Annotated in this window: 42 protein-coding genes and 1 riboswitch; of the genes, 22 read left to right on the top strand and 20 right to left on the bottom strand. The window is 41.6% G+C overall.

The window, feature by feature from the left end:
• Positions 1-301 precede the first annotated feature (301 nt).
• Positions 302-466 (top strand): hypothetical protein, encoded by a 165-nt coding sequence (locus RMY31_RS32185; protein WP_322660026.1) that lies wholly within the window; start codon positions 302-304, stop codon positions 464-466.
• 279 nt (positions 467-745) lie between these two features.
• On the opposite strand, the gene RMY31_RS32180 is transcribed toward RMY31_RS32185, so the two are convergent.
• Positions 746-1,051 carry a hypothetical protein gene (locus RMY31_RS32180; protein ID WP_409879019.1) on the bottom strand — a complete coding sequence of 102 codons (306 nt, stop codon included), beginning with the start codon at positions 1,049-1,051 and terminating at the stop codon, positions 746-748.
• Here RMY31_RS32180 and RMY31_RS32175 point away from each other — a divergent pair.
• Positions 1,050-1,175, top strand: a complete 126-nt coding sequence (locus RMY31_RS32175) for a hypothetical protein (protein WP_322660024.1) — start codon at positions 1,050-1,052, stop codon at positions 1,173-1,175. The two genes, RMY31_RS32180 and RMY31_RS32175, sit on opposite strands and share 2 nt — an antisense overlap.
• Positions 1,176-1,179: 4 nt before the next feature.
• Here the strand turns inward: RMY31_RS32175 and RMY31_RS32170 are convergent, their stop codons facing one another.
• From RMY31_RS32170 to RMY31_RS32140, 7 genes are all read right to left on the bottom strand, one after another.
• On the bottom strand, positions 1,180-1,473 hold the full coding sequence (locus tag RMY31_RS32170) for a helix-turn-helix transcriptional regulator (protein ID WP_322660022.1): 294 nt from the start codon (positions 1,471-1,473) through the stop codon (positions 1,180-1,182).
• Positions 1,474-1,575: 102 nt separating this feature from the next.
• Positions 1,576-2,658, bottom strand: a complete 1,083-nt coding sequence (locus RMY31_RS32165) for a hypothetical protein (RefSeq protein WP_322660020.1) — start codon at positions 2,656-2,658, stop codon at positions 1,576-1,578.
• A 1-nt stretch (position 2,659) separates the two neighbouring features.
• Positions 2,660-4,288, bottom strand: coding sequence for a restriction system-associated AAA family ATPase (locus RMY31_RS32160; protein WP_322660018.1), 1,629 nt, complete (start codon positions 4,286-4,288; stop codon positions 2,660-2,662).
• Positions 4,285-5,853 (bottom strand): restriction endonuclease subunit S, encoded by a 1,569-nt coding sequence (locus RMY31_RS32155; protein ID WP_322660016.1) that lies wholly within the window; start codon positions 5,851-5,853, stop codon positions 4,285-4,287. Before RMY31_RS32155 ends, RMY31_RS32160 begins: the two co-directional genes overlap by 4 nt.
• Entirely contained in the window at positions 5,850-7,307 is a 1,458-nt protein-coding gene (locus RMY31_RS32150) for an N-6 DNA methylase (RefSeq protein ID WP_322660014.1), read from the bottom strand. The genes RMY31_RS32155 and RMY31_RS32150 overlap by 4 nt, the downstream gene beginning before the upstream one ends.
• Positions 7,308-7,916: 609 nt before the next feature.
• On the bottom strand, positions 7,917-8,906 hold the full coding sequence (locus RMY31_RS32145; protein ID WP_322660012.1) for a TniQ family protein: 990 nt from the start codon (positions 8,904-8,906) through the stop codon (positions 7,917-7,919).
• Between the two features lie 50 nt (positions 8,907-8,956).
• A complete protein-coding gene (locus RMY31_RS32140; RefSeq protein ID WP_322660010.1) occupies positions 8,957-9,217 on the bottom strand; it encodes a helix-turn-helix transcriptional regulator in 261 nt (86 codons plus the stop codon).
• Between the two features lie 173 nt (positions 9,218-9,390).
• Here RMY31_RS32140 and RMY31_RS32135 point away from each other — a divergent pair, with 173 nt between their 5' ends.
• The 7 genes from RMY31_RS32135 (at position 9,391) to RMY31_RS32105 (ending at position 17,920) form a co-directional block, all read left to right on the top strand.
• The gene (locus tag RMY31_RS32135) at positions 9,391-12,087 is read left to right on the top strand and encodes a TnsA endonuclease N-terminal domain-containing protein (protein ID WP_322660008.1); all 2,697 of its coding nucleotides are present in this window, start codon (positions 9,391-9,393) and stop codon (positions 12,085-12,087) included.
• 2 nt (positions 12,088-12,089) lie between these two features.
• Complete coding sequence (locus RMY31_RS32130; protein ID WP_322660006.1) at positions 12,090-13,241, top strand: ATP-binding protein; 1,152 nt, start codon at positions 12,090-12,092, stop codon at positions 13,239-13,241.
• Entirely contained in the window at positions 13,231-14,613 is a 1,383-nt protein-coding gene (locus RMY31_RS32125; RefSeq protein ID WP_322660004.1) for a TniQ family protein, read from the top strand. The genes RMY31_RS32130 and RMY31_RS32125 overlap by 11 nt, the downstream gene beginning before the upstream one ends.
• A gap of 841 nt (positions 14,614-15,454) precedes the next feature.
• A complete protein-coding gene (ndhL, locus tag RMY31_RS32120; RefSeq protein ID WP_322660038.1) occupies positions 15,455-15,685 on the top strand; it encodes an NAD(P)H-quinone oxidoreductase subunit L in 231 nt (76 codons plus the stop codon).
• Positions 15,686-15,709: 24 nt separating this feature from the next.
• A complete protein-coding gene (locus tag RMY31_RS32115; protein ID WP_322660002.1) occupies positions 15,710-16,021 on the top strand; it encodes a DUF3007 family protein in 312 nt (103 codons plus the stop codon).
• Positions 16,022-16,204: 183 nt separating this feature from the next.
• The gene (gene trpA / locus RMY31_RS32110) at positions 16,205-17,050 is read left to right on the top strand and encodes a tryptophan synthase subunit alpha (RefSeq protein ID WP_322660000.1); all 846 of its coding nucleotides are present in this window, start codon (positions 16,205-16,207) and stop codon (positions 17,048-17,050) included.
• A 219-nt stretch (positions 17,051-17,269) separates the two neighbouring features.
• Positions 17,270-17,920 (top strand): heterocyst differentiation related protein, encoded by a 651-nt coding sequence (locus RMY31_RS32105; RefSeq protein WP_322659998.1) that lies wholly within the window; start codon positions 17,270-17,272, stop codon positions 17,918-17,920.
• Between the two features lie 128 nt (positions 17,921-18,048).
• On the opposite strand, the gene RMY31_RS32100 is transcribed toward RMY31_RS32105, so the two are convergent.
• The gene (locus RMY31_RS32100; RefSeq protein ID WP_322659996.1) at positions 18,049-19,464 is read right to left on the bottom strand and encodes a 1-acyl-sn-glycerol-3-phosphate acyltransferase; all 1,416 of its coding nucleotides are present in this window, start codon (positions 19,462-19,464) and stop codon (positions 18,049-18,051) included.
• Positions 19,465-19,916: 452 nt separating this feature from the next.
• On the opposite strand from RMY31_RS32100, the gene RMY31_RS32095 reads away from it, so the two are divergent.
• The gene (locus tag RMY31_RS32095; protein WP_322660036.1) at positions 19,917-20,369 is read left to right on the top strand and encodes a DUF2141 domain-containing protein; all 453 of its coding nucleotides are present in this window, start codon (positions 19,917-19,919) and stop codon (positions 20,367-20,369) included.
• Positions 20,370-20,467: 98 nt separating this feature from the next.
• Here RMY31_RS32095 and RMY31_RS32090 read toward each other — a convergent pair whose 3' ends face one another.
• Together RMY31_RS32090 and RMY31_RS32085 are read right to left on the bottom strand one after the other, a co-directional pair.
• Positions 20,468-21,631, bottom strand: a complete 1,164-nt coding sequence (locus tag RMY31_RS32090) for a peptidoglycan-binding protein (RefSeq protein WP_322659994.1) — start codon at positions 21,629-21,631, stop codon at positions 20,468-20,470.
• A 421-nt stretch (positions 21,632-22,052) separates the two neighbouring features.
• Positions 22,053-22,433, bottom strand: coding sequence for a hypothetical protein (locus RMY31_RS32085; RefSeq protein ID WP_322659992.1), 381 nt, complete (start codon positions 22,431-22,433; stop codon positions 22,053-22,055).
• 129 nt (positions 22,434-22,562) lie between these two features.
• Between RMY31_RS32085 and RMY31_RS32080 the strand changes: the two genes are divergently transcribed.
• Positions 22,563-22,751, top strand: a complete 189-nt coding sequence (locus RMY31_RS32080; protein WP_322659990.1) for a hypothetical protein — start codon at positions 22,563-22,565, stop codon at positions 22,749-22,751.
• Between the two features lie 119 nt (positions 22,752-22,870).
• Here the strand turns inward: RMY31_RS32080 and RMY31_RS32075 are convergent, their stop codons facing one another.
• The 3 genes from RMY31_RS32075 to RMY31_RS32065 all read right to left on the bottom strand — a co-directional run bounded on the left by RMY31_RS32075 (position 22,871) and on the right by RMY31_RS32065 (position 24,642).
• Positions 22,871-23,107: a response regulator gene (locus RMY31_RS32075; RefSeq protein ID WP_322660034.1), complete on the bottom strand. Its 237-nt coding sequence runs from the start codon at positions 23,105-23,107 to the stop codon at positions 22,871-22,873.
• Positions 23,108-23,125: 18 nt separating this feature from the next.
• Entirely contained in the window at positions 23,126-24,193 is a 1,068-nt protein-coding gene (locus tag RMY31_RS32070; protein ID WP_322659988.1) for a DMT family transporter, read from the bottom strand.
• A gap of 206 nt (positions 24,194-24,399) precedes the next feature.
• Positions 24,400-24,642, bottom strand: a complete 243-nt coding sequence (locus tag RMY31_RS32065) for a GUN4 domain-containing protein (protein ID WP_409879024.1) — start codon at positions 24,640-24,642, stop codon at positions 24,400-24,402.
• Between the two features lie 111 nt (positions 24,643-24,753).
• A riboswitch (cobalamin riboswitch) is annotated at positions 24,754-24,933 on the top strand.
• A gap of 21 nt (positions 24,934-24,954) precedes the next feature.
• Between RMY31_RS32065 and RMY31_RS32060 the strand changes: the two genes are divergently transcribed.
• The 4 genes from RMY31_RS32060 (at position 24,955) to RMY31_RS32045 (ending at position 29,419) form a co-directional block, all read left to right on the top strand.
• Complete coding sequence (locus RMY31_RS32060; RefSeq protein ID WP_322659987.1) at positions 24,955-25,389, top strand: DUF1636 domain-containing protein; 435 nt, start codon at positions 24,955-24,957, stop codon at positions 25,387-25,389.
• 72 nt (positions 25,390-25,461) lie between these two features.
• Positions 25,462-26,199, top strand: coding sequence for a cobalt-precorrin-6A reductase (locus tag RMY31_RS32055; protein ID WP_322660030.1), 738 nt, complete (start codon positions 25,462-25,464; stop codon positions 26,197-26,199).
• Between the two features lie 174 nt (positions 26,200-26,373).
• The gene (locus RMY31_RS32050; RefSeq protein WP_322659985.1) at positions 26,374-27,810 is read left to right on the top strand and encodes a folate/biopterin family MFS transporter; all 1,437 of its coding nucleotides are present in this window, start codon (positions 26,374-26,376) and stop codon (positions 27,808-27,810) included.
• Positions 27,811-27,922: 112 nt separating this feature from the next.
• Positions 27,923-29,419 carry a carotenoid oxygenase family protein gene (locus tag RMY31_RS32045; protein ID WP_322659983.1) on the top strand — a complete coding sequence of 499 codons (1,497 nt, stop codon included), beginning with the start codon at positions 27,923-27,925 and terminating at the stop codon, positions 29,417-29,419.
• Between the two features lie 82 nt (positions 29,420-29,501).
• On the opposite strand, the gene RMY31_RS32040 is transcribed toward RMY31_RS32045, so the two are convergent.
• Entirely contained in the window at positions 29,502-29,963 is a 462-nt protein-coding gene (locus RMY31_RS32040) for a hypothetical protein (protein ID WP_322659981.1), read from the bottom strand.
• 596 nt (positions 29,964-30,559) lie between these two features.
• On the opposite strand from RMY31_RS32040, the gene RMY31_RS32035 reads away from it, so the two are divergent.
• The 4 genes from RMY31_RS32035 (at position 30,560) to RMY31_RS32020 (ending at position 38,044) form a co-directional block, all read left to right on the top strand.
• Positions 30,560-31,999 (top strand): hypothetical protein, encoded by a 1,440-nt coding sequence (locus RMY31_RS32035; protein ID WP_322659979.1) that lies wholly within the window; start codon positions 30,560-30,562, stop codon positions 31,997-31,999.
• Positions 32,000-32,077: 78 nt separating this feature from the next.
• Positions 32,078-34,462 carry a metallophosphoesterase gene (locus RMY31_RS32030; RefSeq protein ID WP_322659977.1) on the top strand — a complete coding sequence of 795 codons (2,385 nt, stop codon included), beginning with the start codon at positions 32,078-32,080 and terminating at the stop codon, positions 34,460-34,462.
• A gap of 116 nt (positions 34,463-34,578) precedes the next feature.
• The gene (locus RMY31_RS32025) at positions 34,579-36,537 is read left to right on the top strand and encodes an NACHT domain-containing protein (RefSeq protein ID WP_322659975.1); all 1,959 of its coding nucleotides are present in this window, start codon (positions 34,579-34,581) and stop codon (positions 36,535-36,537) included.
• Positions 36,538-36,754: 217 nt separating this feature from the next.
• Positions 36,755-38,044: a Glu/Leu/Phe/Val dehydrogenase gene (locus RMY31_RS32020; RefSeq protein ID WP_322659973.1), complete on the top strand. Its 1,290-nt coding sequence runs from the start codon at positions 36,755-36,757 to the stop codon at positions 38,042-38,044.
• Positions 38,045-38,096: 52 nt separating this feature from the next.
• On the opposite strand, the gene RMY31_RS32015 is transcribed toward RMY31_RS32020, so the two are convergent.
• The 4 genes from RMY31_RS32015 to hppD all read right to left on the bottom strand — a co-directional run bounded on the left by RMY31_RS32015 (position 38,097) and on the right by hppD (position 43,438).
• On the bottom strand, positions 38,097-40,118 hold the full coding sequence (locus RMY31_RS32015) for an AMP-binding protein (RefSeq protein WP_322659972.1): 2,022 nt from the start codon (positions 40,116-40,118) through the stop codon (positions 38,097-38,099).
• A gap of 6 nt (positions 40,119-40,124) precedes the next feature.
• Positions 40,125-41,048 carry a hypothetical protein gene (locus RMY31_RS32010; RefSeq protein WP_322659970.1) on the bottom strand — a complete coding sequence of 308 codons (924 nt, stop codon included), beginning with the start codon at positions 41,046-41,048 and terminating at the stop codon, positions 40,125-40,127.
• A 78-nt stretch (positions 41,049-41,126) separates the two neighbouring features.
• Entirely contained in the window at positions 41,127-42,308 is a 1,182-nt protein-coding gene (locus tag RMY31_RS32005; protein WP_322659968.1) for a homogentisate 1,2-dioxygenase, read from the bottom strand.
• Between the two features lie 38 nt (positions 42,309-42,346).
• Entirely contained in the window at positions 42,347-43,438 is a 1,092-nt protein-coding gene (gene hppD, locus RMY31_RS32000) for a 4-hydroxyphenylpyruvate dioxygenase (protein ID WP_322659966.1), read from the bottom strand.
• A gap of 338 nt (positions 43,439-43,776) precedes the next feature.
• Here hppD and RMY31_RS31995 point away from each other — a divergent pair, with 338 nt between their 5' ends.
• The 3 genes from RMY31_RS31995 (at position 43,777) to fahA (ending at position 46,577) form a co-directional block, all read left to right on the top strand.
• Positions 43,777-44,301: an Lrp/AsnC family transcriptional regulator gene (locus tag RMY31_RS31995; RefSeq protein WP_322659963.1), complete on the top strand. Its 525-nt coding sequence runs from the start codon at positions 43,777-43,779 to the stop codon at positions 44,299-44,301.
• Between the two features lie 72 nt (positions 44,302-44,373).
• Positions 44,374-45,264: a hypothetical protein gene (locus RMY31_RS31990; protein ID WP_322659961.1), complete on the top strand. Its 891-nt coding sequence runs from the start codon at positions 44,374-44,376 to the stop codon at positions 45,262-45,264.
• Positions 45,261-46,577 carry a fumarylacetoacetase gene (fahA, locus tag RMY31_RS31985; protein ID WP_322659959.1) on the top strand — a complete coding sequence of 439 codons (1,317 nt, stop codon included), beginning with the start codon at positions 45,261-45,263 and terminating at the stop codon, positions 46,575-46,577. The genes RMY31_RS31990 and fahA overlap by 4 nt, the downstream gene beginning before the upstream one ends.
• A 62-nt stretch (positions 46,578-46,639) precedes the next feature.
• Here the strand turns inward: fahA and RMY31_RS31980 are convergent, their stop codons facing one another.
• Positions 46,640-47,200 carry a DUF421 domain-containing protein gene (locus tag RMY31_RS31980; protein WP_322660028.1) on the bottom strand — a complete coding sequence of 187 codons (561 nt, stop codon included), beginning with the start codon at positions 47,198-47,200 and terminating at the stop codon, positions 46,640-46,642.
• Positions 47,201-47,219: the final 19 nt, after the last annotated feature.

Genomic DNA, 47,219 nt, shown 5'->3' with positions numbered 1-47,219 from the left:
AGAACAAGTTCTTAAGAATCTCAGGAATAAAGCTCATGCTCTCGGCCTTGAACTTGTGCCAATTTCGCAAGATACGCAAAATACTCCATTCTTTTCAACCCTTGCTACATAAGCCTTACGCAAAGTGTTTCTTCAGAGAGTTAGGGGGATTGAGTTTTAGAGGTTGAAGAAATACAAGAAATTGATAAGTTTTGTCTTTTTGGGATCTCCGGCTGAGGGGTACTTGTAAAATTGTGAGTGAGCCTTCATCACTCAAGGGTTTTAGCCTTTGCTGCGAATCGTGGCTTTATGCCGTTAGGCGTTGCTCAAACTTCAGAATTCGTGGCTTGATAAAGTTGGGTTATTCCTTCAGCAACTTCCGCCAACCTTTGATTGTACGGTTAAAGATGCAGCACCAGGGCGTAGTGTAATTCCTACTAGGGGAACGAAAATTAACTTTGGTAAAGCAGAAGGTGAAATTCGATAATAAGCATAGAAGAGTTAGAGTCAGCTTGATTACCAAATATCAAAAATGCAATCGCATAAATTTTTGCTGTAGTAGAACTTTTTAACTTAATCTTGAACTTATTTAAGTATCCCAAACCTTTATGAGGAAAGGGTTACAAAATTGTTCGACCGTTTTATTCGATGTTTTTGCTGACAAGCAAGTTGACTACAGAGAGTACGTTAAACCAAATTATTCCACTACATAAGAAAGAGACGTGAACTGAATCACATCTCCAAGTGATGGAATAAATGCTTTGTGTTATGCTGCGTCGGCTACCAATAAACCATTAACAGCGATGATGATTATTTGTGCTGCTAAAGGACTATCACAACATGGCCTATCATGGCTATTACAGGGTTGTGCTATCCATTTTTCCTCTAGATTTTGGTAGAAAGTGCCAAGTAGTTGAGAACCATTCCAGACTCGATACAGTTCACCAAAATCATCTAGTACTGAGTCAATTTCAATTTCTGGTGCTACTGGGTCGGCAAGCTGGTCAATATATTCCTCAAACTCTGATTCAGCTAAGGCTGAGTTGCTAAAGTCATCTTGTACAATCATCATGAGTGACCTCATTAACGGGGTTGAACAAAAGGCGATCGCATTTCTCTTGGCGGAGGGCGATCGCCTTTTTGAGTACATCAATATATTAGTTACTATAGTAGCTAAAAAGAACAAATGTGTTTAAAACTTTAATTTGTCACTTTGACTGTGCTTAAAAAATTGCTTATTGATATTTCTAATGCAGTACAAATAGCCTCTAATACTTTCAAAGAAACGCTTTCAGACTCACCATACTCCAATTTTTTTAAATTTTGATGCGAACACTCACCGCCTCTGGTAGCAATTTCATCAGCTAGCTTCTGACGTGATTTTTTTCCACGTAATCGCTTTAAAACTGTTCCTCTATCTTTATTCCAGGCAACAGATACAACGTCCTCAATATAAATATAAATTCTTGTTTCTTTTTCATCCTTGTTGGTCATACAATAGCTATAGCAGTAAACAAAATACAAATTTCTGAGCTACTACAGTTTACAAACTATGAGGATTTAGGATGAAAGCGATCGCGTCAAAATTAATTTAGTTTATGGGGCTTGCCGCAAATTGGTTTGTCCTGGGTTCACAATATTCATGATCAATGAAATAAGTCGTTGATCACCCTGCTGGCAATGTGTGTGCAACATTCGGAATACAGCGGCTTTTAAGAACGCGCGATCGCTAATCCCCATCTTTTCATATAAAGTTGCATAACGATTGATCCCATCCAGCAATTCTTGGTCAGAACTTGGAGCTATATTGGCAGATTTACACCAATGCTTAAAATCATCCAGCCAACTCTTGAATTTCGGGTTTAGTACGTCTCTTTCATATCGTTCCCGAATGTAGAACACCTCATCCCAAGTGATTACCTCTTCAGTGTTCGGCTCAAACTCAATTTGCCATCTTGGTATTTGACCAATTGGCGTAAGTTTACCAGCAAAAGGTTGACTATTTTTGAGAGAGAGGCTGATTCCTGTACAATTATATGGGTCAAACGACTTGCGACGAGTACCATCTTTTTTAATGAGAATATCCTCGGCACGCTTGTAGCTTGAGTTGCATTTATTTCCCATTGGCACGAGGTTACGCAAATTTGAAGCTGCAAACGGGTATTTACTTTCTGCAAGGTAGTGATCCAATGCTTCACGGGGTGCTTCTGGTGCATCAAAGTTCTCACATCCGCAGAAAGGACATGTATGAGAGGGAGCAGCATGATAAATCGTGTTGTAGTGCTTATCGCGGATTTCTAGTTTTGTTAGTAGTTCAAACCCAAATTCAAAAAGTTTTTTTACTGGCTCATGAATGGCTTCTGGCAAATCACCGATAGCTTCACAGTTTAATTGGCAAGACAAGAGAAGATCAATCTGATTTTGGTCATGGAATGCTTGAAGAATTCGGTTCTGTTCTGCGGTGGTAAGCTTTTCTAGAGCTGTCTTGTAATTATTCAACCTATCTTCCAGCCCTCGGCGTTTTTCCAGCCTTTTTCGGTATCGCGCTGGAATAATTTGAGGCCATGCTGGCAGAGTTGCTGCTGCTTTTAGGCTTGTATGAATTGAACACAGAATCTCGCGTAAGCATTCGTGAAGCCAATTTTCTGCTGTTGCCGAAACAGGATACCCAAACAGCATCCTACACCTCATCCCTATTTCTTAGCTGCAACATTCGATCAACAAGAAATGCTTTCTCGACAGAATCACCCAGATGCTGCATCCCTGCCTTAATCTCTTCGGGATTTTCACTTTCCATAAGCCTTTTAATCTCATCATGAGGAACTTGTGACATAGGCGGGCGAACGTTAAAGCATTCCTCAATGATTGTGTCGAATGTAGTGCCAAATGTCTCAATATTGGGATTTTGGACTTGAATCTTCCCTTCTTCGTCTTTGCTAAAAATAAAAACTTTGTCTCTATGCATATCTGAGGGGACGAAAGGCGAGTGTGTTGTTAGTAAGCACTCTTGTTCAGTAGCTTTAGCAGATTCTCTGCGATCGCCATGTGTAGTAGGAAGATCCAATATGCGTGAAATGAACTTCACCCGCCATAGCGGATTAAAATGCGACTCAGGCTCATCAAGCAGGAAGAGTACATTAGGAAACGACAACATACAAAATGTTCCAAGAATCTGCCCAAGCTGATGTTCCCCATCGGAAAGTGATACATAATCTACTTCTTTACCAGTTCTTTGGGCAGTAAACATAACCCGTTCAAATCGGAAAACCTTATCTTCATCTTGAGGCTCAGGAAGACGTGAAGCAAACCTTCTGGATTTGGTGTCTTTCCGAAACCGCTCGCGGGTCTTCTTAGGAAGTACCAAGTCGTTTAACATTGCGAACTTGTGGAATGACGAGTACAAATCAAGCGTGTTGTTCCAAAACGAGCGAAACGCTTCTCTTGTCTGGTCATTTATCCAATAGTCAAAGGTATAAGTCTCTGTTTTATCGTCATAGGTGTAGCAGGTAGCGCAACGTTTGAGCTGATCGAGATAATCTTCCAGTTCCTTAGTAAGTTGTATTCCTTTTCGCGTACTTTGTGAGCCTCTCCTACTTGGAATCTTCGGGGCTGCACTGTGTGCAAGTTGGACTATGCAACGAAATGAGTGCAGGTTTTGCAGTTTTGCATCCTGTAGCAGAAAATCCCACTGGGAAGCATCACCCAACAGGAGATTTGCTACAAAAACTTCAAGGTGCGTTCCATAGTCAATCAGCATTAGCCGAGTATCGGGAACGCGTTTTGGCTCGTGTAATGCACTTTCGGTTACATCCTTCGCGTAACCGCTGCGACTTAAGAGGAACGGCAAACTGAGCGTTTCATTATCGCCTGACGTGTAGCCAACAATCTTTTGAGGCAAAAGTGTACGGGTTTCAGGAGCGTTGAGGTCACATTCTATCCAGTCGTATTCATCTTCATCTCTTCGCTCGATTACAAGGCTTGGACGATTTTTACCACTGGCTCTCCGTGAAATGCGAACACGGACAGGTAGCTGCTCATCTTCTGGGTGAATGAGGTACTCAAGCTCGAATAGCAAGTCGGGATTTCCTTCGACACGTTCTTCATCGGGAATGCATCTGTGAAACACAGACTGAAAAATTTCTGTTAGCACTTGTAAGAATTGAGATTTTCCTGCGCCATTCGGCCCAATAAGACATAAAGGATCAAACCCAGAATAGCCACTAAATGGACTTCGTAACTGTAAGTTCAGTCCATCAAGTAGCCTCCCGCAAGTTTTAGCAGAAATGATGCGAACCCTTAAAAGCTTCATTTACGTGCCCGAAAAAAACGCATTGCTCGCTCCTGTTGATCGAAGACCTGGGTAAGAATCGGCTCGGCTTCACTGAGGAGTGTAAACAGGATATCCTTTAGTAAGTCATAATCACCAGTGAGGTTTTCACGCAGTTCATCGAATGAAAACTTGTCCTTAGGTAATTGCCGAATTGCTTCCTTAACAGATTCCTTGGTCATTTTGGTCATGGGTGGTTTTCTAGAAGTCATGTCTCTCTTAGCTTTGACGGGTTGTGCTGCTCGTTCAGTACGAATCCGCTCCAACAGCATCAATGCTGGTTCATCGTTTGGATCTTGAGGTACTAGTTCGCCGCGCAAGGCTTTAGCCAAGAGTGTGGATGTCAGACGTTCGACCTTAGCGTGGGTAGCTTGATTGAGAGCTTCGATACGATCAGCGTAAGCAAACAAGTTTTCAACACAATGGACAATTTCGTGTTGTTCGTCCAGGGGTGGTACTCTCACAGGGATGGAAGTAATCTTTGAGATACTCAGATTGTAAAGGCCAGTAGTTGTACTTGCTAATTCGACTAATGAAGCTCGACCTTCTGGTGATAGAAGCCAGAAGAGAGCAAATTTAGGAAGCATATTTCCATTTGACCGCCAGCGAATGAGGTGATTTTGATGTACACAATCTGAGATGTCTTCATTCCATATCGCTGCGCGACCAATTTGATCCAGACTGCCATTACCTTCAACGATCAAAAGATCACCTTTGAGTAAGAGGGTTTTCTGAAATTCTGCTTGTGTTAGCCCAATTTCTGCAACATCATCTAATTCAAGTCTGTTTGCATAAATGTTAGCCACTCTTAGATAAGGCTTACGCAGCGTGAAAGCTAAACGCTTAGTATTCTTGATCAAGCCACCTGTCACGGAACCAATACTCCCAAGGACTGTTGTTTCCCATTCCACTTCTTGAATACCACGCTGTTCTCGCCAATCCTCAGTTAGTTGACCTGATGTTGCTGCTGTAAGTACGGCTTGGCGGAAGCGTTTGAGGATGGGGGGAATGCGCTCCAGTCTCTCTTGACAGGCATCTACCCGCGTCAGCAGGACATCGAGCTTATCGGCGATGCGTTTTTGTTCGTTGAGGGGGGCGAGCGGAATCTGATGCGCCTTTAGAATAGTTTGGCTGATGTTCTGTTGCGCTCCTCCTTGCCCTTTAGCAACCAATGCGTCCCTAGAGTTTTTGAGTGCATAGAATAAGTAGTGCAGTTCTATAACTTCTTGATATGTACGGCAAAATGCGATCGCCTGATTTGTTGCACATGTGATACCAGTAATGCCAAGTTTGCCGATAGAACCGTACATAGCAACTAGCAATGTTTTTGGTGGTAAAAGTCGTGCTGAGCTATTAAGTAGTCCCTCCTCAGTAATTCGGGTTTGAGCATACGTAACTATTCCGTCATTTAAATCTCCAATTACAAGCCACGGGATCGTCCCGTTCACATAGAAACGTGGATTAGTTCTCTTTGGGGTTCCTCCGCTACCCCAGTAGCCGAGATCCTCAAGCGGAACCATGATCCATCCATCTGGAAGCTCACTCATGCTTCAATCTCCTCACCCAACTCCTCCAGAATTTCCTGTAATTCTGCCAGAGCAGCTTCCAGTTCACTCATCGCTTCTTGTACAAGCAAATCTGGTTCGGTAAGTTTGCTTTTGTTCTCTTCGTTTTCATCCTTGAGCCAAGCAATATCCAAGTTGTCACAACGCTCGGCGATCCAATCGCGGGTAAATCTTCTAAAACGTCCTTCCTCGCCAGTATCTAACCGCTTGGCAAGACTTACAGGGCTACCAAGAGGGTCATCGCCAAAAGCAATTTCAAACTCAGCAAAGTGCTTACGTGTCAGTTGAGTGCGCTTGCCAAACTGCGATATGTTAGCACGCAGATCGTACACCCAAACTTCTTGAGTATTACTCTTTTCTTTCTTGCCACGAGTGAAAAACAGCACGTTAGTCTTAACACCTGGAGCATAAAAAATACCACTTGGTAGACGGAGAATCGTATGTAGGTTGCACTTTTCCATCAATTCAGTGCGAATCTGCTTACCCAGATTGCTGTCAAATAACACATTGTCTGGAAAAACTGCCGCAGCACGGCCACCAGGCTTGAGACCAGCATAGATATGTTGCAAGAAGCAAAACTGTTTATTGCTGGTAGAAAAAGTGAAGTCCTTGCGAGTAGGTAGACCACCCCCTTTCTTGGAGCCGAAAGGTGGATTGCTAAGGATCAGCGTCGCTTTCGGCAATGCTTCTCCCTCTGGCGAAAGCGTATCGCCGTAGTGGATACCTGCCCCTTGCGGGTCAAACTCTAGCCCATGCAGCATGAGATTCATTAAAGCCAGACGGTGCGTATCTTGCACATGCTCCATGCCGTAAAAAGTATTGCTACGGTACTTGTGCTTCTGTTTTTTTGTCCAGGTATCGGGATCACTGTTTTCGCGTATGTAACGATTGGCGGCAATTAAAAAACCGCCCGTTCCTGCTGCGGGGTCTTGAATAATGTCCTCCAACGTAGGGCGCATAACATGCACCATACTATCGATCAGCGAACGGGGCGTAAAGTACTGACCAGCACCGGATTTCTTTTCATTGGCGTTCTTTTCCAGCAGCCCTTCATACACGTCACCCAGACCTTCTCGCCGAACACTGTACCAGTCAAGTTTGTCGATTTCGGTGACTAGTGTAGAAAGAGTGTTGGGCTTTTTGATAGAAGAACTGGCGTTAGCAAAAATTTCTTTCACGAGCGTGGAACCGTTAATACCAAGATGGAGCAACAGCAGTTTGTAAAAATCCAAACGCTCAGTTGCTGCTCTGCCTTCTAGGTCGTCCCAGCGATAACCCTCAGGAAGCAGGTTTTCTGTGCCAGTCTCTTTTGCCATCTTCAAAAACAACAGGTACGTCAGTTCAATGACGTATTGGTGATACGTCACGCCATCATCTTTGAGGACGTTACAGAGATTCCAGAGCTTGGCAATTAGGTCGTAGGTCGTGGTACTCATAAGCGAAAATTTATCTTACCCCTAAGGGGTATCTGCTGCGTCAACTATTTTTCCAGCAGTTTTTGTGATGGCTTTCGATGACACTTAAATCTTAGTTACAAATCACTATATTGCCGCCATTTCTCTGAAATTGTAAACAGAGTGAATCTATAATAATTGTTTCTCGTAGTAGCGATCGCTCGTGACCTTGTAGAAACAGTTCGCTGCAACGTTATTATCGACTGGACACATAAAGCGTCCAATTACATTTCCGCCCATTAGTCAACCTTCTACTTTGGAAATACGACATCCACCAAAAAAGCAGGAGAAAGCGATGGTGACAGTGCTGCAACAGGCAGAGTTACTGTGTAAAGATTTGGCTGCGTGAGGGGGCAAGAGTGCGATCGCCTCAGTAAAAATAAAGGATGTCAACACACGAAAAATCGTTGGTGTTTATATTGGCGATCGCAGTTGTGAAGGAGCAAAAGGTACTTATCCAATTTAACTGCTAACTGATGATAAATCTCGTATAACCATACAAAAATCACAGACTGAACCCGATCTAGGAAAGCAATTGTCTCTTCCCTTCCAAACTTCCTTTAAGCATAAATCTTTATTTATACTAAACTTCTACAACTTTAATTCCAGACTAAAATTCCCGAACAATATCTTGCCCAATTCCTTAAAATCTGACCCAAAAAACTGGGATACACTAATCTTCGCCTTCTCGCACACAGGAATAATCAAATTCACCAAATGATAAGGTTGACTTTGATTTGTCGTTGAGGCTATCCTCAGCGATTCCATGATTCCCCCTAAATCTCCCAATAACTTCAATTCCTTTTCAATTGCTTGTTCAAACACTAACAAAATTAATTGTAATTTTCGGGTTAACTCGATTGGGATGGGTTTATATCCTAATTGGGGAGTAAGTGCAATTAATTCACTAATTCCTTGAATATTAACTCGATATTCCTCTATTTCTTCCTCACCTTTAATTTCCTGTCCTAACCAGCCGTAACAACGAGAACAAAATCCCGCAGGTGAAAACCTAGCCATCACAGCTAAACGCGAACCACAATGAGGACATTCTTGGATTAATCGCTGTTTGTGAATCAAACAAAATTCTACATCCTTAAATGACCATAATAATGGTTCATAGATAGTTTTGTTCTCCTGCTTCCACTCTTCCCAACAACAAGGACACCAAGCGCGATAGTTCCGAAATAACCCCTTGTCATAAATCATTCCTTTCCAGCTTAAAAGGGTCAAAAAGCGTAAATCCTGACGCATTGTTAACTCTTCTAAAACAGTGACTAACTTTCCTGTCATTTCTCGCATTCCGTTGATAGTCGGTTTGGCATCGCTATTTCCCAATAGGTGACTCAGATTTTTTGACAATAACTCAGATTTATCCTCATCTTTGAGGATAAGTGGCGCAATTTCTCCCATAACGAGCTTTTGAGAGGTTAAACAATGCGCCTGCGCTAAACGATGGAGATAGCTACTAAGACTTTCTGCGTAGGGAGTTCCCACCGCCATAGGTTCAAGAGAAAATAACCGACTCCGTTGCGGAATTTCTAGAGGTTTTAGGTTCCAATGTTCTGAGTAAATAGTCATCCCTCTTGGATTAACCTAAACGCTGGTACTTTAGTTTTAAAAGTCAAATTTCAGGAATTAGTTTCTGATTCATTTTTAACCTCGATGCCATAATTAACAAAGAGATCGGAGACAGATATCTCCAAAGCTGCCGCTAACTTAACAATATTTTTTAATGAAGGGTTACGCTCTCCGTTTTCGATACCTGAGATGTAGTTGCGATGAAGCCCTGACTTTTCAGCCAGTTCTTCTTGGGATAAATCTAGCTCTCGCCTTCGCCGCCTAATCGCTTTGCCAAAGCGGTACTCAATACTGAAGTGTTTCTGTGCCACAAAACAATACTGAACCAGTATCGCCGTTAAATCCATCTACTATCAGTGGATTTTTGCACACTATAAGTGTTATAAAGTTAAGTAGTATAGCATCAGGCAAGCAAGTTCCTAACTTTATGGTCTTATTTTTATAGATTCATAAAATCAAGCGCAAAGTGCTTAGTAAGGACTATATGAAAGAGCAATTTGAACAATGGGTTGCTCGCCTTCAAATATCCGAGGCAGGGCAAAAAATTATTGAGAAAGTTCGCTCATCTGAACCATCCCGTCGCGTTGGTGGCGGTAGCAAGAATGTTTCGGGACGCTACCCTAGTCGCAAGATGGGGGTCACGATTCAATTTGAGTCTCATCGGGTTGAACTGCCAGTTATCTATCAGTTAGAACACGATGAAAATGTTCTAGAATTCTACGATCAACCACCACAAATTAAACTTGACTATCAAGCAAGTAACGGACGTAGATTAGGCGTTTTACACACCCCAGATTTCTTTGTCATCCGAACTAATTCGGCTGGTTGGGAAGAGTGTAAAACTGAGCAGGAGTTGAAAAAACTAGCCGAGAAAAACCCCAATCGTTACTTTTACTCTCAAGAAAATAATCAATGGCATTGTCCGCCAGGAGAAGTCTATGCTAACCAGTTTGGGCTTTATTACCGTATCCATTCAGATCGCGAAATCGATTGGGTCGTGCAACGTAATCTGCAATTTTTAGAAGATTATTACCGAGCCGAATCCCTAGCAGTGGAAGAAGCAATTGCTCAATCACTACTTGCAATTGTGTCATCTCAACCAGGAATAACTTTAGCAGAATTACTCAATCAGTCAACAGGAGCTAAATCTGACGACATCTACATCTTAATTGCTCAAGAGCAAATCTATATTGATTTAAATGCCATAGCACTTGCTGAACCAGAAAGATGTCTAATCTTTCGTGACGAACAAACTGCTAGTGCTTACAGATTAATGGTTGAACAGCCAAGTGTAAGTCTTCCGGCTATCTCTCCTGTAATCAATATTGTTACTGGAACGCCTGTTAGTTGGGACGGCAAAGGATTAAATATCATCCATGTTGGAGAAACAGAGGTTATACTTGGCGCAGAAAATAATCAGTTAATTGAACTTAATAAAGCTATATTTGACAATCTGGTTCGCCAAGGAAAAATCACAAGTCTCCAAACACCAGAAAAAACAGCTATTAGCACAGAATCTTGGCAGCGATTTTATCAAGCTAGTCCTGAAGACCAAGCAGAAGCCCTTGAACGCTACAAAACTATCGAACCTTACTTAAACGGACATCCCCCAGAAAACGAAACAATACCAGCCCGTACCATTCGTCACTGGAAAGCTAAATATCTAACTGCACTTCAAAAACACGGTTGTGGCTACATTGGGCTTTTGTCCCATCGCAGTGTTAAAGGTAATCGTCAGCGCAAGCTGCCTGAAGACACCTTAGCAATTATGGAGAAATTTATTTTAGAAGACTATGAAACTCTGAAACAAAAAAGAATGTGGGAGGTTTACGGGGCTTTAGTTCGAGCTTGCGAACAATCTGGTGTAATTGCTCCAAGCTATAAAGCATTTACTCAAGAAGTGAAACGCCGTGCTGGTTACGAACAGACTAAAAAACGCCAAGGTCGCCGTGCCGCTTACCAGCATGAATCCTTCTATTGGGAGCTTACTACAACTACCCCAAGACACGGCGATCGCCCCTTTGAAATCGGACATATAGATCATACTGAGTTAGATGTAGAGCTAGTTTGCTCTAGTACAGGTCGCAATCTTGGCAGACCTTGGGCAACATTTCTTGTAGATGCTTACTCACGGCGATTGCTGGCAGTTTACCTAACGTTTGACTCACCCTCATATCGTTCTTGCTTAATGGTGCTAAGAATTTGTGTCAAGCGTCACGGTAGGCTTCCCCAAATTGTAGTAGTAGATAATGGGACAGAATTTCATAGTGTTTACTTTGAGACACTACTGGCTACTTTTGAATGTACGAAAAAGCAAAGACCTCCAGCCAAAGCTCGTTTTGGTTCGGTTTGCGAACGCCTATTTGGAACTTCCAATACTCAATTTGTCCATAACTTACTCGGTAATACGCAAATAACTCGTAACGTCCGCCAAGTAACCAAGTCAGTTAACCCTAAAAATCAAGCTGTATGGACACTTGGTTTGCTTTATGAATATCTTTGTGCTTGGGCTTACGAAGTTTACGATAGAGACGAACATCCGGCACTTTTCCAGAGTCCGAGGGATGCGTTTGCTGCGGGTATGGCGATTGGTGGTAGTCGGGTTCACCGCATGATTTCTTACGATGAAAACTTTCAGATTCTTACCTTACCTACAACCTCAGAGGGAAAAGCAAAAGTTCAAATTGGACGCGGCATAAAAATTAACTCAATCTACTACTGGGCTAATAGTTTTCGCGATCCACAAATTGAAAATACCTCTGTTCCGATCAGATATGACCCGTTTAATATTGGTATCGCTTATGCCTTTGTTCGAGGACAGTGGGTACAGTGTATCTCTCAATATTATGCAGAACTCCAAGGTCGCTCAGAAAAAGAATTGAAGTTAGCTAGTGCTGAGTTACGCAAACGCTCCTCAAATTATGGACGACAATATCAAGTTTCGGCTAAGAATCTAGCAGAATTTTTAGCATCTGTAGAAGCACAAGAAGCTCTACTAGAACAGCGTTCCTATGATGCAGAAGCTAGGGAAGTCTTTAGGGTAATTGAGGGCGGAAAAGCGACAACAAGCCGCAACGAACAAGCAAAGGTTATTCAAGTTCCTTTTGGCAATACCGATTCTCAAGCGGATGAAGATGAAGCGATTGTCCCAGAAACACTTGTAGTCTATGGGGAGTTTTAATTATGACAAAATCTACTGGATTTCCTCTTGAACTCCTCACACGACCTGCTACAGAAAGGCTTGCTTATTTTGAGAATTACACCGTAGCGCATCCTCGACTTAAAGAAGTCTATGAAATTCTCATGCGAACAATTACCGAACCCGCAGGAGCTTCATTTATCTTTGTTTATGGCCCTAGCGGTGTTGGTAAAACAACTTTGCGACTCCGCGTTGAGCAGAAATTAACAGAACTAGCATTACCTAAACTGGAAAGCGATCGCGCTCGTGTTCCTGTTGTTGGTGTTGAAGCTGTAGCTCCAGAATCGAGAAACTTCAACTGGAAAGATTACTACACACGCGCCTTAATTGCCTTAGAGGAACCCTTAATCGATCACAAGTTTGATTACAGTGTGCGTGGTATCTCTCGCGATAATTTTGGAAAAATTAATATTGAGTCGAAAGTAGTTGCACCTGCTCTACGCAGAGCTTTAGAAAATGCTCTCATCCATCGTCATCCAGACGTATTTTTTGTAGATGAAGCACAACATTTTGGCAAGATGGCAAGCGGATACAAGCTACAAGATCAATTAGACTGCCTCAAATCTCTAGCAAATATGACAGGCATCTTGCACTGTCTATTAGGAACATACGAACTACTTACATTCCGTAATTTGAGCGGTCAACTCTCACGCCGTAGTGTCGATATTCATTTCCGCCGTTATTGTGCTGATAGCACAGAAGATGTACAGGCTTTTAAAAGTGTGTTATTAACTTTTCAACAGCAGATGCCACTTGCAGAAACTCCAGATTTAGTTAGTCATTGGGAATATTTTTACGAACGGACTTTAGGATGTGTTGGCATACTAAAAAATTGGTTAACACGCGCTCTTAAAGATGCTCTCGATAGAGAAGCAGCAACCGTTATACTCAAAGACTTACAAAAACGCGCTTGGTCGGTTGCTCAATGCCAGAGGATGTTCAAAGAAATTCAAGAAGGCGAACGACAATTATCTGAAACAGAAACAGATGTACAAAACTTACGCTCTCTTTTAGGACTTGGAACAAAACCAATCACGCTACCAGAAGAAACCCCAAAAACTACTCGTCCGCCAGGAAAGGTTGGCAAACGCAAACCAAAAAGAGATCCCATTGGAGTGCAGCAAGATGTTAGCTAATGGATTAGAAACATACGAATCTTGGGATTTAAAAAAGATTTCCATTCCATCTCGCAGTCGTTTGTATCAATTAGATCCTATTGGTATTGGTACTCCATTAGTAGAAAGTTTAACTGGTTATATATCTCGACTAGCAGAAGCTCATTGTGTGACCCCAAAGGTTTTAATCTCAAGAGAACTTGTGTCTTTTATACCTAAGACTTACAAAACTACAAATCTCTTTGAAATGCGAAGCTTAACTGGGGCAGTCAATGGAATAGGTACAATGGCATTTGATTTGGTCACAGTCCTAGAGTCATTGACTCTACATAGTGATTTGCGTTTCCTCACTCTACTAACATGGGCTAATATCTTTCCTCAAAGGAGGTTGCTTCGTTCTAAACGAGCTTGGTGTCCCTACTGTTATGAGGAGTGGTATTCCTCAAAAAACAAAGTAATTTATGAACCCTTAATTTGGTTTTTTGAGGCAGCTACAGTTTGTCATTGCCACAATAAGTTTTTATGCCAGCAATGCCCTTACTGCAAACGAGATATTCCTCCACTTGCTTCATATTCCAGACCAGGTTATTGCCCATATTGCTCAGAATGGCTTGGTATTGCTAATAATTACCCGACTTCAGATAACATTCAACCGAGCAAGGTAGAAATGATATGGCAAATGTGGGTTATCAAAACTCTTGGAGAATTACTTGCTACTAGCCCTCGCTTATCAAAACCTTTGTCAAGGGAAATAGTTGCTCAAGCATTTTGTAGATACGTACAGCAATTTTTTGAAGGAAACACATCCGCTTTTGCTCGTATGCTCAAAATTCCCAAAAACAAGGTTTGGATGTGGCAGAAGGGAAAAGTCTTGCCAGAACTGAATGTAATTTTGAAAATCTGTTTTATTCTTCAGGTATCTGTGCTGGATTTTTTGACTCAAGAGACTCTTAAGGAGAATTCTAGTCAATTTCCTGCTATGCGTCAAAACCAAATGGGAGATAGCAGTACAAAAAAGCTTGAAGTAAAGTTCGATAGCGATCGCGCTCAACAGTTACTTGAACATTGGCTTCAAAGCAATGAACAACCGCTACCTATGACAGCAGTAGCTAAAAGCCTTGGGTATTCTAAGCGAATTCTCTATAGGCATTTCCCAGAGTTATGTCGAGCGATTTCAGCCGAGTACGTTAAGTATATGAAAGAATCTCGCGTCAAACGAATCGAACAGTGTTGCGAGGAGGTCAAACAAGCTGTTAGACAATTTCACACTGAAGGTATCTATCCTAGTGAAGCAGCTATTTCAAAGCTATTGGCTAAACCAGGATGTTTTCGTGACAAACAAGTTCGCGCTGCTTTAAGGGCAGCGCGAAAAGAAATTTGTTTGGAACCATAACATTGCCACCCTTTATTGGAAGCATAAGCTTACCTTTGCGGCAAAGTTATGGGTAAAGTCACACAGGTCTATTTAATTATTGAACTTTTTAAGTGGGGGTGGAGGGACTTGAACCCTCACGACCTTTTACGGTCAACGGATTTTCATTCTTCTGTAGCTTTCACTACTGCCTGTAAGCTTTCGCAACTTTAGGCTTTAAGAATTGGACTCTCCCTTTACCCTCGACTTAACGTTAGGGTAGCTCCCGTCGAGCCTCTGCACCTTCCGAAACAGTTAAGAGCTATGAGTTAGAAGTTATGAGTTTTTAATTTACTCACTACTCGCTACTCAGCACTCAGGACTTTTTTCGGCTTGGCTCAGGATTGCCATGTCTGTTATCAGATTTAGGTTTCCCTGAGTTTGAGAGCATTCACTTGAGGGATTTCTCCTTCAAGGCTCAGTTGCTAAGTCCGTAGCGTCTGCCATTCCGCCACACCCCCTAGTATTGGGAGTCACTTATTTTGTGGAGGCAGCAAATACCTCCTCATATATTCCAGCATCAATTGCGTCTTTTGTCCAACTGTTTTGAAAAAACTTTTTCACATTGTGCGTAGACGCGAAGCGGCTTGTCGCACGACATCGCTTTCCGGCTTTGGAGTCTGCTTTGTTTTCTCACAATCAATATTTAGATGAGTATTTTCAATCTTGGTTGACAAGAGGATTTATTGGTTACTGGCTTTGCTATTGTAGCATCATCGGAGTTTTTCTCCAGACATAAAAGTTAAAAACGTAGTAGCTATACTTTCCTGAGTCTGGACGTTCAGCCTATGATGGAAAACAGATGCACCGAATAGTTTTACCTATGTTAGAGCAAGAATCCATGATTGTCGCCCTGCTGTATCTGCTTTTGGCTGGGGCTTACCTGTTGATAATCCCAGTTGGTGTGCTGTTTTACCTCAAGCAACGCTGGTATGTAGCTAGCTCTGTAGAGCGCACGTTTATGTACTTTCTGGTGTTCTTCTTCTTTCCAGGTTTGTTAGTTCTATCGCCATTTTTGAATTTTCGACCACAGCGGCGAAAAATTGAAGTTTAACTAGATTGGTAGGTCATAACTCTCATGCGACGCATTGACGCTATTGGAATCGGCTTAGGCGTTTTTATTGCTGGCGGCTTAGCATATATAGGATTACAGCTAGTTGGTTTAGATAGTCAACAAGCTGGTATATGGAGCCAAGTCTTGCTAGTCTGTGGATTGATTGGCTGGTTGTTCACCTATGCCTTCCGTGCGGTGGAAAAAAAAATGACCTACCATCAACAGCGGGAAGATTACGAGCAAGCGTTTTTCCAAAAGCGCCTAGAAGAACTGACTCCCGAAGAACTGGCGAAAATTCAAGCTGAAATAGAGCAAGAAAAACAAACTCAGGTGTAAAGTTAGTTGTTAGTTGTCAGTTGTCAGTTGTTTGTTAAGCTGTTCCATATTTAAATTGCATAAATAGGGTAAGCAAGATGCTTACCATACAAGAGTTTGATTCAATTTAGATAAGAACACCTTACTATTAACCACTGACCACTGACCACTGACCACTGACCACTGACCACTGACACTTGACTAATGACTGCCATTTCCGATTGCTTTGAAAAATTAGGACGGAATCAAGAATGCGCTCTGATTCCTTTTATTACTGCTGGCGATCCAGATTTAGCAACAACAGCAGCAGCCTTACAGACTTTAGATCGCAATGGAGCTGACATTATAGAGCTGGGCGTTCCTTACTCTGACCCTCTGGCGGATGGCCCAGTGATTCAAGCAGCAGCTACCCGCGCCTTAGAACGAGGAATAAATTTGGATCGGGTGCTGGAAATGCTGCAAGTAACTACTCCCAGTTTGCGATCGCCCATCGTTCTACTTATCTACTACAATCTTATTTTGCACCGCGGAATTGATAAGTTTCTCCAACAAATTGCGGCTGCTGGGGTAGCAGGATTGGTAGTACCTGACTTACCCTTAGAGGAAGCCCCTGGTCTGCTCGAACCAGCCAGTAAAATGGGAATTGACTTAATTTTGCTGATAGCTCCCACCAGTTCTACTCAAAGAATAGAAGCGATCGCTCGTTCTTCCCAAGGATTTATCTATTTGGTTAGCGTTACTGGTGTCACGGGTATACGAACTGAAGTCGAGACACGGGTATCAGATCTACTTAAGCAAATTCGTGATGTTACTGGTAAACCTATTGGAGTCGGCTTTGGCATTTCCCAAGTATCACACGCTCGTCAGGTTAGAAAATGGGGTGCGGATGCAGCAATTGTGGGTAGCGCTTTTGTAAAACGTCTAGCAGAAGGAACACCTGAGCAAGGACTAAGTGCGATCGCTGAGTTTTGTCAAAGTCTTAAAGCTGCGATCGCGACAACTGACTACAGCACAAATACTCATCTTGATGAACAAGATAAAATAGATTAAAAAAGTATAATTAGAGTAGCTTTTTTACTCTCAGTTGGTGGACAATTTGACGGATATAGTCTTGAATATTAACAGCAGATAGCAGCTTGTAAAAAACTAGCTGATACAGTCGCTTATAGTTTGAGTATTATGTGAAGTCAAGTCAGCGAAAAAGGATGAGTGTGAGAGTGAGTCAGTTACAAATATTCATAGTTCCGTCGCAGTTGAGGGATAAAGGCGATGAGTGAGAGTATGGCGTTTATCGGTGGGGTCGCTGTGGCTGGGCTGGCGGCTCTAGTATTACTCAAGGGCACAAATAGTCCCTTACAACCCAACTTCGCTGTTACTCCGCAAATGCCCGGTACAGTAGTAGCGCCCCAAGGAATGCCGCAAGTGTATCCTCCTTACACTTATGGACAACCTTATCCTAATCCAGTACCGCCTGTTACTCCTAACCCCGAACAGCGAGTAGAAACGGAACGGCTAAACATGCAGTTGGAGCGTTTAAAAACTGACAACGAACAGTTGAGAATGCAAAACCAACAATTCCAGTTCCAATTACAAAACTACAATAACCAACAGCAGCAATTAGCCCAACAAAACAGCCAAAAAGCAGCAGCAGCAGTGTTGCAACCTGAAAACCGTTGGTGGTCTTCACCTATCGTTTGGGCAGTAGGAGGCGCAACTTTAACTATCGGTGGTGGCGTTGTCGTTGCTGGAGTATTGGCTTTATTCTCACCACGGTCGCGTCCTACCCGTACAGTACAAGTAATTCACCCTTATCAGGGGTCTACGCAACCCTTGATGCCTTTACGTCGCGCTGAGTTTCTGCCCCCTTCTCGGCTAGAAGCAAGGCAAGTTGAAGCCCCAGAATACGACGAGATGCACTAAGTAGAAGGCGGAGCAGTAGAGGGGTAGAGGAGCAGAGGAGAACTTGTTAGAAGTTTTTCTCCTATCTCCCCATTCCCTTACCCTTTTTGTTGACTATTTGTAGACATGTTACAGGAGAACGGCGCAAACTAATGAGCAATCAACTTCTCTAACGCCACCTGTAAATCCTTGGTCAAATCGGTAACAGCTTGTCTAGCTGCTTGCTTATCAGCCTGAGAACTGACCCAGCGTTCAGTGACTGTGATTGGCTCGCCTACGGTTATTTGTGCCTTTTTCCAACCTAAACTGGGTCGTCCTGGAAGTTTTGTATCTTTAATTCGGGAAAGCATATCAAAGATGAGCAAAGCTGTTTCGGCAAACCTTTCAGTGGTAGGCTGTTCCTCAATATAGTTGGTAGTGACTGCCACAAAACTTTCTACCAGTCGCATATGCAGCATCCGCAAGTCTGCTTCTTGAGCAACCCAGTCTGCTAATCCGCGTTTGAAGGGTGGTAAAGTATTGATGTCTGGCAAATCTTCTCGGTAGATGTAATTCCAGCCTGCTTCTTCCAAACGGCGACAGCGGTCAATGAAATTTCCCTTTGATTGGAATCCAAAATATTGCTCGGCAACTTGTAAAGCTTTATCCAGTAACCGATGGAGTCTGGGAATCAAGTCTTGATTGGAAGTGGCAGATTCGATGGAAATGCTTTTTGGAATGTCTTGATGATAAAAGCGGCGATAAAACTCTTCCATCTCGGCAATCAAATATTCAGCTAGCCGACAGAGGCGTTGATGGTAAATTTCCTCTTGGCTGTGAATCGCAGAGTGACTGATTGGCAGCACTGGCAAACCGCTATCTGCTTCAAGTTTACTCAAAAGCCAATCCAATTTTGACCACGGTGGCTTAATGTAGCGATATTGGATGGCGATGGGCACAATCAAAACAGTCTCAGAACGGTTAGCTTTTTGTAAGTCTTCGACACACCAGAACCCCATTTGGGCAACACCAGGTTCCAAGGGGCTAACAATACTACTATGACCATTAGTACCTCCTTCAGGAGCAACTGCGATCGGTAATCGACCATTAGCAAATAATTCCCGTGCTGTTTGGATAGCTTGCCTATCTAGTCGCCTACCGCGACGAACCGGCACACCCCCTACTTGAGAAAACAACCAACCTAGCCAATTGCCAGCCCACACTGTCATACCTCGGTCATACAGAAAGTAGCTGTGAATTGGGTTTTGCAATGGAATGTTTTGCTGACGCGCAACTTTTGGCACAATACGGGAAAGCAGATACAGCATACAGAGGGGATCTTCTACCTCTGGATGACGAAATGCTATCAAAAAGCGAATTTTACCAGCCTGAAATTGTTGATAGAGTCCGGCTAATACTTTGGTATTTTTCGCTTCAATATGGACAATACCAGCAGGTAACCAGGGTCGAGTCCGATACCGCAGTATCATTGGCAGCAACCAACGGAGAATCTGGAGTACAAGCGGGTTAAAACTTTGGGGAATAAATTTCAGTGGTGGTTGAGTAGAATTAATCAATCTAGGCAAGTCGCTCTCCAGATTGTTGTTCTAGCGATTGTACAATATGGGGTAATCAATATAGTTAAGTTAAGGTCTTTATACCCCCTAGCATATGACAATCGTTCATGGCAGGTCACCTTACTTGTAAGTTGGGAGTAGAACCAAAAAAGAAACCACGCGATCGCTCTAGTCAAAACTCCTATGAGTAACCCTATACCTGTTATTTTATTATTCTAAATGGATAAAGTCGAGCTAAGAGGATGTTTGAAAAGTCGGTGAGGCAGTAAAAAAGCTCTTAGGGCATAACCTGTAAATACTTATATACAGCACCCTTGAGAGACATGAGTAAAGCTTACCCCGGCAACCTGACCCCAGATCGATTTAAATTGATTAGCGGGTTAATAACAAATCTTCCTGAATAGGAATGTCATGATAATGTCAAGATAAGTTTGAGCGATCGCAATCAAAGTGAAAATTTTATGGTCAGAGGATTGAGAGTTAGCGGGCTGCTGCTTGCAGTGATGGGATTAACATGGTCATCCAGCGTTAGAGCAAGTTTAAACGGCAACCTCAGCGTGGAAATTGATGGAGTGAAAAACAAACAAGGGCAAGTCTGCGTCAGCATATTTGCTAGCAGCCAAGGATTTCCAAGTAACCGCGATCGCATCGTCCAAAAACAGTGTACCAAGATTACCGAAACTCCTGTGAAAGTTAGCTTTAATAACTTGAAAGCTGGTAATTATGCCGTCGCCGTCATCCACGATCGAAATAATGACCTCACCCTCAATCGTAACAACTTAGGTATGCCCACTGAAGGGTTTGGGTTTTCCAGAAACCCAGAAGTTCGCACCAGTGCCCCCAAGTTTGGTGATGCAGCTTTTTTAATAGCTGGCCCAAACACCAATATCCAAATCCAGTTGAAATATTTCTAGAGTGCTGAGGCAGAAGGCAGAAGGCAGGAATTATTTTCTTTGTCCTCCTTGTCCCCCTTGTCCCCTCTGTTCCCCTGCTCCCCTAGTCCCCTAGTCCCCTACTCTCTATGAGTATCTTCTGGTAGACTTTGTTGAGTTGGTAAGCCACGCAATTTATTCATCTGAGTCAGAGCATACCTTGCTGTTGACTGCACTTCAGCATCAGAGTCTTCCAGCGCGTGGCTTAACATTTGGCTCATTTGGCTCATCATGTCATAAACACGAGTCAGATCGCGGATGGCATTTTGCCGTACTTGCGGACTTTCATCTTGCATCGAGATTGCTAAAGCACGATTTAGTGGTTTGAGCGTACGGGTGCTAATTTCTGCCAAAGCTGCCAAAATTAAGCTGCGTTCTTGAGAATCTGCATCAATCATCAAATCTACTAATGGCTGAATTGCCCGTGAATCTCCCTGCTGACCCAAATTCCAAATAGCCTTGCGCCGCTTCTTTGGTTCTGTACTGTGTAAGTCTTTCATCAATTCGTCAACAATATTGACTTTAGGCAGACGAGAAGTTTTTTCTGGTGGCAGCACTGCTGTGGTAATTGATGCTGTTTCTGTTTGTGGACTAGTCACAGATGCAGGATTTTCCTGTTGTTTTGGTGTTGTGTCTAATGACAACGGCGGCTTAACTGGTTCTTCTTTAATTGGACTGAAAACTTTTAGTTCTGAAGTTTGGGAATTTTGCGATCGTTTTAACTGACGAAACCATCTCATTAAAAAAATGATTGCGCCTATACTTCCTAAAATTCCAAGGCCAAGTAGTGACCACCAAATAAAACCTCTTTGGGTTTGCTTGGGCTTGACAGTTGGTTGGGATGTGGGAGTAAAAGAGGGCACTATAGGAGAGGCGGCCAACTGAGCTTTTGCTACCAAAGCTGCTTGCAGATTCCATCTAGTTGCCAAATCGGCTATACCATCTGCTCTTTTTAAACGTTGTGCTTTCTGAAATTTAGCTACAGCAATTTGCGTGTTTGGGCTGTAGTATCCATTTACCAAGCTCTTGTAATATCCTAACTTCTTCAATTGGGTTTGCAGTTGCTGCACATCCGACCCTTGACTACCGGGTCTAAGAACAGCTTGCTTAGCAGGTACTGTAGAACTAGCTTGTGCAAGTTCTATTGACGCTAGGTTAAGTGTTGTAGTGCTTGCACGATTTGGGTAGAAACCCAGGCAAGTAAAACAGATAAATATCAAGATTGAGGAATTACATAGCCTCATATTGGAAGTTGCAGTCTGAACGTGCTTTTGAAGTCATGGATACCAGAATGAGAAAATAAACGCAAAATCAATATTTTCAGCTTTTTACCTCCTTTAAATGCTCGTTTAATGCTCAAATGAATTATTCCAGGTAATTTATTGTTTAAATTAAGTATTAAAGCGTGCATTTTAAATACTCAGTATACATGCTTAACTAATGCTCATTCTTTATTATTTAGCTAATTTAAAAATTGATTTACTATTTAGATTTTTATATTGAGCTTTCACTTATTATCCATAGAATGCATTCTCTCATCTCCTAGCATCATTTACATTACTCTAAGTAATACTCTAACTAATACTTCAAGTACTTAATAACTATAAGATACAAAAAAAGGAGGGAATATCCCCTCCTTGCTTGTTATTCAACTAAATCTGCTATTTACTGCATTCCCAGGTTATCTATCGCTTGTTCTAGGTAATTCTTAGCTTTATACAAAGCTAAGAATCTTTCTTGGTCGTACCTAGCTGGTACTTCCATCCTTCTACCTTCAAGCGAAATTTTGATGAGTGCTGACTGTTGCGGCGTAAGTGTTCCCATCTCATCAAGTGCCTGACCGATATTCTGGAGACTGCTGAACGTAGGAAGTTTTAGTCCCCTTCCTTCTTGTAGCTGCTGGATAGCTAAGGCAGGAAACGCTCTAAGAGTTGTAATGTAACTTGTTTTGACCGCTGGATTACCAGAAGCACCTAACCCATACCTAAAGCAAAGAATTTTCAACTGTTGTAAAGTCAACAGTTCAAGTTCTGACCGTGAAAACATAGAATAGAATTGCCATTTTCAAAAGTGGTTATCAGTGGGTATTTAGCCTAAGAAACTTGTTTACCCACTGACAAAAAGTCTATTCGATTGGTTTCGTTCGATTCAAGCTATATTTACGTTTCTACATAAATGCCTAATCCAAAGGGAACACCTGAAAACTTAGAACCAGGAAAGAGAAAAGCAGAAGAACCATTAACCGATCAACTAAGCTTTAGAGTCACTAAAGAAATGAAAGAAGAGGTGAAAGCTAAAGATGATCCTCCTGAATTCTGTAGGCGTGCAATTCAAGAGGCATTAGATAAGGATAAGCAAAAGTAGCCTGAAGTTTTTCAAAAAATACTTCAAGTAATAGTTATAAAATTACAGTTAATAAAAAACTCTTAGCGAACATTAGGAGTTGAAATCACACACAACTCAGAGTAATTCAGAAGCTGAACTTATTTTAATAAAGTTCGTTGTGCAAGCTTGGCAACTGTTGCAACTAGCTCATTAGGATCAAAAGGCTTATGAATAAACTCCTGAAACCCAGCATTTAAAGCTTTGGTACTGTCTTCTGAATGCACATAACTCGTAAGAGCAATGACTGGAAGGAACCCTCCTTGTTTTGCTTCTTGGTTTCTAATAAAGCGAATTAGTGAATAACCGTCCTTATCTGGCATACCAATGTCGCTGATTACAACATCACAAACTGGTTAAGGTAAAATTTCTGGCTCAGATTCTCTTATCGATAGGGTTACAGGGTTCAACTTCTTAGCAGATGCTTCTAAAAGTTGTGGCTGTGTAGTAGTTTTGTCCTCGATAGTCACTATGTTTTTTTGTCCTGCCAAGGTATCGCGCTGGTTGATGAGATAAATACTGATTAAAGTCAAACCAACTCCCGCCCATTGCAATGGACTGAGGACTTCTGAGAGAAAGAGATTGCCAAATAGCAAAGCAAAAACTGGAGTAAGGAAGGTGAGAGAACTGAGACTAGTCAGATTGCCACTAGAGGCAAAGTAGAAAAATAACCCATAAGCGATCGCACTGCCAAATACTGTCGCATAACTCAAAGCCACCCAATCAGAACCTAAAAGATTCTGCCACTGCTGGGATTCCACAGCTGATGAAATTCCCCATAAAGGCAATCCACCCAAAATCATGTGCCATCCCGTAGCTGTCACCGGATCGGCATGGCGGGTCACAAACCGAATTAACACTGTTCCCACTGCCATCGACATTGCTGCTAACAGCATTAACCACTCGCCACTGGCAAAAAGACTTTGCCAATTGCCAATTGTGGCATTTACGCCTGAGTCAAAAAAATGGAAAATCCACTCATCCGGCAAACCGATTAAACTAATGCCCGTGACTCCCAATCCTAGCCCCAGCCATCCCCAAAAACCAATGTGTTCCTGGAATAGCCACAACGACAGCAAAGCAACAGCCAAGGGTTGCGAGTCAATCATCACAGACCCTAACCCTGCACTAGTTCTGACTAACCCCTCTGCCAAAAAGCCTTGAAACAGCGTGCCATCTACCAAGGCAAATAAGGCAATCCACAACCATGCTGCCCAACCTTTGGGTTGGGGTCTACCCATGAGTGCTGCTGCGATCAGAATTAATATCCCAGCTGGCAGCAAACGCACACCTGCCATGAAAAGTGGTGTGGTGTGAGGTATCACTCCTTTCATTGCCACCATCGCTGTACCCCACAGGAAAAAGGGAGCGATTAGCAGTAAGGGGGCGAAGGGAAATCGAATAGAACTGAGTTTCAGCTGCATGGATTTGCTGATGCCTTTGTTCAACAAGGGCAGAGATTGCTTTAACTAATTCTACCGAATTGTGTCTTTTTGTAAAGGAAAGAATACTCAGTCTTAAGGAGGAAACGGGGTAAGAGAGAAGGGGGAGCAGAAGGCAGAAGGCAGGAGGAAGAAGTAGTTATTATTTCTCCCTTGTCTCCATCATCTCCCTTATCCCCAGTCCCCAGTCACCAGTCCCCAATTTGACAAGTTTCTAGGCGAGAAAAAAGACCTACGCATAATTGCCACCAAGAAGCTGTAGCGATCGCACTATGCCATTCCCAAACGCCTAATACTTTGACTCGCCAAACCTGCTCAAAAAAACCAAAAAAAGGTAAATGTCCTATAGGTGCGCCATCATCCCAGATGAGGTTACTATAATCAACCCAAGAGTCTTTTAACCGCCATCCGACGCGATTGCCAAAATCGATACAAGTTTCGGTAGCAGCAACCTTTGTTTTTTCTAGAATAATTTATTTTTTGGAAGTCCCTGACGTTGCAAGCGTGTATCATGGGTTGTTTCCATTGTGGACACTGGTGGTATGATGGATGGGCAATTCGGTTCTGGTGGGTGTCAGCCACCAGAGGTAACGGGGAAAGTTCGGTGTAAATCCGGCACTGTCCCGCAACTGTGAAGGAAAGGCAAAAGGCAAAAGACTAAAATTCACTTTTTCTTTTTAACTTTTTAAGTCAGGATGCCCGCCGAAGTATACTTATCAGTCCTACACATCTGCGAGGTACAGATGACTACCACTGCAAATATTTCTAGTACTAACCCCTCTGGTATCCCTCACACCTTATTTGTATGTACAACCTGTGCCAGTGTTTGGCAAGACGGAAAACGTCAAGGTGAGAGTGGGGGTCAAAAACTTCTACAGCATCTCCAGCAGCTTGCACAAAATTGGAATTTACGAAAGGAATTCCCTATCCAAGAAGTGGAATGCATGAGTGCTTGTAATCGTTCTTGTGTCGTCGCCTTTGCTGCTCAAGGCAAGTTAACATATCTGTTTGGTGATTTAGCCACTGATGGAAGTGCATCTGCTGTTCTGGAATGTGCTAGTCAATACTATGCCAAGTCTGATGGTCTACTACCTTGGTTAGAGCGACCGGAACCGCTGAAAAAGGGGATTTTGGCAAAGATTCCACCGTTAGTAAGAAGCACGAAGGTGGAAGGATGAAATATTGAATTTCAGCTTTTATCCTGGGTATAGAAAGTTTCTCCAATGGCAGAAAACGCAGAGAAAGCTATGATGCGCGTTTTGATTTTGGGTGGAACCGGAGATGCTGCCGAATTAGTTGCTAGAGTTGCGACTATCCCAGGAATTGAAGCGATCGCATCCCTAGCCGGTCGCACTCGCGAACCATCAACCCCAATTGGCAATGTCCGCATTGGAGGCTTCGGCGGTGCTACTGGATTGGCTGACTATCTGCGTCAGATGCATATCGACTTGCTCATTGATGCTACCCATCCCTTTGCTGCTCAAATTTCCTTCAATGCGGCGGTCGCTGCAACCGAAGTGGATATACCACGTCTAATGATGATTCGCCCTGTGTGGCAGAAGGTGAGTGGCGATCGCTGGATTGAAGTTGACAATATTAACGCTGCTGCCTTTGCCCTCAAAAATCAGGCGCAGCGGGTATTTTTAACCGTTGGCAGACAAGAACTAGCCGCCTTCGCTTATTTGAAGGAAATTTGGTTTCTCATGCGGACGATCGATCCTCCTACTGCTGATGCTGTGGTGCCACCAGGAATAGTGCTGTGCGATCGCGGGCCTTTTGCCCTGCAAAACGAAAGAGAAATCCTCACTCACTACGATATCGATACCATCGTCAGTAAAAACAGTGGTGGTGATGCAACCTACGCCAAAATTATTGCAGCGCGGGAACTGGGACTCAAGGTTGTGATGGTAAATCGTCCAGCTATACCAGCAGGGGAACAAGTCGCGGATGTTGATGGTGCTTTAGCATGGCTTTGTGACAAGTTGTAAAGCTAGTGTGAAAAGGCAGAGAGGTATGGGGAAAATAATAACTCCCAATTCCTAACTCTTGTACAGACACGATTAATCGCGTCTGTACTCCCAATTCCTAACTCTCTCTACAACTTTGGTCGCTAGAAATCGATATGATAGATAAGTAGATAAAACTTAAAGAATATTTATCAAATGCTGATTGACTCCTCTGGCTTGTCCAAAGTAAGAGACTCAGTAAAAGCAAAAATTTTCTTCGGTCATCAACCCAGTACCGAGTTAATCGCCATTCTTACCGTCTACTTTGTCCAAGGAATTTTAGGGTTGGCGCGTTTAGCCGTCACCTTTTTCCTCAAAGACGAGCTCCTACTAAGTCCAGCTCAGGTATCAGCACTATTTGGAGTTGTCGCCCTCCCTTGGATTATCAAGCCGGTGTTTGGCTTTATCTCCGATGGCTTACCCATATTCGGCTACCGTCGTCGTCCATACTTGGTACTATCTGGAATACTGGGAGCTATTTCTTGGGTGAGTTTGGCAACAATAGTTCACACAAGCTGGGCGGCTACGGTAGCGATCGCTCTTGGTTCTTTATCTGTTGCCGTCAGTGATGTGATAGTTGACTCGCTGGTGGTAGAACGAGCAAGAGCAGAATCACAAGCGGAGGCTGGTTCGCTTCAATCTCTGTGCTGGGGTACTTCGGCATTGGGAGGTTTAATTACCGCCTACTTGAGTGGAATGCTTCTAGAACATTTCACTACCCGCACTATATTTTGGATTACTGCTTTATTTCCCCTCATTATCTGTGCGATCGCTTGGTTGATTTCCGAGTCTCCCATTAGCAAAGATGCTAACGAAAGTAATAACACTAACTTCATCAGCATTAAGCATCAATTAGGGCAACTACGCCAGGCCATCTCCCAAAAAACAATTTGGTTACCCACCGCATTTATCTTCATTTTGCAAGCGACTCCAACCGCCGACTCAGCCTTTTTCTTCTTTACCACTAACGAACTTCACTTTCAACCAGAATTTTTGGGGCGGGTACGGCTAGTCACAAGTGCTGCTTCTTTAATTGGTGTTTGGATTTTTCAACGATTCCTCAAAAGCGTTTCCTTTCGCGTGATTTTTGGTTGGAGTACCGTCATCTCAGCAGTTTTGGGAATGACAATGTTACTGCTAGTAACTCACACCAACCGAGTTCTAGGTATAGATGACCATTGGTTCAGTTTGGGTGACAGTCTCGTACTCACAGTGATGGGGCAAATAGCTTATATGCCAATATTGGTATTAGCAGCAAGACTTTGTCCTGCGGGAGTGGAGGCGACATTATTTGCCTTGTTGATGTCAGTATCGAACTTAGGCGGCATGGTTGGCTACGAATTTGGAGCCTTGATGATGCATTGGCTAGGAATTACTGAAACAAACTTTGAGTTACTTTGGCTATTGGTAATAATTACTAACCTCAGCACCTTGTTACCACTACCATTCCTCAACTGGCTACCAGATGGCAACTCGCAAACAGAGATACCAACATCACAACCAGCCTTAGCAGCAAATGGAGAACAGCCATTTGTACCTGATTTAATGTCTGAGTTGATGCTGCGAGAACCAGAATCAGAAGTAGTTGAGTAACAAAACATAATTTCGACAAATACTGTTTTGACCCTCCTCTAACTCCTCTGTTACTAGGAGATAGGGGTAAAACTATTTCACAATCTAAAGTAGAAAAACAAATATAAACCATATGCAGAGTTCAAAAATTTCAGAAAGTGCTGTTTTAGAAAAATCCTACACTCGTGCAGACTGGCAAGGAGGATATCAATCCCTTACCCAAGAATTTGATTATTGGATTGATGATATAGAAGGAAAAATTCCTCCAGAACTCCAAGGTACGCTGTTTAGAAACGGTCCCGGTTTGCTGGATATAAACGGACAACGCATTCATCACCCATTTGATGGCGATGGCATGATTAGCCGCATCAGCTTTGCTAATGGTCGTGCCCATTTCCGCAACCGCTTTGTCCGTACAGAAGGCTATTTAGCAGAACAACAAGCCGGAAAAATTCTTTATCGCGGTGTTTTTGGCACTCAAAAACCTGGTGGCTGGCTAGCTAATATCTTTGACTTCAAAATCAAACATATTGCCAACACCAACGTTATTTACTGGGGTGATAAACTCTTGGCACTATGGGAAGCTGCTGAACCCTATCGCCTCGATCCCTACACTTTAGAAACTTTAGGGAAAGAATATTTTAATGGTGTTTTGTCAGCAGGTGAAGCTTTTAGCGCCCATCCTCGCTTTGACCCTAGTTGCGATCGCTATGGAGGTGAATCTTGTCTAGTAAACTTTTCTATTCAGCCAGGACTCTCCACCACAATTAATATTTTCGAGCTAAACCTTGCAGGTGAAATTGTTAGAAAGCACGCTCACAGCGTTCCAGGTTTCTGTTTTATCCACGATTTTGTTATCACTCCTAATTACTGCATCTTCTTCCAAAATCCCGTCAACTTCAATCCCATACCTTTCGCTTTGGGAATACGTGCAGCGGGCGAATGTATTGAGTTTCAGCCGCATCAACCTACTCGCATCATAGTTATTCCTCGCTTCCCTCAACCAGGGCAAGGAGTAAAAATTCTAGAAACTCAATCTGGTTTTGTCTTCCACCACATCAATGCTTTTGAGGTGGAGAACGAAATTGTTATTGACTCTATTTGTTACGAATCTTTACCCGGAGTAGAACCAGAAAGCGATTTTCGGCAAGTTAATTTTGAGGCAAATGCCCCCGGTCACCTCTGGCGATTTCATCTCAACCTCCAGAATGGCAATGTGCAACGTAAGTTAATTGAAAGCCGTTGCTGTGAATTTCCCAGTATCAATCCGGCTAATGTCGGACGACCTTATCAATATTTTTACATAGGTGCTGCTCATGCAGAGATTGGTAATGCTCCCTTACAAGCCTTACTAAAAATAGATTTAGAGTCTGGGGAAAGACAACTTTGGAGTGCTGCACCTCGTGGTTTTATAGGTGAACCGATTTTTGTACCACGCCCAGGTTCACACAGAGAAGATGATGGTTGGGTACTGGCTTTAGTTTATGATGCTGCTTTTCACCGTTCAGATTTGGTAATTTTAGATGGCAGTGATTTCTCCAAAGGAGCGATCGCTCGCTTGCATCTCAAGCATCATATACCCTATGGTTTACACGGTAGCTTTACTTCTGAAGTATTTGTACCAACTTAATTAACTAACCCCCTGTCAGCTTTCAAAGTACAATTTAAGACTCGTCTCCAGATTTATAAATTGCACAAAAGTGACCTTGATGTTAAAGAATCAAATATCTTGCGATTATCAAGGTCACAATCAGTGTCAGATAAAACGGATAAACAGCGAAGGAAAGGCTAGATTCAAATAAAGATTTGACTACATTAAAGCCTCTCATCGGTGCTAAAACAAATAAATTATCAAAAGTGGCATTACCAGAGTTTAACTCTTTAATAAAGTTATTGTAGATAGCTCGAAAACTTCGTTCTTGAGCTAAATAGTAAGAATCAAGTAAAAAGAAAAGAACTATAGGTATCAGCGCTATCCAAGCGTAATTCGGTTTGTTTTTGTCCGCAATTACTACCAAAATTGCCGATACCAAAGAAATACACCAAGTTTTGCAGTTGGCACTGTTATTTGCCATTCTGCTGATAATCCCCTGCAAAATGTTTAGATAACTCTGCACTGAGTTAGACTCAGGCGTGAGTTTTATAGTTTGTGGCTGTTGATCTGCGTTACTCACTTATTTGTTAGCTGCTCGTTCGACCCATGTACTAAAGTTATTGTACCCATCATTGTATATCCAGTCGTAAGTGGGATAGGCTCATAACAAACGATTTCAGTACCCAGTTAATTGATAGCCACCTCTAGTCAGATAGTGATTGCGAATCCTGTTACCTCGCAATGTGGCTGTTTCTTAATGCAAGCTTAAAAAATAGTTATAACCATAAATAGGGATGTTTTAGTACATATGTGCTATTAAATGGTTAGTTTAAGCGATCGCTTAGGCTAAAAAAAAGACTAATTTATACATTTAAAGTTATTAGTATGTTAATTTTGCCACTTAGTCTTAAAAAAAATCAAAAGACAATTTTATTCAATTAAGTATTTTTACTATTATTTTTTAAGTTAACAAATCATCAAAATATCATGAACATTTTTTGAATGAACCTGATAGCAATAAAAAAACTGGAATATAATAAACGTTCAATGTAGTTATAGCGAAAATATTATCCATTCTTTAATAACGTTATGTTATTGATTCTATCGAGTTTATTTTTTTGATTTTATTATATATATTTCTCGGTTTTACGAATTATGTTTTAGGAGCTAATTAAAATGAAATTAAAAAATGAGCTTGGAATAATTGCACAAAATTATACAGAATTACAAAGTCTTCACATACTGCAAGAATCTCGAGAGAGATATCCCTTATTAAAAGCCTCACCAGAAAGTACAGCACGAGCAATCTTTCAAGCAGCAGAAATTACCATATTAAACTTAGTTGACCTTACTAAACGTGCTTCCACAGATATCAAATTTGGGATGATAAATTCTGCAATGGTGAAAATGTCATGGGCACTAGGATTTCATAAGTTACTATCTTGCATAAGTACATTTCCACATAAATTACCTAATGTATTTGAAGAAGATTCTGTGCAAAGCACGTTATGCATACATAAATCTCCTGCTTTTAGTGAATACATTAATACTCTTAAAGAATTCGATCGCAACGTACTTCACCAAATAGAGATTGGTAACCTGCAAATAGAATCATGTTTGGCAAATCACAGTTTGGACATCCCTGAGTTGCGTCTGTTGCACCTGACTCGAATTTGTAACCATGAAGCAACATTGTGGGAGCGCAACTTAGGAGCAGTTAGTATATCTACACAGATTCCTTCATACGAAGTATTTATCGCAGCAGACGATATACGACGTGCTGTTTATGATATCGTTCTCAAAGGTGATACTTTTTTTACTCAGTTTCGGGGACTTCATCAAGTTCCTGAAATTCTAGGGGAAGAAGTCAATGACCACATAGAAGCAGCCATACGTAGCATCCGATCAAATCGCTTACCACAAGCAGTTGAACTGTTAAGCTTGGCAAATCTTCTATGCGAAGGGATTTTTGCTGCTTTGTCACCTATGGTAGACAATCTCGTTACTTCTGATTATCACCAAATTCGCGAAAATCTTGGTTTAACTAGTGGTAGCCATTCAGTGTCACTACGTTACCACATGTTTAAAGAACTTTATGAACAGTTGTGGAAAGCTCTGAGTATTCAAATTACTGATTTCCCAAACCAAGAAGAGCGCGAAAACGCACTGAAGGAAGCAATTCATCAAGTTAATCGTACACGTTTTCACGATTCTCGTTCTTGGGTAGTATATCTGCTTTTAAACGAATGTCTAAAACTACGTACATTTATATTTCAGTGGCGTGATACACACATTCATTTACCCCGTAATGAGTTAGGAGGTAATTCAGTTAGATCCCTCACAGGCTCACCGGATGCAATAGTTAAAGCTCAACAAATGAAAGACTCTGCATGGCACAAAGATTCTATGAAGACTTTAGCTGAAGTTCGAGGTATAAGCAAACAACTCGAAGATACTCCATTATCTACATATTTTAAATCAGCTTCTTCTTTGGATAGCCAAATACTGATCGCCACAGGCAAGATTACACAAAGTAGATTTAAACAAGTTCAAGAGAGAACAGGCATCTTTGCCGAAAGATGTCCATTTTCGCCACCACCACCACGAAAAGTATAGTTTTTATATTTTTTAGATATAAAACTTACTTAAAACAAAATTTAAATTTATCAGGATGAGCCTAACAAATTAGTAGCGATGAGTAGAATTAAGATTATCCATATCAGTGATATTCTAATTGGATTACCGCACACTGATGTGAATAGCCGAGTTAATCACATCCAACAGGCTGCTAATAATTTTGAACTGAAAAACAGCGATTATCTTGTTATTTCGGGCAATATAACTTATGACGGTAATGCACGTAGCTTTGAACAAGCTAGAGAATTTATCAATAGAATAGCATCGATTTTACTTACTAAAGACGGTCAAAATATTAGACTTAATCGAGTAGTAATTGTACCTGGTAAAAATGATATTGCAGAACCAGCTATATCGGAAGCTCATTATTCTAATTTCAAGAGTTTTCATGACAATCTCTTTGAGCAAGAAATTAGCGAGCAAAGATGTGAAGAATTTAAGTACGATCGAGCTTTAGTCAGAGAGTTAAAAGATATCACTATCATTGGTGCTTGTTGCTGGCAAAATAATAGTGACGGCGAAATAGATGGAATTTCACAAAGGCGTATAAAACCTATCTATGAAGCTGCTGATTCTCAAATTTCCTCTTTAAGATACGCTAACAGTACACCTACCATTTTGGTTACTTCTGAAATTCCTTTACAAGCTTGGTCATTAACACAAGCTTACGCTCAAAGATTGCGAGAATTATTCATTAATAATCTAAAAATAACAGTTAATTTATTTGGCTCTGGTAATGCTAGTTGCATTAATCCTGAACCTTTTTCATTTAGACATATTAGTATTGGTACTGGCCCTAGAGCAAACAGGGAAATATGGCCTTTAAGAATGAATTTAATTGAGATAAATTTACAAACTAATTTAAATATCAAAGTTACAGGTTTTCAAAAGAGTGGAAATATAATACCTTGGGAAGCAGAAGAATTCTTAAATCAACCTTTAAATAGTTATCAAAGAATTCAATTAAATACTAGTAGTAATCGCTGGAACTCTGACGAGCTATGTACCGAATTTTTAGAGATAATAGAAGACAAAAATCCTAGTTTTAGACCAGGAATAGTTTTCGTTAAAGGTTTTCCTGGCTCATTAAAGGAAACTATTTTTCAACATTACCAAAAAATTATTAATGTTAGGAATCAAGATTTATTTGTAATTGGAGGAAGACTAAAAAGTTATGGGAATATAGATAATGAAAATGTATATGAAAATAATTTTAATGAATACAAACAGGAATTTATAAGAATTCAAAGGATATTGGAAGATTTCAATACAATTCACAATAGTTCAATTAAGAGAGTTATAGTTTTGTATGATTCTGCCTTAGCTAATACTGATAATAGTGAAATAGTACAGGCGTTATCTCAGGTACGCTATGATTTATCTAGCTTCAGGGATTCAACTATAGTTTATATTACTCAACCACGAGATTTAACAACTGACTTTGAAAGTCACTGTATTGAAGTTTTAGAATTAACTACATTTCCAACGTCTCTAAATCAGTTAGTGGAGCAATACTGCTATCAACTCCCAGTTAGCAGTGAGCATATTAATTGCTTGGCAGGAGGATACTTTGAATTTAGCAATCTTCTTCTGCAAGAATCTAAAAGTACATTTTTTAATTGGTCTGGTTCAGAACCAATTAATCGTAAAACTAGTGAAAAACTTATTGAACAAACAATAAATAATTCTCGTCTTATCCAAGAGAGATCAAAAATTTTTCGCAAAACTATTGAAAAAAATCTAGGTGGTACTGAAGTATTTAGGTATATTCAAAGATTAGTGAGAAGAAGTATATCTGACCGCGAGGGGTCATTTCATGAAAAATTAAATTCTATTTATATTAGAGTTCCAGAACTAAAAAGAGAACTAAAGTCTGAAATTAAAGATGCCGCGTTACGTGTAATTAATTTACTTGAAAAACACGGAATATTAGAAAACATTTTTTATGATGTAGATACATATAGACTCAAACTTGTTATGCCTTTCTTAATATCGGTAGATATGTATAATGTATTTATTTCCTTCCCTGCTACATTGAAGCTAGAAGCAGAATATCTTAGTAATATGCTAGTTCAAATAGCAGAATTTGAGGGTAAATCAATCAATTCTTGGGTCTTTACTCAAAGAATAGGAGAAACTAGCAGTGTTACTCAAAGAATTAATGAAGCACTTAGAAATTCAAAAAACCTAATTGTTCTTTTTGAAGAGAGAGAATTTAGTTCTCCATATACTGAAGGTGAATATAGTACCTGGGAACGGCATTGGAGACCACGAGCTAGGAATAATGATGCTAGATGTATTCCTGTTGCATTGAGGGGAATTAGCACGGAGATTCCTTATCCATTTAATGCATCCGATATTATTGATGCAAGTAGTGGCATAACTAGAGAGAATGCTACCCAGATTTTGAATTTACTAATACCAGATGATAATTCCGTATAATAGAAACTTTGAAAGCAAATAAGTTATCTGAATTAAAATGAATATAGTACAGCCTCTAATCCTTGTTGATTACATTGGACATAGTGAATAACTTAGCTATTTCAGGAGATACCTTAATGACCCAAGTAGAAAAATTTTTGGAAATAGCAAATAAGACTTTTGGTATTGATAATGAAACTGGAAGAGGAAGTTCAAATCCCTTCTATATTCACGTACCAGCTAAAGTAAGTAAGGGTTTTCTAGCAGCAATCCCAAAATCTACAGGAAAAGCTATCTTAACAAACCCACTTATTTTTTTAGGAAATATTCGAGATCCTTTAGTATCTCCTTACGCTGGACAATATACTGTTGGCGCACCTTCAATTTCAATTATAGTTGGGCAATACGGGTTTGGTAAAACTGAACTGATACATCAAATATGTGACTTTCTAAAAAATCGTCATTCAGACCATCAAGGTTTGTTTACTCTACCGATAAATCTTGCTTTTTGCCGTAGTAAATTAGGAGTTTTAAATAGAAACATTAAGCCAAGTGTAGAAGATTTTTCTGATTTGCTTTTTGGTCATCTTCTTAATCAAGCTGAATTTGATAAAAATTTCGTTTTTGAAGATTTACTGCCAATAATTAAACATGGAAATATTCTGTTGATTCTTGATGGATTAGATGAGCTATTATCCAATACTACTCAACATCAGACTTTTTTTGCGGCTTTAACTAATTTTTTGTGTAATAATGAAAAAATCAAATATGGAGGATTTAGATTTAAAGTCATAGTCTGTGCTCGCTTAGAATATCTACGAGCAGTTGATAATTCTGAAGCAACTGAACTTGTAAAAATTATTAATCGTGAGAATTCAAGTAAGATTCCAGTTTCAATTTATTTCTTAAATCTTGATGCTCTGGATGATTCAAGAATTAATAGTTATATAGATTCTACTATTTCTGATGACAAGCTTTTTGAAAAGATTAAAAAAAATAGCAAATTACTAGATATTTTACGTCGTCCTTTACTGTTAAGAATATTCTGCGATCTTGTTAAAAACCGACAAAATTTTGAGTTAGATAATCTTCTTAAAGTTGAACAAGCAGGTGAGTTATTAGAAATTTTTACAGAACGAGCTTCTAAAGATGTAGATTTATCTCATGCTCAAGAGAGAATTGCAGCTTTTACTTGGAATCTGGATAATCTAGCTCGTAAAAGTCTGGAGTTTTACCAAGATGGTAAAGCAGAAATGAATATAGATGATATTAAATCTTTCATTGAACCGATAGGAGGAAATTTTGGTAAATTTGATGATGATGAGGTTTTGAACAGCGTTCATAAATGTCCTTTTTTACAAAGGTTTTCAGACTATAGTGTACGTTTTGCTCATAGGTCTTTTCTAGAGTTTTTTACTGCAAAAGGAGTAGCGATCGCTCTCAAAGAAAAAAATCGTAAACCTTTTGATGAACTAGTTTTAAATGTTGATACAAGAAAATTTTTGAAGTATTTAGTTAATAAGCTATTTAATAGTCAAGATAAATTTGATGAATTAACGAGAGGTTCGTATGGTTTACAAAGCGAACATGAATGGGAACTCAAGACAAATTTGAGTTTTGATGAGTTGGAAAATATTCGGAAAATATTATTACTTTCGATGACAGAACCAGAAAATCCACCAGCAGATACAGAAAAACTTATTAGACGCTTCCTCAAAATAGAAGATGATGGACTTCATCCCCGTTTTCTTCTTTATTGCTATGAATCAGTTGCTGTTTATCTTAGAGATCATCAGTGGGATGAAAAAGTCAGAGGTATTAACCAAGATTTTCATAATCTTTCTAAGTTGCGTCTTGAAAATACATTGTCTAGGCTTGATTTACAAGAGATACCTAGTTATTTAAAAACCCCTTTAAAACTACTAGTTGAAAGGATACTAGATATAGGACAAAGGCTCCGCTACAGATGGGTAAAAGAATATTTAAATGAAGATAAACAACGTTATTTAATTGAAGCTTTCAATGCTGATGAAGAAAAAGAAACGTTGGATCGTATTCGGATGGTTTTAAGACACATTGAGAATTCTATATTTTGAAAATGTAGATTACAAAAGTTTGCGTCGCTTTTGATGTTAGTAACCTGTCTGTACAGTCAGCGATGAATACTTGAAGGGAGAAATTTTTGCAATAGCCTATAAACGAAAATAAAAATGTAACAAAAACTACAAAATTGCTATTTTTCTATAAAACAGAGGCTACGCTAGGCATATATATATCTGGCTCGCGGAGATACCGCGATGAGGAGAAAATTTTATGGTTTCAACACCTGTGCTGCCGCTGGAAGCTGCTTCTCCAGCGCACATTTGCCCATTCGACCAAGCCTGTAGCTACCTAGAGGCGGCAGCTAAGGAATTAAAGTTAGATCGAGGAATAGTAGAAATACTCAGCCACCCGCGCAAAGTGGTGACAGTTTCTATTCCTGTAAAACTGGATAATGGAGAAATCCGAGTTTTTGCGGGACATCGAGTACAGCACTCCGATATCTTAGGGCCTTACAAAGGTGGAACTCGTTACCATCCAGCCGTAACACTGCGGGAAGTGTCGGCTTTAGCAATGCTGATGACTTGGAAATGTGCGCTGTTAGGTATTCCCTATGGTGGTGGTAAGGGGGGTATTGCTATAGATCCAAAACGCTATAGCGTAGGTGAATTAGAGCGTATTACTCGTCGTTATACCAGCGAGTTGATTAAAGATATCGGCCCCGCGGTAGACATTCCCGCACCAGACATGGGTACTTCTGCCCGTGAGATGGCTTGGATGATGGACACTTACTCAGTAAATGTTGGTCATGCTGTACCCGGAGTTGTAACAGGTAAGCCGCTTTCAGTTGGTGGTTCGCTGGGACGGGAAATGGCAACTGGACGCGGCACGATGATTATTGTGCGTGAGGCGCTGGCAGACCAAGGTAAATCCTTAGTGGGAATGCAAGTAGTTATTCAGGGTTTCGGCAATGTCGGAATGGCAGCGGCTGAATTGTTACACCAAGCGGGAGCTAAGATTATAGCTGTCTCAACTGGTGCAGGAGGAGTCTTTGCCAAAGAAGGTCTTGATATTCCCGTATTAAAAGCCTACGCTGCTGCCAACCGTAGAAGTGTTTTTGGTTTTCCCCAAGCTGTACCAATTAGCAATGCAGATTTATTAACTTTGCCCTGTGATGTTTTAATTCCAGCAGCTTTAGAAAACCAAATCACCGAAGAAAATGCCGATCGAATACAAGCGCATATGGTTGCAGAAGCTGCTAATGGTCCAGTTACGCTTGAGGCAAACCTGTCATTAGAGGCGCGAGGTGTGACGGTGCTACCCGATATTTTGGCGAATGCCGGTGGGGTGGTAGTAAGTTATCTAGAGTGGGTACAAGGTCTTTCTTATCTATTTTGGGATGAAGAACGCGTTAACCGCGAAATGGAACACTTGATGGTGCAGGCTTATCGCCAAGTCACTCAACAGTCAAAGTTACGACAAATTCCTCTGCGGTTAGCAGCTTATACGTTGGGGGTGGGTAGGGTTGCCCAGGCACTAACTGATAGAGGTCTTTATCCTTGATCGTACTCAGTGCTGAGTGCTGAGTAAGAAGAGTACTCAGCACTTTTCATATTCATTGCGCTTGATACTGGTCGCGCAAAACACGACGCATAATTTTGTTAGAACTAGTGCGAGGTAAATTATCAACGATGACAACATCGTGAATTTTGAATAAAGGATTAAGACGCTGGTTAATTGCTGTTTGCAGAGATGTGGCGATCGCAGTTTTATTCTCTTGCATATCTGGTTTAACCACCGCATAGATAATTAATTGGCTTGGCCCCCCTGACAAAGAGGAAGCAATAGCAGCAGTTTCCCAGATTCCTTCCTCAGCATTGAGAACTTGTTCAATCTCAGCAGAGCTAACTTTGATACCTCCTAGGTTCATAGTATCGTCAACGCGACCGCGAGCGCGGTAGTAGCCGTTGGGCAACCTTTCTATCTGGTCGCCATGACGGCGCAGAGGTACTGGATGCTGGGGGACATTGGCGAAATACACTTGGTGATGATCGGCGTTTAATAACTCAGTCGAAAGTCCAATCGATGGCGGAATAATAAACACCTCGCCTTTGTTAGCAGGATGGCCATCTGAGTCGAGAATCAGAATGTCTAGCCCCAAGGCAGGTGTGGTAAAAATCGAGGGAGCAGAGGGCTGGACTAAAGTACCAGTTATATAGCCTCCTCCGATTTCTGTGCCACCGCAATATTCGATAATTGGTTTGTATCTAGCTAGAGACATGAGGTAGAACATATCCTCAGGCTTAGAACACTCACCCGTCGAGCTAAAAGCTTTAATAGCGCTCCAGTCTAGACCTTGCATACAAGCAGTTGTTTTCCAAATATTCACTAGACTAGGTACTACACCAAGTATATTTACTTTTACATCTTGTATAAACTTTCCATAGCTTCTGTCTGTAGGTTTTCCATAGTAAAGGGCGATCGTCGCCCGATTAATCAGGCTGGCGTAAATCAGCCACGGGCCCATCATCCATCCTAAATTCGTATGCCACGCCACTACGTCTCCTAGCTGGATGTCGTGATGCAGATGCCCATCAGCAGCACATTTGATCGGGGTGGTTTGCGTCCAGGGAATGACTTTGGGTTCTCCTGTGGTGCCGGAGGAAAACAGGATGTTAGTATAAGCAGCAGAATCTGTGGGCAAAGCATGGAATTGCTCGTTGGAGGAGAGAAACTCCTTCCAAGTCAAATCACTAGGACGCAGTTCAACAGATGACCCTAGCACAAAGGCTTGAGGCGCATCGGCGTTAACCACCTTGCTGTAGAGAGGTAACTGTTTGCCCCCACGCAAAATATAGTCTTGAGTAAAAATCGCTTTAGCTTTAGAAAGGTAAAGTCGTGTGGCAATTTCGGCGGCGCTAAAACTGTCAGCAATGGAAACTACAATGCAACCAGCTTTGATAATCCCTAGGTAAATTGCTACAGCTTCGGCTGTCATCGGCATAGTAATTGCAATGGCATCACCACTTTGAAAGCCAGCATCTACAAGTCCATTGGCAACTCGATTGGTTAGGGCGTGGAGTTCGCCATAGCTGAGAATAGAAATTGCACCTCCTTCTGGCTGGAAGATAATGGCGGGGCTATCTGGAGATGCTTGAAAACAACTTTCAGCAATGTTAAATTGAGCATTTACCAACCATTGTGGCGACTCAACACCGTCTGGTAAGTCAACAATTTGATTATATTTCTCTCGAAAGTGAATACCCAAACGTTGAATAATGATGTCCCAAAATTCAGCGCGATGTTGTGTTGACCAAGTGTGAAGTTCTGCGTAGGAATCCAGTTTTAGCTGCTTTATCAATGCAGCAATATTGGTAACCTGCATCTGCTCATGAGAAGGAAACCAAGCAGGAGGAGATCCTTGGCTTTTGTCCCAGTCGGAGAACGTGGTTTTATAAAGGAGTTCGTGTAGTACAAAAGGGTAACTAGGCTTGAGGATGTATTGAGTGAGATTCTGCCAGCAGTCAGCAGCAGGTAAAGAAGCAAGCCACTGATTAATCTGCGGCAGTATTGTGGTGGCAATATTAGTTTCTACACCACAATTGAGGACTTGTTCCAGTGATAGTTGCTTTTTCATAACTATTCACGTATTTAGTTGGTTAAGGCGATCGCAGTTTAGCCCATCCCAAAAAATAGCAATAGCTTCCAGAATCTCTCTTCCTCCTTGCAAGAACTTGCTTTGGTCAAAGTCTGGGTGAAAGTAAACTTCTTCAAGTTCCTCTAATGTGTGTCCGGCGTGCTGCGCCTCAACGCGGTTATGCCAAGTAAAGAATGCTAGGTGTAGGTCTGGATGTCGTGTTTGCTTGATGCGTGTGAATCCATCCTCTAATTCCTGCCAGAAACCAGCCGCTGCCCAGTTCTCAACAGCAAAGCTAGCACCCTCAGCAATTTGCGGATCTTCGCTACCATAGAGGCGTTGCAGTTCGTCGCAGAAATGCAAGGTTGTAAGGCTTCCGTGCTTGCGTTTGCCGATATTTTCGTAGTGCAAGCCCAATCCTTCTGCAATACCAATCAGCCATTCAAAATGTGCAGCGCGAAATCGGCAGATACCACCGTCTACTGTACCTTCCGTACTAACTAGTTCAGGGTCGCCTTCTCGGTCTTTTTCCTCCTCTGTCTGAGGCATGTCACTACCAATTGGCTGTCCAGACTTACGGTAAATCACGCCTAGTTCGTTCAGTAATATCTCCCGGCTGGCACGCGATTGTTGAAGGGTGGGTGAATTGATTGCTTTTAATAACGCAGCAATTAAGAACTGATTGGAGAACACTGAGAATTGCTGGATAAAGTTTCGCAGTTCTTCATCTGTAGCAGTGCCATTACAGAACCAGCGAGTATAGGTGTTGTTGATAATGATGCGATGCTGCAAAAATTCTCGGTCAACTTCGCTGAGAAAGTTTTGGAATTTACTTACCTGTTGTTGTGTGAGTTCGCCTCGATACAAGCGTTTTTGAATGCGTGGTGAAATAGTCAGATTTATTGGAGTAGTAGTGAGAGTTTTAGTCATAATCAACACCTCTCAGGGAGTGGGGATAGGGAAGCAGAGGGGCATAGGAAATAAATAAATCCTTACCCTGCCTTATCTTCAAGTAAGCCAACTGTAGACGTAGTCTTTGTCCTCCAACTGCACAGCATGGTTTGTGAAACGTAGGGGACGAAATGTATCAATCATCACAGCTAATTCATCAGTCTGTTGTTTGCCAATTGACCCTTCGTACATTCCTGGATGGGGGCCGTGGGGAATACCACTGGGATGAATAGTCATCGAGGCGCGTTCTATCCCTTTGCGAGACATGAAATTTCCCGCAGCGTAGTAGATAACTTCATCCGAATCGACGTTGGAATGGTTATATGGAGCAGGAATCGCTTGGGGATGATAATCAAACAGGCGCGGTACAAACGAACACAAGACAAAGCCAGGCGCTTCGAAGGTTTGATGTACCGGAGGGGGTTGGTGAATCCGACCTGTAACGGGTTCAAAGTCCTCAATGTTGAATGCAAAAGGATACAGACACCCATCCCAACCGACAACATCAAGAGGATGATGGTTATAGAAGTAGCTGGTGATGCGCTCGCTAAAACCGTTTCTTTGATACTCGCGCTCTTTGACTCGCACCTCGAACTCTCCTACCTCATCATGAGTCACCAACTCATCCGGTGGGCGAATGTCGCGTTCGTTGTAGGGAGCGTGTTCGAGAAATTGCCCATAACGATTGAGGTAGCGTGCTGGTGGCTCTATATGTGCGTTTGCCTCAATAACTAGCATTCGCTGCTCTATGTTGATATCCGGTATTATACGCCACAATACTCCTGTAGGAATTACGAGGTAATCACCTGGACGGTAGCGAAGATTACCATACTGGCTCTCCAATGTACCAGCACCTTCATGAATGAAAATTACCTCATCGCCGTGAGCCAACCGATACCAATACGACATTGCTTCAGTAGGTCGAGCAACTGAAATAGAGACATCTGCATTAGACAAGAGCAGCATACGTGCTTCCACAGCATCCCTTCCTGGTTTGATGGTTGCTGTGCGTAGATGGCGGTGACACAACACACCTGATTCCTCAAAGGTAATGCCCACCGTTGTTCTTAGCAAAATTTTCTGTATTTGGGTGGGTGGATGCACATGGTAAAGCAGGGATTGAATGCCTGAAAAACCGCGCATCCCCATCAATTCTTCGTGATACAAAGAACCGTCAGGTTGACGAAATTGAGTGTGTCTTTTATGTGGAATATTTCCCAACTTATAATAATGAGTCATAATCTTATCTCCTTTGCCCCCCTGCCCCTCTGCTTTCTTTAAAGATTCCCTCGCAGTGCTTGTTCGCGCTCAATTGCCTCAAACAAAGATTTGAAGTTACCCTCGCCAAAGCCCTGCGCTCCATGCCGCTCAATCACTTCAAAGAAAAGTGTTGGTCGGTCTTGCACAGGCTGGGTGAAAATTTGGAGCAAATACCCATCTTCATCCCTATCTACTAAGATGCCTAGCTCTGCCAGCTTTTCAATTGGTTCATTAATCTTCCCTACCCGTTTTTCTAAGTTTTCGTAATAGGTTCTTGGTACGTCCAGAAACTCGACTCCGTTTGTCTTTAGCAGGGAAACTGTCTCGATAATGTTGTTGGTAGCGCAGGCGACGTGCTGAACTCCAGGCCCATTGTTATATCTTAAATACTCTTCAATTTGTGACTTGCGTTTACCTTGAGCTGGCTCATTAATGGGCAATTTAATCTTGCCCGTGCCGTCCTGCACTACCTTGGACATCAATGCTGAATACTCTGTGGAAATCGCCTGGTCATCAAAATGCACCAACAGGCTAAAGCCCATCGTCTCACCAAAAAATTGCACCCATCGATTCATCATGCCTAGTTCAACGTTGCCAACAACATGGTCAATGCTGTGTAGTCCTACAAACTTGCTGTTATCAACATGTTGGCAAGGCATAAAGCCAGGAGCAAACACCCCAGAATAATCGCTTCTTTCCACAAACTTGATGAGCGTGTCGCCATAGCCGTGGATAGCAGCATATCGTAACACCCCATATCCGTCTTCTTCTTCTGTCGGTTCCATAGCTCCCATAGCACCTCGCTTGGTTGTCTCTTTATAGACACTCACAACGTCCGGTACCTCTAAGGCAATAATGGCAACTCCATCACCATGCTTAAGCACGCTTTGGGAGATAGGATGCTCTGGAAACAGCGCTGTACTTAAAACAAAGCAGATATCCCCTTGCTGCATCACATAGGATGCTACTTCTCTACTACCAGTTTCCAAACCCCGATATCCAGTATTGGTGAATCCAAAAAATTTGGAATAAAACAGTGCTGCCTGCTTGGCATTCCCTACGTATAATTCCAGGTGATCGAAGCGCTTTATAGGGCAAAAATCATTCATTTTGATTCCTCCTTATCCAGAGGAAGTATTGATAACTGAAAGCTAACCTTTGTAATTGTTGGATGCTAACTATTGACAGTTAACAATCAATAACTACAAGCATGACAATTATTTTCTTAGAGTTGCCTAAAGAACCGCGATTTTATGTAAAGACCAACTTAAACTTAGGTGAAGTACCTTCAGTTTCGTTTATAAACTAAATTTTTTTAATTTAATTACAAAACAAACTTTTGGTCTCTTTTTTTTAATGTATCTTAATCTTCATAACTTTTTTGGTATTTATAATTAACTAAGCTATCTATAAAATATACTAAATAACTTATACCTGGAGACATAAGTTGTCCAAAAATCAAACTACCAAGGGTAAGAACTCAGAATCACTGAAACTACTGGATGAAAAAGACCGATTAGTATTGTGCCTTCTGCAAGAGAACAGCCGCATTACTCATGCTGAATTAGCACGCCAAGTTAACCTCACTGCACCTGGGCTGCAAAAAAGGCTGAAAAAGTTAGAAAAAAGTGGCTTTATTGACCGTTACGTGACTTTGGTTAATCGTGAGGCGTTAGGTTTAGACTTACTGTGCTTTACACAAGTTACCCTTGCCCACCATCAACCTGAATGCGTTGGACACTTCTGCGAACGGGTAAAGGAGTTGCCAGAAGTTCTGGAATGTCATCATCTTACTGGTGAATTTGATTACCTCTTAAAAGTTGTTGTCACCAACCATCAGCATTTAGAAAAATTACTGACTGAGAAAATTACACAAATTCCGGGTGTGGACAAAGTGCGTACCAGTATTGTTTTGAATGAAATCAAAGCTTCAACCTCACTACCATTGGGTGAAGTAGAGGCAAGGAAGTGAAATTAAGTTAGATGATAAAAAAGCAAAATCGACAGTCTATTGCTTTTGAAGTAGATAAAGGAGGAAAACCTAATGCTCACATCAGTAAAGGTACTTCTGACATCAATTATCGACTATGCCGGACTTTTTCCTCCAGCTAAGCTCGGCATCCAAGCAGCTATGGTAAATTATGCAAACTATCAGCGAACACCCTACCGTTGGATGCTGAATCACTTTGTGCTGCCAGTGTCTCGGTTAGAAGAGTTTGCAAACTTTGTGCCAACATTAGACTTAAAGCAATGGTCGCTGAGCCTGATTATTTCAGAGCATTGGGAGTCAGAGATAGAAGTTGTGCGTTCATCGCAGCGATCACTCCAATCGCTCCATAATAAAAATCAGATCGCTGTCGCATCTTTAGAATTTCCCATACTGTCGCCCATAGAAATAAAAAAAGTCATTCCTTATTTAACTGATGAAGTAGAAGCATTTTTTGAAATCCCCCTAAACGAAGACCTACAACCATATCTAGCAGTACTGAAACATACTAAAGCAACAGCAAAAATTCGTACGGGTGGCATTACTCTAGAAGCCTTTCCCTCTATTACCCAACTTTCTCTGCATATTTTGGCATTTGCTGAAGCTCAGGTTTCCTTCAAAGCAACCGCAGGCTTGCATCATCCATTACTAGGTAACTATTACGTCACATACGAACCAGATAGTCCCTCTACTCTGATGCATGGCTTCTTAAATGTTGCAGTCATGGCAGCATTAGTTTATTGGCAAAAAGTAACCGCACAAGAAGCATTAGAAGTTCTCCAATCTGCTAGCAATATCTTTCATTTCACAGATGACGCTATTACTTGGCGTGATTATCACCTAAATATTGCAGAAATTGAGCAGGCTCGACAACAATTCTTCCGCTCTTTTGGTTCCTGCTCATTTCAAGAACCAGTAGACAATCTCCAGGAGCTAAAACTACTATGAGCCGTTCTCCAAATGCTACCCATGATCCACATTTACGGAGTTGGGTCGAATCTGCAAATCAGCCGGATACAGATTTCCCAATTCAAAACCTGCCGTTTGGCGTGTTTCGATCGCAAAATAGCAATCAACCCTCACATATTGGGGTTGCGATTGGTGACCAAATTTTAGATTTATCTCTTTGCTACAAAGCTGGACTACTGCAAGGACTCCCAGAACATGTGCAAGTAGCCTGTGCAGCGCCTAACTTGAATCAAATCATCGCAATGGGGAGTGAGGCTGCATCATTGTTACGAAGTCACATCAGCCAGCTGCTGCAAAAAAACGAGCAACCACGAGAAGCACAAGCAACGCTCATTTCCATGTCTGATGCCGAGCTTTTGTTACCTACTACTATTAATGATTACACAGATTTTTACGCCTCAATTTTTCATGCTATCAATGTAGGCAAGTTGTTCCGTCCTGACAATCCACTTTTACCCAACTACAAGTATGTTCCGATTGCTTACCACGGACGCGCCTCGTCAATCGTACCTAGCGATACAGCTATCCACCGTCCCAAAGGTCAAATAAAAAAACCGCAAGCGCCAGCCCCTGATTTTGAACTTACTCAAATGCTGGACTACGAATTAGAAATTGGCTTCTTTGTTGGCAGCGGGAATCAGTTGGGACAGCCCATTCATCTAGATAATGCTGAGGAACATATTTTTGGACTGTGTTTAGTGAACGACTGGTCAGCACGAGATATCCAAGCTTGGGAATACCAACCCCTTGGCCCCTTCTTAGCCAAAAGTTTTGCCACCACTATCTCGCCTTGGGTGGTAACTCTGGAAGCGTTGGCACCCTTCCGCTGTCCTGTAGAACGTAATCAGAACGATCCCTCACCGCTACCTTATCTTTCTTCCCCGTTAAATAACGAATTGGGTGGTATCGATATCACAGTTGAAGCGCTACTACATTCATCCCAGATGCATACAGCAGGAATGACACCGTTTCGCTTGAGTCGCGGATCTTTCAAGCAGATGTATTGGACAGTAGCCCAAATGCTCACCCATCACACAAGTAATGGTTGTAACCTTCGTCCTGGCGATTTGCTGGCTAGTGGAACAGTCTCAGGCGCAGAAAAAGACTCACAAGGGTGTCTATTGGAGATTACTCAGCGTGGAACTCAGTTAGTTCAACTACCAACTGGTGAAGTGCGGTCTTTTCTATCCGACGGTGATGAAGTTATCCTGCGCGGCTACTGTGAAAAAGAAGGTTATGTCAGGATAGGTTTTGGAGAGTGCCGAGGCGCTATCTTAAGCGCTGTTTTTTGAATGAGAGATTTGGTGGAACATAATTCTTGTATGGATAAACTTAGTCTGCTCCTATATCCCCCTCATCCCTCAGTTACTGACTCCAACTCGGTATCACTATGCTTTTGCCCAGCTACGGCATCAGTTTTTGAGTCAGATGTGATGATACTGATACTACCGTCAGCTTCCATATATGCAAACTTCACCTCAGCCAAAAATTCCACCCCTTGCTGACGTAACTTGCTCATTAACTCATCTGCTGTGATTAGCTCCCGTTGTAGATGCCGTTCAATCAACTGACCGTTTTTTACCAATAGTAATGGTGGGCGATTTAGGAAGCGCAACTTAGGAAGCTTGTAACCCAACCAGTTAAGAAAGTAGCTCCAAAAAATAACAGTTCCTACTAAAATAGCTCCTTCAGTAATTGATGTATAATTTCTTGCCATTGCATTTTGGGCCGCTTCAGCAAATAGCACAACAACAAGTAAATCAGTAATTCCTAAGGTTCCTATTTGTCGGCTAGGCAGTAAGCGTAGCACTGAAAACAGCGCTAGGTATACAAGTGACCCGCGTATCATTAGCTCCAAGACACTGATGCTAGGAATAAAAATTCCCTGCCAATCAATTACTAACCATCTCTCCATCAGCAATGATTTCATCCCT

Source organism: Dendronalium sp. ChiSLP03b (assembly GCF_034531165.2).
Lineage (GTDB): Bacteria > Cyanobacteriota > Cyanobacteriia > Cyanobacteriales > Nostocaceae > Dendronalium > Dendronalium minutum.
This window is presented reverse-complemented; position numbering and strand designations above follow the sequence as displayed.

Coding starts and splice junctions, on each gene's coding strand:
- RMY31_RS32175 (WP_322660024.1), top strand. CDS start 1,050: ATGAGTGACCTCATTAACGGGGTTGAACAAAAGGCGATCGCATTTCTC.
- RMY31_RS32180 (WP_409879019.1), bottom strand. CDS start 1,051: ATGATGATTGTACAAGATGACTTTAGCAACTCAGCCTTAGCTGAATCA.
- RMY31_RS32170 (WP_322660022.1), bottom strand. CDS start 1,473: ATGACCAACAAGGATGAAAAAGAAACAAGAATTTATATTTATATTGAG.
- RMY31_RS32165 (WP_322660020.1), bottom strand. CDS start 2,658: ATGCTGTTTGGGTATCCTGTTTCGGCAACAGCAGAAAATTGGCTTCAC.
- RMY31_RS32160 (WP_322660018.1), bottom strand. CDS start 4,288: ATGAAGCTTTTAAGGGTTCGCATCATTTCTGCTAAAACTTGCGGGAGG.
- RMY31_RS32155 (WP_322660016.1), bottom strand. CDS start 5,853: ATGAGTGAGCTTCCAGATGGATGGATCATGGTTCCGCTTGAGGATCTC.
- RMY31_RS32150 (WP_322660014.1), bottom strand. CDS start 7,307: ATGAGTACCACGACCTACGACCTAATTGCCAAGCTCTGGAATCTCTGT.
- RMY31_RS32145 (WP_322660012.1), bottom strand. CDS start 8,906: ATGACTATTTACTCAGAACATTGGAACCTAAAACCTCTAGAAATTCCG.
- RMY31_RS32135 (WP_322660008.1), top strand. CDS start 9,391: ATGAAAGAGCAATTTGAACAATGGGTTGCTCGCCTTCAAATATCCGAG.
- RMY31_RS32130 (WP_322660006.1), top strand. CDS start 12,090: ATGACAAAATCTACTGGATTTCCTCTTGAACTCCTCACACGACCTGCT.
- RMY31_RS32125 (WP_322660004.1), top strand. CDS start 13,231: ATGTTAGCTAATGGATTAGAAACATACGAATCTTGGGATTTAAAAAAG.
- ndhL (WP_322660038.1), top strand. CDS start 15,455: ATGTTAGAGCAAGAATCCATGATTGTCGCCCTGCTGTATCTGCTTTTG.
- RMY31_RS32115 (WP_322660002.1), top strand. CDS start 15,710: ATGCGACGCATTGACGCTATTGGAATCGGCTTAGGCGTTTTTATTGCT.
- trpA (WP_322660000.1), top strand. CDS start 16,205: ATGACTGCCATTTCCGATTGCTTTGAAAAATTAGGACGGAATCAAGAA.
- RMY31_RS32105 (WP_322659998.1), top strand. CDS start 17,270: ATGAGTGAGAGTATGGCGTTTATCGGTGGGGTCGCTGTGGCTGGGCTG.
- RMY31_RS32095 (WP_322660036.1), top strand. CDS start 19,917: ATGGTCAGAGGATTGAGAGTTAGCGGGCTGCTGCTTGCAGTGATGGGA.
- RMY31_RS32090 (WP_322659994.1), bottom strand. CDS start 21,631: ATGAGGCTATGTAATTCCTCAATCTTGATATTTATCTGTTTTACTTGC.
- RMY31_RS32085 (WP_322659992.1), bottom strand. CDS start 22,433: ATGTTTTCACGGTCAGAACTTGAACTGTTGACTTTACAACAGTTGAAA.
- RMY31_RS32080 (WP_322659990.1), top strand. CDS start 22,563: ATGCCTAATCCAAAGGGAACACCTGAAAACTTAGAACCAGGAAAGAGA.
- RMY31_RS32070 (WP_322659988.1), bottom strand. CDS start 24,193: ATGCAGCTGAAACTCAGTTCTATTCGATTTCCCTTCGCCCCCTTACTG.
- RMY31_RS32060 (WP_322659987.1), top strand. CDS start 24,955: ATGACTACCACTGCAAATATTTCTAGTACTAACCCCTCTGGTATCCCT.
- RMY31_RS32055 (WP_322660030.1), top strand. CDS start 25,462: ATGCGCGTTTTGATTTTGGGTGGAACCGGAGATGCTGCCGAATTAGTT.
- RMY31_RS32050 (WP_322659985.1), top strand. CDS start 26,374: ATGCTGATTGACTCCTCTGGCTTGTCCAAAGTAAGAGACTCAGTAAAA.
- RMY31_RS32045 (WP_322659983.1), top strand. CDS start 27,923: ATGCAGAGTTCAAAAATTTCAGAAAGTGCTGTTTTAGAAAAATCCTAC.
- RMY31_RS32035 (WP_322659979.1), top strand. CDS start 30,560: ATGAAATTAAAAAATGAGCTTGGAATAATTGCACAAAATTATACAGAA.
- RMY31_RS32030 (WP_322659977.1), top strand. CDS start 32,078: ATGAGTAGAATTAAGATTATCCATATCAGTGATATTCTAATTGGATTA.
- RMY31_RS32025 (WP_322659975.1), top strand. CDS start 34,579: ATGACCCAAGTAGAAAAATTTTTGGAAATAGCAAATAAGACTTTTGGT.
- RMY31_RS32020 (WP_322659973.1), top strand. CDS start 36,755: ATGGTTTCAACACCTGTGCTGCCGCTGGAAGCTGCTTCTCCAGCGCAC.
- RMY31_RS32015 (WP_322659972.1), bottom strand. CDS start 40,118: ATGAAAAAGCAACTATCACTGGAACAAGTCCTCAATTGTGGTGTAGAA.
- RMY31_RS32010 (WP_322659970.1), bottom strand. CDS start 41,048: ATGACTAAAACTCTCACTACTACTCCAATAAATCTGACTATTTCACCA.
- RMY31_RS32005 (WP_322659968.1), bottom strand. CDS start 42,308: ATGACTCATTATTATAAGTTGGGAAATATTCCACATAAAAGACACACT.
- hppD (WP_322659966.1), bottom strand. CDS start 43,438: ATGAATGATTTTTGCCCTATAAAGCGCTTCGATCACCTGGAATTATAC.
- RMY31_RS31990 (WP_322659961.1), top strand. CDS start 44,374: ATGCTCACATCAGTAAAGGTACTTCTGACATCAATTATCGACTATGCC.
- fahA (WP_322659959.1), top strand. CDS start 45,261: ATGAGCCGTTCTCCAAATGCTACCCATGATCCACATTTACGGAGTTGG.
- RMY31_RS31980 (WP_322660028.1), bottom strand. CDS start 47,200: ATGGAGAGATGGTTAGTAATTGATTGGCAGGGAATTTTTATTCCTAGC.